This is a genomic window from Youngimonas ophiurae (nom. illeg.), assembly GCF_049803795.1.
In the GTDB taxonomy this organism is placed as follows: Bacteria; Pseudomonadota; Alphaproteobacteria; order Rhodobacterales; family Rhodobacteraceae; genus Thalassobius.
On the sequence record NZ_JBNAGJ010000001.1, the window covers coordinates 493,825 to 549,446 of the forward strand.

The window sequence follows — 55,622 nt, forward strand, 5'->3', positions numbered from 1 at the left end:
TCCTGAAATCCGATCCCGTGAAGGGCACCAAATACGAAGCCAATGTCGATGTGCTGGTGGCCTGGATTTACACGTTGCCCGCCGCGCAGCTGAACGCGGACACGGTGCAGACGTTCCGGCAGGCCTGTCTGGATTTCGAACAGAAACCCGAATGACGCCTCTGTTGCAGGGCCGCCTGTGCGGTCTATATTCGTCGCCATGAGCTTACCACCCGGTTTCCTGGATGAATTGCGCAGCCGCACCAGCCTGTCTCAGGTGGTGGGGCGCAAAGTCATGTGGGACACGCGCAAATCCAATCAAGGTAAGGGGGATATGTGGGCCCCATGCCCGTTTCACCAGGAAAAAACCGCGTCTTTTCATGTGGATGACCGTAAGGGCTATTATTACTGCTTTGGGTGCCATGCTAAGGGCGACGCGCTGAATTTCGTGCAGGAAACGGAGAATGTCGGCTTTATGGAGGCGGTAGAGATTCTGGCGCGCGAGGCCGGAATGCCGATTCCCAAATCCGACCCGAAGGCCCAGGCCAAGGCCGACCGGCGCACACAATTGGCCGAGGTAATGGAGCAGGCGGTGCAATTCTTCCGTCTGCAACTGAAACGCGCCGTGGCCGAGGAGGCCCGCGCCTATCTGGCCCGCCGCGGGCTGGCGCAGGACACGCAGGATCGGTTCGACATCGGCTTTGCCCCCGATGGCTGGCAGAACCTGTGGGATCACCTGACCGGCAAGGGCGTGGCCGAGGATCTGATCCTGGGGGCTGGCCTGGCCAAACCCTCGAACAAGGGCAAGCGCCCCTATGATGTGTTCCGCAATCGCATCATGTTCCCCATCCGCGACGCGCGCGGGCGCTGCATCGCCTTTGGCGGGCGCGCGATGGACCCGAACGACAACGCCAAGTACCTGAACTCGCCTGAAACCGAGCTGTTTGATAAGGGACATAACCTTTATAATCACGGGCCGGCGCGGCAGGCCTCAGGCAAGGGGCAGCCGCTGATCGTGGCCGAGGGCTATATGGATGTGATCGCCCTGTCCGAGGCCGGGTTCGGCGCCACGGTTGCGCCTTTGGGGACGGCCATCACCGAAAATCAGCTGCATCTTCTGTGGCGCATCTCGCCCGAGCCGGTGATTGCGCTGGATGGCGACACGGCGGGGGTGCGCGCGGCCATGCGGGTGATCGACCTGGCGTTGCCGCTGCTGGAGGCGGGAAAATCCCTGCGCTTTGCGTTGATGCCGCAGGGGATGGACCCGGACGATCTGATCCGCGCCAAGGGGGCGGGGGCCGTGCAGACCGTGCTGGAGGCCGCCGTGCCGATGGTCAACCTGCTGTGGCAGCGCGAAACCGAAGGCAAGGTGTTCGACAGCCCCGAGCGCAAGGCCGCGCTGGACAAGGCGCTGCGCGACAAGATCATGCTGATCAAGGATCCCTCGCTGCGCGCGCATTATGGGCAGGCCATCAAGGATCTGCGCTGGGATCTGTTTCGCCAGAACCGCAAACCTTCTGGGGGGGGGCGCAAATGGCAGGACTGGCGCAAGCCGCAAACGCCCGTGCCCGTCCAATCGACTCGCAATTCGGCGCTGGTGGCGGCCGGGGACGGCGCGCAGGATCGCCTGCGCGAGGCGGTGATCCTGGCGACGCTGATCCGCGCGCCCTCGGTCGTGATGGAATTCGAAACCCAGATCGAGGCGATGGAATGTGCCGATCCCGACCACGCCATGCTGCGCGATTTCCTGCTGCGCGAGGCCCATGGCGACGATATTCCCGACATGGAAGAGCGGATTTCCATGGCTTTGGGGCCAGAGGCCCTTGAAACCCTGTTTGCACTTCCCCATGTGGCCATTGCACCGACAATCCGCCGCGCGGGCGACACCGAGGCAGCACGCATGACCGTGGCCGAGGAGCTGGCCAAGCTGAAGGCCCACCACGGATTGAACGCAGAAATCGCCGAAGCCGAAGAAGAGCTGACCGGCATCGCCGACGAGGCCCTGACCTGGCGTCTGCATCAGGCGGCCGAAACCCGCAACCGCGCCGTGCGCAGCGAAAATGAGGATAAGGCCGAGTATGACGTCGGCAAGAACGGCGCGCGAATCAAACGCGAGGAACGCGCCGCATTGGACGATCTGTTAGACAAAATTTCCTTCTCGAAGCGTCGATAAAGTGCGTTTCGCAAGGGAACCCGAAACAAAATCAGGTATTACGGGTGTCCGAATCACTAAGAATCGCTATTGATTCGGATCAGCGAATCACTCGTCGACCTGAAGCCACTGCAAGAGATTGCACCCGTGCTGGACTAAGAGCAGGAGTAATACATGGCCGCGAAAGACAACGAAGACGCCAAGTCCGTAGATCAGGACGCCGAAGTCTCCTTGGACATGAGCCAAGCCGCCGTCAAAAAGATGATCGCCGAAGCGCGCGAGCGCGGCTACATCACCTATGACCAGCTGAACCAGGTTCTGCCGCCCGACCAGGTGTCCTCGGAACAGATCGAGGACGTGATGTCGATGCTGTCTGAAATGGGCATCAATGTCATCGAAGACGATGAGGTTGACGAAGAAGAGGCCAAGACCACCGCCGTTGTGGACGTGTCCTCGAATAAGGGTGAGGTTGCGGTTGCCTCGGGCGGGAACGAAAAGCTGGACCGCACCGACGATCCGGTCCGGATGTACCTGCGCGAGATGGGCTCGGTCGAGCTGCTGAGCCGCGAGGGCGAGATCGCCATCGCCAAACGCATCGAGGCCGGCCGCAACACGATGATCTCGGGCCTGTGCGAAAGCCCGCTGACCTTCCAGGCGATCACCATCTGGCGGGACGAACTTCTGTCCGAAGACATTCTGCTGCGCGATGTGATCGATCTGGAAACCACCTTTGGCAACCAGATGGGCGATGACGACGAGGAAGAGCCCGTCGTGGACGCGGCCAACGTGTCTCAGGCCCCCAAATCCGAGGAAAAATCCCAGCAGCCCGAACTGGACGCCGACGGTAATCCGATCAGAAACACCGACGACGATGACGATGACGACGAACAGGCCAACATGAGCCTGGCGGCGATGGAAGCCGCCCTGAAACCCAGAGTGCTGGAGACGCTGAACCGCATCGCCTATGACTTTGAAACCCTGTCGGAAATGCAGGACAGCCGGATCTCGGCCACGCTGAACGAGGATGGCTCGTTCAGCGAGCGCGACGAGGCGATGTACCAGAAACTGCGCGCCGAAATCGTGGAGCTGGTGAACGAGCTGCACCTGCATAACAACCGGATCGAGGCGCTGATCGACCAGCTGTATGGCATCAATCGCCGCGTGATGCAGATCGACAGCGCGATGGTGAAACTGGCCGATCAGGCCCGCATCAACCGCCGCGAATTCATCGAGGCCTATCGCGGCCGCGAGCTGGACCCGAACTGGCTGGACGACATGTCTCAGAAAACCGGGCGCGGCTGGCAGATGCTGATGGAACGCTCGACCGACAAGATCGAAGAACTGCGCAACGACATGGCGCAGGTCGGGCAATATGTGGGTCTGGACATCAGCGAATTCCGCCGCATCGTGTCTCAGGTCCAGAAGGGCGAAAAAGAGGCCCGCCAGGCGAAAAAGGAAATGGTCGAGGCGAACCTGCGCCTGGTGATCTCGATCGCCAAGAAATACACCAACCGCGGCCTGCAATTCCTTGATCTTATTCAGGAAGGCAACATCGGTCTGATGAAGGCGGTCGATAAGTTCGAATACCGCCGTGGGTATAAATTCTCGACCTACGCGACCTGGTGGATCCGTCAGGCGATCACCCGCTCGATTGCCGATCAGGCCCGCACCATCCGTATTCCGGTTCATATGATCGAAACGATCAACAAACTGGTGCGCACCGGCCGGCAGATGCTGCATGAAATCGGCCGCGAACCCACCCCCGAGGAACTGGCCGAAAAGCTGCAAATGCCCTTGGAAAAGGTCCGCAAGGTGATGAAAATCGCCAAAGAGCCGATAAGTCTGGAAACCCCGATTGGCGACGAAGAAGACAGCCAGCTGGGCGATTTTATCGAGGACAAGAACGCCGTGCTGCCGCTGGACAGCGCCATTCAGGAAAACCTGAAGGAAACCACCACCCGCGTTCTGGCCAGCCTGACCCCGCGCGAAGAACGCGTGCTGCGGATGCGGTTTGGTATCGGCATGAACACCGACCACACGCTAGAGGAAGTCGGCCAACAGTTCAGCGTGACTCGTGAACGGATCCGCCAGATCGAGGCCAAGGCCCTGCGAAAACTGAAACACCCCAGCCGCAGCCGCAAATTGCGCAGCTTCCTGGATCAGTAACTTAGGCGCGTTTTCGGGTTGTGCCTGACACGGTATAAGATAGTCTCGCAAAACCTAAAATGCGAGGCTATCTTATGAAACTCTCAGCAAAGCTTGCCGCTTTCACCCTGTCGGTGCTGGTGGCAATGCCCGCTCAGGCTCGTAATCTTGAGTATTTTTTGCAGGCCAAGCCGCTTCCCGGTGGGCAAGAGTTCGAGGTGATCAACCGCCCCGGCACGGGGCCTGCACTGTTCTGGTGCGGCGCGGGAACCTATGCGTTGCGCAAGCTGGGGCTGAATGACCGGATTTATCTGGTGCAGGGGCGTGCGCCCTCGGTGACGGATCCGGGGGCGAGCGCTGTGACCTTTACCGTTAACCCTGATCACCCCGTTGTGGGGATTTATCAGCACAGCGGCTGGTCCGTGTCGATCAAAGATCCGGGGTATAATCTGTCCGTCAGCAGCGCACGGCAATTTTGCTTTGAGAAAATGCCGTGATAGTTTTCCGAAGTCTTTGATTGTTCGGGAATGACGTGCAAACTACTTTCTCTCTCCAGACCCGCGGGCAGGGCCTGTATGAATTCACCCGCGATGTGACCCGCTGGACGGCGGGGCAGGGGGACGGGCTGCTGACGCTGTTCGTCCGGCATACCTCGTGCAGCCTGTTGATTCAGGAAAACGCGGACGCGCAGGTGCAGACCGATTTGCGCAACTATTTCGCCCGTCTGGTGCCGCCCTCAACCGATCCCAGCATGTCCTATCTGACCCATACATATGAGGGCCCCGACGACATGCCCGCCCATATCAAGGCCGCGATGATGCCCGTCAGCCTGTCCATTCCGGTGGCCAGTGGGCGCCCCGTTCTGGGCACCTGGCAGGGCATTTACTTGTTTGAGCACCGCGACGCGCCGCATCTGCGTCAGGTGGCGGCGCATCTGGGCTGAACGGTCGCGCACCCCTTAATCTAGCGGTCGCATTTCTCCTCTACCCAAATCCTAGAGGCTGGCCTATAGTGGCTGTGGATAAGTTGGGCATGAACCCAACACCATCGAGGCGGTGAAGAGAAAAGGGGGCCTGCAATGCGTTGCCCGTTTTGCGGAAATATTGACACTCAGGTAAAAGATTCACGCCCGGCCGAGGATCATGTCTCGATCCGGCGGCGGCGGTTCTGCCCGGCCTGCGGCGGACGGTTTACCACCTATGAACGCGTGCAATTGCGCGATCTGGTGGTGCTGAAATCCAATGGCCGACGCGAGGATTTCGATCGCGATAAACTGGAGCGCTCGATCCGGATTTCCATGCAGAAACGCCCGGTCGAGCCCGAACGCATTGATCAGATGATCAGCGGCATCGTGCGGCGGCTGGAAAGCATGGGCGAAACCGACATCCCCAGCAAGACAATCGGCGAGATCGTGATGGAGGCCCTGGCCCGGATCGACACCGTGGCCTATGTGCGTTTTGCCAGCGTTTACAAGAACTTCCAGGCGGCGGACGATTTCGATAAATTCGTATCCGAGCTGCGCCCAGACGTGCCGCCGGAAGAGTGAGCACCGATCAGCGGTACATGCGGCTGGCCCTTTCCCTGGGTCGGCGCGGGCTGGGAAATACCTGGCCCAACCCCGCTGTGGGCTGCGTGATCGTGCGCGCCGGGCGGATCGTTGGGCGCGGATGGACGGCGCCGGGCGGGCGGCCTCATGCCGAGCCGCAGGCGCTGGCGCAGGCGGGCGATCTGGCGCGCGGGGCCACGGCCTATGTCACGCTGGAGCCATGCAGCCACCACGGGCAGACCCCGCCGTGTTCTCAGGCCCTGATCGAGGCGGGCGTGGCGCGGGTTGTCTCGCCCTTGATGGACAATGATCCGCGGGTGAACGGGCAGGGGTTTGCGATGTTGCGCGCCGCCGGGATCGCGGTGGAAACCGGCCTTCTGGCCGATCAGGCGATGCGCGACAATGCCGGGTTTTTCCAACGAAATGAGACGGGACGCCCCTGGCTGACCCTGAAACTGGCCAGCAGTTTTGACGGCCGTATCGCCACAGCCAACGGCGAAAGCCAGTGGATCACCGGCCCCCAGGCGCGGCAGATGGTGCAGGCGCAGCGGGCCACGCATGACGCGGTGATGGTGGGCGGCGGCACGGCGCGGGCGGATGACCCGGCCCTGACGGTGCGCAGTTTTCCGACGCCCAGACAGCCGGTGCGCGTGGTGATTTCCCGCCATCTGGATCTGCCACTGATGGGCAATCTGGCCCGCACGGCCAGGGATGTGCCGGTGTGGATCTGCCACGGCCCCGGCGTCGATTCGATGCTGCGCGACACCTGGCAGGGGCTGGGCGCGACGCTGCTGGAATGCCGGCTGCAAGGGCGGCAGATTGATCCGCTCTCGGTGTTGGAGCAGCTGGGCGCGCAGGGTCTGACCCGTGTTTTCTGCGAAGGCGGCGGGATGCTGGCCGCGTCCCTGCTGGAGGCCGATCTGGTGGATGAGCTGGTGGGCTTTACCGCAGGATTGGCGCTGGGGGCCGAGGGGCGCCCGGCGATCGGTGCGCTGGGGCTGGACCGTCTGGCGCAGGCGCCGCGCTTTGCTCTGATGGAGACGCGCGCCGTGGGGGCAGATATTCTGCACCGCTGGCAACGCCGCGCGCCTTAGCGCCACAGATAGGCGAAACCTGCGAAAATCCCCTGAAGTTTGGCCAGCATCCGCAAACCCGGACCACGTTCGGGCAGATCGCCCGCGGCCAGACGGTCCACGATGACTTCGGGCGGGCAGGGCAGGCCGGTCACCGGGTCGCGATAGCGCGGATAATCCACCAGAACGGCGTGCACCAGACCTTCGAGACTAACCGCAATTCCCCGCCGCTCCGGCACCGGGCCCAGATCACGGGTCAGGCCCCAGCCGGCATAGAAAGGCGCGCCCAGCGTCACCACTTTGACCCCGCGCAGCAGGGCCTCGAACCCCAGGGTCGAGGTGATCGTCCACACCTCATGAACATGGGACAGCAGCGCCGCGGGATCGGTCTGGCTTAGCACCAGATCGGCCAGCCCTTCGGCCTCCACAGCGCCGGGGCGCAGCCCGGCCTCCACATCCGGATGCGGTTTGTACAGGATCACGGCATCCGGATTGGCCTGCCGGGCGGCTTGCAGCAGTTGCAGGTTGGTGCGCACATCGCCCGCGCCCAGCCGGATCGAGGCATCGTCCTCGACCTGTCCGGGCACCAGAATGCGGCGGCCTTCGGGCAGCGCGGGCAGAACACCCCCCAGGTTATATTTGCTAAGCCCATGGGCGCGGATTGTCTGGATCAGATCGCGGGCGCGGTCTGCCTGATCGCCGCGCAGCTGCGCGCGTTTGATGATCCAGCGTTCCAGGCGGCTTTCGCGCGTAGGGTCATAGTAAATGCCCAGATCGTCGCAGGCCAGGCTAAGCGGCGGCACCAGATCGGCCCCCAACCCGCGCGAGCGCAGGAAACCGTCCTCAATCCGGACGGCATCCGGAGCCAGACCGGCCCGGCCGGCCCAGACCATATGCCGCCGATCCTGCGGGGCCCGGTCGGAAAATCGTATCGCCCGCTGCTGGCCGAAGAACGCATTCAGCGGTCGGCGTTTCCACAGGCGCATCCCGCTGGCCTGCCAGCCGTGGCGATCCTCGTGCCAGGCGCGGGTCTGGGCCTCCAGCGCGTCGATCACCTCTTCCAGCTGGCACAGCGTGTCGCGATAGGGATCGTACCACACCGGATAGAGGATCATCGCCGCCGCAAACAGCTGCGCGCGGGTCAGGCGCCGGTGGCGACGCGCAATCGTGTGCGCATCCTCGGTCAGGCCCCATCCGGCATAGAAGGGGCGGCCGAAAATACGAGGGCGGTGCCCGGCCAGAATTGCCTCGAATCCCATTTGCGAGGACACGGCATAGACCCGGATCGCGCCATGCAGCAGCGCCCAGGGGCTGACCGGCGCGTCGCACAGGCTGATCCGGCCCTGGGCATCCTGCGCGCTGAAATACCCCTCGCGCAGGCCCTGAGCGGTTTCCGGATGGGTTTTGATCACGATGCGGGCGTCGGGGTTTTCTTCTTGGGCGTAATACAGCATCTCGCGGAAATTGTTGGCATCCGCGCCGCCCATGCGCACGCTGGCATCGCCGCGGGTCTGATCAATCACCAGCACATAGCCCGGATCGGGCAGGGGGGCGTCCGGATCCTGGGCGCTGTATTTGCTGAGCCCGGCCTCTTGCAGCCGTTCGATGCAGGCCCGCGCGCGGTTCAGCAGATGGGCGTCATCCAGCGGGTGGCTGGCCAGCAGCGTTTCCAGTTCCGAGGGCTGGGCGGGGTCGTAATGCATCCCCTGACGGTCAATCAGCAGGCCGATGGGGGGCTCTTTGGCGGGGCCCCGGCCGGGGTGGAGCGAGCGCAGAAAGGCGTCCTCGATCCGGATCAGGCCCGCGCCGGCTTCCTGCGCGACGGTTTCGCCCCGCGCGGCGTATTTCGTGTGCCCCCAGACGCCGATCAGATCGTCCGGGCCGGGCTTGAACAGGTGCAGATCATAGCCGGCCAGCGACAGGATGCGCCGGATCCGGGTCTGCGTCAGAAACCCGGCATTGAAATAGGCAAGCCGCCGCGAAGTTCCCTGCGCGGCGGCTGTTTCATGTGTATTTGGCGACAAGGGCCTTAGCCCCCGGACACGCCCAGAGACGAGATCGAGCTGACCGTGTTCAGCGACCCAAAGGCCGCAGCAATCGTCTTATCCCATTGGGTGAACGGCGCCTCGGTCACATAGAGCGTATCGCCATCGCGCACGGCAAAATCGCGGGCCATGAACATGCCGTTGGGCTTGGTCAGGTCCAGCACGTAGATCAGGCGCTGCTCTCCTTGCAGATCGCCCCGGCCCAGAACCTGGTTGGCGATTTCAGCGGGCTCGTTGCGGAAGATAAACACGCCCGTGGGATCCGACGCCGTGGGGATTAGCCCGCCAACCTGGGCGATTGCCTCGATTGCAGACAGCGATTGGCTTTCGAAATTGACGCGGCTTTGGCTGCCGGTCGCGCCCAGGGCAGTAAAGGAACGGGTGTCCCCCTCGACCAGGATACGGTCGCCGCCGCGCAGGGCGATGTCCAGCTCGGGGTGTTCATACAGATCCTGCAACCAGATTTTCCCGCGCGATTTGCCACGGATCACGGTGATCTGGGCGATCTCGGGTTCGATTGTCACGCCGCCCGCGCGGGCCAGCATGGTGGCCAGGGTGCGGGTGGGGCGCTCGATGGCGAAAACGCCTTGTCCACCGACGGCCCCCACCAAGGACACGGTCGAGCCGTCACCGGCCAGGCGGCGCACCTGCACCTGTGGGTCCGGGGTCTGGTCTTCCAGCTTTTTGGTGATGATGCGGCGCAGGGCCTCGGGGGAATTGCCTGCGGCGCGGATGCGGCCGGCATAGGGCACAAAGATAAAGCCCGACCCGTCAACCTGCACTTCCTCAAGCGAGGTCGAGTTCGAGGCAGCGCCCGACAGCAGCCCGTCCTCGACGTTTTCCCAGATCGTCAGGCCCAGCGAATCCCCAGGGCGGATGATGTCCGAGCCCAGCTGCGAGGCGCGCATGAAGTTATCGGTAAAGCCCAGGGCCGGCACAACGGCGGTGGCGCGCGTCACCCGGTCATTGACCGACACGACAAAGGCATCGCCCTCGCGTTGGACGGATCCGGCATAGATTTCTTTTTTGGTGGGGCCCACGCGGGGCAGGCCGCAGGCGGCTACGATCACGGCCACAATAGCCAAAAGGGCGACAGACTTCGCCCGGCTGTTCGCTTGGGAATTCACTGCTTGGTCTCCTCGACCTATGTTCTGCCTCAATTATTGCGTCCAACGTACCGGAATCGGGATAAAAAATCCAGCGCTACAGGTTGTGTCCGTTATCGGACAAGACGCAACTGTTGCCTTGGGGCCGCTGTTCCGGCCTTCAGCGCATCATAGGGGTCTTCGGGGGTCAGCATCATATCGACGACCTGCCGCAGCAATTGCCGCCGTCCCCGCGCGGAATAAAACCCGCCCGCGATCTGGCTGGTTTCCAGCAGATACCGGCGATAATCGCGATAGGCGGCCAGATCGGGGCGCTGCGCGCGGGCGAAAAATTCGGGCAGCGGCTGGGTCGAGACGAACTCGGGCTTGTCGAAGACGGCCGCGCCAAAAGCCTTGAGCGGGATGCCCCGCCACAGCACCTGCTGGGCCGCGGTGGAGTTCACCGTCACCGCGCTGCGCGCATCGTTCAGCAGTCGCGCCAGTTTGCCGCCGCGCACGAAATGCACCCGGTCCCGAATGCCCAGACGGCCTGCCAGATGGCGGATGTCGCGGTGCAGGGGCAGTTGCCCGTTCTCCAGCGGATGGGCCTTGATCACCAGGTGGTGATGCCGCGGCGCACCCTCGGCAAAGCCGCGCAGGACCAGCTCCAGAAATTCTGACATGGTTTCAAAGGGCGAATGCATCCGGAACGAGCTGTCATGCTCTAGCTGCAACAGCACCAGATGATAGGGAAAGCCACCATTGCGGATGCGCAGCGTGGCCAGCCCGCGCTCGACCGCCTGAAAGGGCATCAACAGCAGGCGTTTCAGATACAGCCGGAATTCCTTGTGCACGGGCAGGTCGCGATGGGCGCGGAAATTCGGATAGGCCCCGTTCCGGAACATCACGAACCAATGATAAAGCGCGCCATAAAACACGTGCTGGCGCATGTCGCCCCAACGGGCGGGGGGCATCGGCGTATCGGGGTCGTATTGTTCCAGCGCCTTGCGCATGTCGGCAACGGATAGATCCATCAGCCGCGAATGACCATTGCTGCCGCCGCGCTCGTAACTGACCCAGAAGGGCCGCATATAGCCTTCCTCGAACACATGAACGCGCAGACCGGCGGCGCGGGCGCGCTGGATCGCCTGGGCATGGATGTCGCGCGTATCCCCATAGAGCACGATATCCGTGACCTGCTTTTCCGCAATCAGCGCGTCAAACCGATCCGGCCAGTCCTGCGGCGTGCCCCCATAGGGCAGATACCCCGCCCCACCGAACCAGAACGCCCGATCCCCGGCATTGAACCCCACACGCCACACCGTCGCCCCCGCCCGGCGCAGCATCTGCCCCAGCCGGTAAAAGAACGGTCCATGCGGCCCCTGCAAGAACAGGAAAACCCGGTTTTGTGCGGCGTCTTTGTCCATCTTGTCTGTCTATGCTCTCCTCTTTGACAAAGTCTTACCGCCAATACCTGGCAAAAATAAGACCCTTTCACGCCGCCGCCCGGCTTGCCAGGGGGCAGCCTGCGGGCTAGGGAATTGGCAACGGGTCATAGCAGAGGGTACAGCGACATGTTCACCGGCATCATCACCGATATTGGCCAGATCACCGAGCTGGAGCAACGCGGCGATTTGCGCGCCCGAATCCAGACGCGCTATGACATGGACAGCGTGGATATGGGGGCCTCGATTGCCAGCGATGGGGTCTGCCTGACAGTGATCGAAAAAGGCCCCGATTGGTATGACGTGGAAATCTCGGCGGAAACCGTGTCCAAGACAAACCTGGGCGATTGGGCCGTGGGCCACCGGGTAAACCTGGAACGCGCGCTGAAAGTCGGAGACGAGCTGGGCGGGCATATCGTGTCCGGCCATGTGGATGGCGTCGCGCAAATCATCGCGATGACAGAGGAAGGCGACAGCACCCGCGTCACCCTGCGCGCGCCAGAAGCTCTGGCAAAATACATCGCGCCCAAGGGCTCGGTTGCGCTGAACGGCACCTCGCTGACGGTGAACGAGGTCCAGGGCTGCGATTTCGGCATCAACTTCATCCCGCATACCAAGGAAATGACAACCTGGGGCAGGGCGCAGATCGGTGACCGGATCAACCTGGAAATCGACACGCTGGCCCGCTATGTGGCGCGGCTGCGCGAGTTCGGTTGATTTTCGGCTGGTCTGAGCCGCCGCGCGCCCTACACTGTTGACACAAGCAGGAGGGCCAGATGCGCAGATTTGACGAAATCTTTCAAATTGCCGCCGATCGCAAGGGCGGTGCGGGCGCGCTCGAAGCACTGCTGAAATCCCCCGCGCCGGTTGAAGAACTGGCCAGGCGGCCCGCCAGCGACTGGTTGCAGGAAATGGCCCGCGCAGTGTTTCAGGCGGGCTTCAGCTGGACGGTGATCGAAACCAAATGGCCCGGTTTCCGGGCGGCTTTCGATGATTTCGATGTGAACCGGGTGGCTTTCTATCACGATGAAGATGTGGATCGTCTGCTGTCCGATCCGGGCATCGTCCGCAATGGCCGCAAAATCCAGTCCGTGATCGCCAACGCACAGATGCTGCGGGATCTGCAAGCCGAAACAGAAGATGTCAGCGGACATCTGGCGCGCTGGCCGGTAACAGAGCAGAACGAACTGGTGACAATGCTGGGCAAACGCGGTGCCCACTTGGGTGGAAACACAGCAATGCGCGTGTTGCGGCAGATGGGCTGGGATGCCTATGTGACCTCGGGCGACGTGAGCAAACGCCTGATCCTAGAGGGCGTGGTGGACAAGCCGCCGACCTCAAAAACCGCGATGAAGGCCGTCCAGGGGGCGTTTAACACCTGGCATAAGGACAGTGGCCGGCCGATGACGCAGATCAGTCAGGTCCTGGCAATGAGCGTTGCGTAACAGCGCAGCCCGCCGCGCCTGCCGCACTGTTCGGATTTGAGTATTTGAAGAGCAAAGAAACGGAATGCCGCGCCGTTTTGCGGCTCGCAGTTCCTTGAAATCAGCGTCTTTGTTTCTTTCTGATGAAAATACTCATTGCGCAGCGCTGTGAATTGCCGGTGGCTCTCGTCTGTAGAAAACGCCCCGAAGGGCGCTTTCTGTTTTAGGTTTTGAACACGCGGTAGATTGCGGGGATGACTAACACTGTCAGCAGGGTTGAGGTCAGAAGACCGAACAGCAGGGAAATGGCCAGGCCCTGGAAAATCGGGTCTGCCAGGATCACCACGGCGCCGATCATGGCCGCGATGGCGGTCAGCAGGATCGGTTTGAAGCGGATCGCGCCTGCGTCGATCAGCACCTGAACCTTGCCGCGGCTTTCGTCCGCATGGCGGATGAAATCGACCAGCAGGATCGAGTTGCGTACGATGATGCCTGCCAGCGCGATGAAGCCGATCATCGAGGTGGCCGAGAAGGGGGCTTTGAACAGCCAGTGGCCGAAGATGATGCCCATGAAGGTCAGCGGGATCGGCGTCAGGATCACCAGCGGCAGGCGGAAGCTGCCGAATTGCGCCACAACCAGGATATAGATGCCCAGCAGGGCCACACCGAAGGCTGCGCCCATGTCGCGGAAGGTGACGTATGTGACCTCCCATTCACCATCCCACAGCAGGGTGGTTTGGGATTCGTCCTGCGGCTGGCCATAGAGGCTGATTGTGGGTTTGGTGCCTGTCGGCCAGTCCATCTTGTCCAGGGCGGCGGCGATCTCGATCATGCCATAGAGCGGGGCCTCGAAATCGCCGGCCAGCTCGGCCGTGACCATTTCGGCATAGCGGCCGTTGTGGCGGAAGATCGGGAAGGAGGCGTATTCTTCGCTGACCTCGATCACGTCACCCAGTTCCACCACGCCGCGCGCGCCGGGCAGGACGTTGGCGGGGATCGGCGTGGACAGGAAGCTTTCGTCCAGCACCCGCATTCCCTTGTCCCGCGCGATCAGGATCGGGATGGGGTGGCGGCCTGCGCCGCGGTGCGAATAGCCCACGGTCTGGCCCGCGTTCAACAAGGCGATGGTATCGAACACGTCCTGTTCCTGCACCTGGAAGAACTCCAGATTATCGGTGTTGACCGTGGCGCGCAGGCGGCGCGGCTGGGTGCCGAAACTGTCATCCACATCCACCACATAGGGGATGGTTTCAAAGGCCGCGCGGATCTTGGTGGCGGCTTCGCGCCGGGCCTGGGGTGTGGGGCCGTAGACCTCGGCCAGCAGGGTGGCCATCACGGGCGGTCCGGGCGGGGGTTCCACGGTTTTCAGGCTGGCGCCGGCGGGCAGGTCGATCTGGGCGATCATCTGGCGGATTTCCAGCGCCAGTTCGTGGCTGGAGCGGTCGCGGTCATGTTTGGGCGTCAGCAGGATTTGCACGTCGCCCATATGGGGCCGTTCGCGCAGATAATAGTGCCGCACCAGCCCGTTGAAGTTGAACGGTGCGGCGGTGCCCGCGTGGGTCTGGGCCGAGACGACCTCGGGCAGTTCCAGCACCTTGCGGGCCACGGCCTGGGCGACGGCATCGGTTTGCTCGACGCTCGTGCCTTCGGGCATGTCGATGATCACCGACAGCTCGGATTTATTGTCAAAGGGCAGCAGTTTGACGGTCACGTCCTTGGTATACAGCGCGCCCAAAGAGCCGAAGGACAGCACCGCCGTGATCAGCAGAAACGCCAGGCTGATGCCCTTGGATTTCAGCACGGGCCGGGCGATGGCCGCATAGGCGCGGCCCATGACGCCGCCGTCATGGCCGCCGTGTTCGCTGCCCTCGGCGTGGGTTGGGGCCTTGCTTGCCACCTTCAGCATCAGCCAGGGCGTGATCATCACCGCCACGAAGAAGCTAAAAATCATCGCGGCGCTGGCATTGGCCGGAATCGGCGACATATAGGGCCCCATCAGCCCCGAGACGAACAGCATCGGCAGCAGCGCAGCAACCACCGTCAGCGTGGCGACGATGGTGGGGTTGCCCACCTCGGCCACGGCATCAATCGCGGCCTGTTTGCGGTCGCGCCCGTCCTTCATGCCCCAGTGGCGGGCGATGTTTTCGATCACCACGATGGCGTCATCCACCAAAATCCCGATCGAGAAGATCAGCGCGAACAGCGACACCCGGTTCAGCGTATAGCCCATGATCCAGGCCGCAAACAGCGTCAGCAGGATGGTCACCGGAATGACAATCGCCACCACGATGGATTCGCGCCAGCCGATGGCCAGCAGCACCAGCCCGATGATGGACACGGTGGCCAGACCCAGATGGAACAGCAGCTCGTTGGCCTTTTCATTGGCGGTTTCGCCGTAATCGCGGGTGATCTGCACGGCGATCGTGTCGGGGATCAGGCGGCCCTCGGCCATGTGGATTTTGTGCAGGATTTCCTCGGCCACGACCACGGCATTGGCGCCTGCGCGTTTGGCCACGGCCAGGGTGACGGCAGGGGCGCGCAGGATCTGCCCATCCTGTTTGCTGACATTGGCGGAGATCTGATCCGAGCTGTCGGCGATGAATTCCACATCCGCCACGTCACTGACATAGACAGGCCGCCCGTCGCGGGTAGTGACCAGCAGGCTGGCGATTTCCGCGGGCGTGGTCAGGGTTTCGCCGGCCACAAGGTCAATCATCTGGCCTGCGTCGCGCAGCTTGCCCGTGTTTTGCGAGGCGTTCGCCCCCTGCACCTTACCGGCCAGCTGTTGCAGCGTTGCGCCGTACAGCGCCAGCCGGTCCGGATCGGGCGTCACGCGGATTGCCTCGGGGGCTTCGCCGACCAGATATGTCAGGCCGACATCGCCGATTTTCGACACTTCGGCGCGCAGCTCACGCGCGATGCGGGTCAGGTCATTGGCGGTGATGTCGTCATGCCCCGGCTTGGGCGAGAGCGTCAGCGAGACAATCGCGACGTCATCAATCCCGCGCCCCACGATCAGCGGCTCGGGGATGCCCACGGGGATGCGATCCATATTGGCGCGGATCTTATCGTGCACCCGCAGAATCGCCGCATCCGCCGAGGTGCCCACGACAAACCGCGCAGTGACCATGGCGCCGTCATCCTCGGTTTGCGAGTAGACATGCTCGACCCCGTTGATGCCCTTGACGATGGTCTCCATCGGCTCGGTGACCAGTTTGACGGCATCGGGGGCCTTCAGGCCCGGCGCCTGCAAATGGATGTCCACCAGAGGCACCGAGATCTGCGGCTCTTCTTCGCGCGGCAGGGTGATCAGCGCCACGATCCCCACGGCCAGCGCGGCGATGATGAACAGCGGCGTCAGCGGCGAGGTGATAAAGGCGCGCGTCAGCCCGCCCGCAATGCCCAGTTTCTGCGGCTCACTCATGGTTGGCCTCTTGGATGTCGGTCAGCACGTCACCGGCGGTCAGCCCGGTCAGAATTTCCACCATTCCGTCCTGGGCCACGCCGGGAACGACGGTTTTCAAAATCGGAGCGCCCTCATGCAGAACGGCCACGAAATCAAGCCCTTGCCGGGTGATCAGCCGCTCTTGCGGGATCACCAGAGCCATGCGCTGCCCCACCGGGATACGCACCAGAACACGAGCATCGACAAAGGCGTCGGGCAGGCCGGCGACCTCGACATCGGCGATCACGCGGCCGTTTTCGATCTGCGGGTAGATGCGCACCAGCGTGCCAGTCGCGCCCTCGATCTGGATGTCGGCCCCGACCTCTAGCGCCGTGGCGTGGCGTTCGGGGATGGCCAGTCGCAGAAAGAACCCGCCGCCGCCGATGGTGGCCACGGCCTCGCCCGGCAGCAGCACGGCCCCCTTGGTAACGGGCACATCCAGAACGCGGCCCGTCGCAGGGGCCAGAACGGTGCCCTCGGCGGTTTGCTGTTCGATGACGCGGCGATTGGCGGTGGTGGCCTCGATCTGGCCGGTCAGCACCTCAACCTGTGTGCGCAGAGCATCCAGCCGCTGCACGGTGGTCACGCCGCGCGCCAGCAATTCCTCGCCGCGTTGCAGCTCGGTTTCGGCGTTTTCCAGCTGCGAGCGCAGCGAGGTCAGCTGCGCATCAATCGCGCCCAGCTGAAAATCCAGTTTTTCATCCACAATCGTGGCCAGAGCCTGCCCGGCTGTCACCAGATCGCCCTCGGTGACGGTCAGCTGGGTCAGCGTGCCGCCGATGCGCGCGCGGGCGGGCACCCGGTCTCGGGCCTCGATCCGGCCATAAACGGCCTTCCATTCGGTGACGGGGCTGGGGCGCAGCGGAATATCCCCGGCCGCAGCAATCGAGGGCAGCAGCCCCAGCAAAATGGCAGTCATCAGGCGTTTCATCAGTGGGGTCCTTTCGGCGCTGTGTGCCAATGTATTCACATTCTGACTCTGGAATATGATTGCCGAGCCAGATTTACAAGCCCGAAGAGCTTACCCCAGGGAAAATACCCGCCGGGCGCAATCCAGGCTTTGCGCTAGATCATAGGCGATATCGCCAAGATGTTTACGTAAAATTAAGACGCTTCGGCGAGCCTGCCCCAAAGCCGCACAGAATACGGAGGTGCCTTAGTCTTTGAACGTGAATTCCGGCAGATGGGAAAAGGCCTCACGCAGGGCCACGCCCCATCCGTTCGAGATTTCCAGAAAATAGGGATCATCCCCTTCGATCCGGAACGTGCGGCCGATTTTCAGGCTGTCCTTCTCATAGACATGCACGTCCAGCGGCGGGCTGACGGACAGGTTTGCCTTGATCGTGGAATCAAAGCTGACCAGCAGCAGTTTGATCGCCTCTTCGAAGGACATGTCCGGATCATAGGCCCGCAGGATGATCGGTCGGCCGTATTTCGTCTCGCCGATCTGAAAGAACGGGGTGTCCGCGCCGGCCTCGATGAAATTGCCTTCGGGGTAGATCAGGAACAGGCGCATCTGCCCGTCGCCCACCTGCCCGCCGACCAGCAAGGTCGCGTTAAAGGCACTGTCAGCGCGCTGGCCGGCCTGAGCATTGGTGGCGATGACCTCTTTGAGGGTGCGGCCCACCAGAGTGGCGACCTGGAACATGGATTGGGCAGACAGAAGGCCCGGATCGCGGTCCGCGACCTCTTTGGCGCGTTCCTCCAGAATGCTGATCACCGCCTGGGTGGTGGCCAGATTGCCTGCGCTCATGATGGTGATGGCGCGCTCGCCGGGGATTTCCCAGGTGGACATCTTTTTGAAGGTCGAGATGTTATCCACACCGGCATTCGTCCGGGTGTCCGACATGAACACCAATCCGTGGTTAAGGCAGAGCCCGACGCAATAAGTCATGTTTCCTGTTCCGATTCGAAAGCGCGTGCTCTTATTGGCCCGTCTGGCTTTGGATTTTCAAGGCCACGGACAGATCTTCGCCGCCCGTACCGTGGCGAATTCCATGGGTCGGCGCCGCGTCGCGATAATCGCGGCCCACGGCCACACGCACATAGCGATCATCGGGGCAGATCGCGTTCGAAACATCGAAGCCAACCCAGCTCAGCCCGTCGATCCAGACCTCGGCCCAGGCATGGGCGGCGTCCTGCTGCGTGCGGTCATCCATCAGCAGATAGCCCGAGACATAGCGCGCCGGCACCCCCATCAGCCGCGCCACGGCGATCATGATATGGGCGTGATCCTGGCAAACCCCGTGGCCCGCAGCCAGGGCGGTCTCGGCCGTGGTGGCGGCATCGGTGCGGCCGGTTTCATAGGTGACGGTCTCGGCGATCAGCGCCGACAATGTGTGCATTCGGGACAGCAAGGGCTCGTCCGCAAGCGCCTTCATCCGGGTGGCCAGCTTGCGCAGGGATTTGCCCGGCGCGGTCAGCGGCGTGGCCGCCTCATAGAGCCACAGCGGCGTGAATGTCTTATGCGTGCCCAGAACGCCGGCGTGATCCTCGACATCGACGATCCCCTCTGAGGCGATGGTCAGCTGGGTTGCGTCGGGGTCCACCAGGATCAGGTCCACATGGTTACCGTATTCATCATCAAAGCTGAGCTGCGGGGTGCCGCCGGTCACTTCGGTGCTCCAGTCGATCACCGTTTGGCCATGCCCATCCCGCGGTTTTAGCCGTAATTGCAGCAGAGCATAGCTGTCAGGGTGTTCATAAGTGTATGTAGTTAAATGAGAAATGCTTAGTCGCATGGGGTCACCCGTAAAACCTGTAGTCTTGCTCGATCTGGGCGGCCAGATGGGCGGTGCTGTGGATCGCGCTTTCCAGGAATTCGTGCAGGCCCTCTTCGAAAATCTCAGAGACGCGGCGATTTCGGAACCGAGCGGTGCATTTTTCCGACAGATCCTGGCAGGGCTGGCGCTGGCCGTAATCGCTTTCCAGAAGGTCCAGGTTTTCCAGAATTTTTGAATGGCAGAAGGCCAGGCTGCGCGGCATCCGCCGGTCCAGCAGCAGGAATTCGGCGATGGCGACGGGGGTGATCTCGCCTCCGTTCAGCCAGGAAAAAGCCCGTTCCGCCGAGACCGAGCGCAGAATATTTTCCCACTGCGCATTATCCATGGACGAGCCCACGAACGAGGCCGAGGGCAGCAGCACATAGTATTTCACGTCCAGAATGCGCGCGGTGTTGTCGGCGCGTTCCACGAAAGTGCCCAGACGGCAGAAATTATAGATGTCGTTGCGCAGCATCGTGCCATGCAGCGTGCCGCGCACGATGGCGGTACGGTTGCGGATTTCGGACAGGATGCCAGCCAGGTTTTTCTGCGTCACCGGGCGGGCCAGGGCGGCCTTCATCGCCATCCAGTATTCGTTCACGGCCTCCCACACCTCAGAGGACAGCGCCGTGCGGACCAGCCGCGCATTTGACCGCGCCGCCGTGATTGAGGACAGCACCGACGATGGGTTATCCGGGTCGCGCAGCAGAAAGCTAATCACATTGGCCGCGTCGAAATTGTCGTATTTCTGATTGTACAGATCGCGGATTCCGGCGGTGTTGATCACGCTTTCCCATTCGCCCGTGGTATCGCCCGAGCGCGTCAGCGCGATGCGCCAGCCCGCGTCCAGCAGGCGGGCGGTATTTTCGCAGCGTTCAAGATAGCGGAACATCCAAAACAGGCCGCCAGCGGTTTTTCCCAGCATGTTTTAATCCCCCAGCACCCAGGTATCTTTGGTTCCACCGCCCTGCGAGGAATTCACCACCAAAGAGCCCTCTTTCAGCGCGACGCGGGTCAGGCCTCCGGGGGTGATGCGCACCTTGTCGGGCGAGACCAGCACAAACGGGCGCAGGTCCACATGGCGCGGGGCCAGGCCCTTTTTCGCCATGATCGGCACGGTGGACAGGGCCAGCGTGGGCTGCGCGATATAATTGGACGGGCGGGCGCGCAGTTTTCTGGCGAAACGCTCCAGCTCGCGTTTGCTGGCGGCGGGGCCGACCAACATGCCGTAGCCGCCGGACCCGTGGACCTCTTTCACCACCAGATCGGCCAGGTTATCCAGCACGTATTTCAGGCTGTCGGGCTCCGAGCAGCGCCAGGTTGGCACGTTTTGCAAGATCGCCTTTTCGCCCGTGTAAAACTCAACAATATCAGGCATGTAGGAATACAAAGCCTTATCGTCCGCAATCCCGGTGCCCGGCGCGTTGGCGATGGTGATGCCGCCCGCGCGATAGACATCCATGATGCCGGGCACGCCCAGCATCGAATCCGGGTTGAAGTTCAGCGGGTCCAGATAGTCGTCATCGACACGGCGATACAGCACGTCAATCGGCTGATAGCCGCGCGTGGTGCGCATACAGACACGCCCGTCCACGATGCGCAGATCGTGGGATTCCACCAGCTCGGCGCCCATCTGATCGGCTAGGAAGGCGTGTTCGAAATAGGCTGAATTATAGATCCCCGGCGTCAGAACGGCCAGCACGGGGCGGTCTCCGACGCAGGCGTCAGGGGCGCAATCGGACAGCGAGCGGCGCAGATTTTGCGGGTACGAGGACACCGGCCGCACCTTCAGCTTGGTGAACAGCTCGGGGAACATCTGAAGCATGGTCTCGCGGTTTTCCAGCATATAGCTGACCCCCGAGGGCGTGCGCGCGTTGTCTTCGAGCACGAAAAATTCGTTTTCCCCGGTGCGCACCAGATCGGTGCCCACGATATGGGTATAGACCCCGCCGGGCGGGTTCAGGCCGATCATCTGCGGCAAGAACGCCTCGTTCCGGGCGATCAGATCCTTGGGAACCCGCCCGGCCCGCAGGATTTCCTGCCGGTGGTAGATGTCATAAAGGAAGGCGTTGATCGCGCGCACGCGCTGCTCGATCCCTTGTTCCAGACGGGCCCATTCGCGCGCCGAAATGATGCGCGGAACGATGTCAAAGGGGATCAGACGCTCGTCTGCTTCTTGCTGCCCATAGACGTTGAAAGTGATGCCGATCCGGCGAAAGAAGGCCTCGGCCTCTTGCGATTTCTTGCGCAGATGCTTGGTGTCTTCCTGGCCGAACCACTCATTATAGAGGCTGTAGGGGGCTCGGGGCGATCCCGAGGCGTCGAACATCTCATCGAAGAAGTGTGGTTTCGTGTTCATGGTCTCGCATGTGTCGAGCGTTGCCTGGATAGGTTAATTTGATGGCTTTGCGGGCAAATGCACAAGAGATCGACGTTCCTTTCCGGGCGGCCTGCGTGATGTGGCCTAATTTTTGTGCAAGTGGGCGCAAATGCGGCAGGTAACGGTTTGATGAAGACCGTAAGAAGATTGCGGCATGACGTGAAGGCCCGCTTGACCTGCCGCGCCGGCGCGCGCAGGTAGATCGCAAAGGAGCGCATCATGAAAGACCTCTATGATCTGTTCGTCATCGGCGGCGGCGTGAATGGCTGCGGGATTGCGCGCGATGCGGCGGGCCGGGGGCTGCGGGTCGGGCTGGCGGAAATGGGCGATCTGGGGGGGGCGACGTCCTCGGCCTCGACCAAGCTGTTTCACGGCGGGCTGCGCTATCTGGAATATTTCGAACTGCGCCTGGTCCGCGAGGCCCTGATCGAACGCGAGACCCTGCTGGCCGCGATGCCGCATATCGCCTGGCCGATGCGGTTTGTGCTGCCCTATCACGCGGATATGCGGTTCGAGGGGCAGACCCCGGCCTCGCGGTTGCTGGCCAGCGTTTTCCCCTGGCTAAAGGGCCGGCGCCCGGCCTGGATGATCCGGTTCGGCCTGTTTCTGTATGACCATCTGGGCGGGCGCAAACTGCTGCCGGGAACGCGGTCTGTGAATCTGTCGCGCGATGCGGCGGGGGCGGCTTTGCGGCCCGATTTTCGCAAGGCTTTTGAATATTCCGATGTCTGGGTGCAGGATTCGCGGCTGGTGTCGCTGAACGCGCGCGATGCGGCCCGGCGAGGCGCGGATGTGATGGTGCGCACTCGCATGACGGCGGCCCGGCGCGCGGCGGATCACTGGCAGATCACGCTGGAAACGGACGGGCAGAGCCGCACCGTTCAGGCGCGCGCGCTGGTGAACGCGGCAGGGCCCTGGGTCGAACGGGTGCTGGACCGGATCGAGGGCGTGCAGCCCACCGCGCGCGTCCGTCTGGTGCGCGGCAGTCACATCGTGGTGCCGCGGATGTTTGACCATGCGCGCTGCTATTTCCTGCAAGGCGTGGACGGGCGGATCATTTTCGCCATTCCCTATGAGCAGGATTTCACCCTGATTGGCACCACCGATCAGGATCATCCGGGGGCCGAGACAGCCGCTGAATGCACCCCGGCCGAGCGCGATTATCTGCTGGGGTTCGCCAACCGCTATTTCCGCCAGCCACTGCGCGCCGAGGACATCGTCTGGAGCTTCTCAGGGGTGCGGCCGCTGTATGATGACGGGGCGGGGGATGCGCGCTCGGCCACACGCGATTACGTGCTGAAACTGGATCGGAGCGGCGCGCCGCTTGTGTCGGTTTTCGGCGGTAAGATCACCTCGTATCGCAAATTGTCCGAGCAGGCGGTCAATCGTCTGGCGCCCTGGTTTGCGCAGATGGGGCCGGGCTGGACTGCGCGGGTGCCCCTGGCTGGTGGGGATTTTCCCGTGGCTGAAACGGCGCAGCGTTTGGCCGATCTTCAGGCGGCGCTGCCGTTTTTGCCGCCCGCGCAGGTGCAGCGCCTGTTCCGTTGCTACGGCACCGAGGTGCAGCAGGTTCTGGGCCATCCCAGGGGGCTGGACGATCTGGGCCGCGATTTCGGCGCGGGGCTTTTCGAACCCGAGCTACGCTGGCTGATCGCTCATGAATTTGCTCGCAGTGCGCAGGATGTGGTCTGGCGGCGCACGCGCCTGGGGCTGCATCTGACGCAAGATCAGATCGCGCAGATTGACGCCTGGATGCAAGATCACTTGGCAAGTGCTTGATTTCCGGGGCAGACTGCACGCAGTTCAGGAGGAAACGATGGGCTATATTCTGGCGCTCGATCAGGGCACGACATCCAGCCGCGCGATTGTGTTTGATGCTCGGATGCGGGCGATTGCCGTGGCCCAGCACGAATTCCCACAGTATTTTCCGGCCTCTGGCTGGGTCGAGCACGCGCCACAGGATTTGTGGGACACCACCGCCCGGTCCGCCCAGCAGGCCGTGGCGCAGGCCGGGCTGACGGGGGCGGATATTGCCGGGATCGGGATCACCAACCAGCGCGAGACAACCCTGCTGTGGGATGCCGAGACGGGGGAATGCCTGCACAATGCTATCGTCTGGCAGGACCGGCGGACAGCGGACCTGTGCGATACGTTGCGCGCGGCGGGGCTTGAGCAGACCGTGCGCCAGCAGACGGGGCTGCTGCTCGATCCGTATTTTTCCGGCACCAAGCTGAAATGGCTGCTGGAGAACGTCGCCGGTGCCCGCGCGCGGGCCGAGGCGGGCAAGCTGCGCTTTGGCACGGTGGATTGCTATCTGATCTGGAAACTGACCGGCGGACGGGTTCATGCCACCGATGCCACCAACGCCGCGCGGACCTTGCTGTTTGACATCCACACAGGCGATTGGAGCCCTGAAATCTGCGCCGCTCTGGACATCCCGCGCAGCCTGCTGCCCGAGGTGCGCGACTGTGCCGCCGATTTTGGCGAGACCGATCTGCTGGGCGCGCGGACCCCGATTTTGGGCGTTGCGGGCGATCAGCAGGCGGCCACGATCGGGCAGGCATGTTTTCAGCCCGGCATGATGAAATCCACTTATGGGACGGGCTGTTTCGCGTTGCTCAATACCGGAGAAGTGCCGGTTATGTCTGAAAATAAGCTACTGACTACAATTGCTTATCAACTGGATGGGCGACGAACCTATGCGCTGGAGGGCTCGATTTTTATTGCGGGGGCCGTGGTGCAATGGCTGCGGGACGGGCTGGGAATTCTGGAAAAAGCCAGCGAAAGCGGTGCGCTGGCGCGGGCTGCGGACCCGGCGCAGGATTTGGTGATCGTGCCGGCGTTCACCGGGCTGGGCGCGCCGTATTGGGCGCCGCAGACGCGGGGGGCGGTGTTCGGTCTGACGCGCAATTCGGGCCCTGCGGAATTTACCCGCGCCGCGCTGGAAAGCGTCGGATTGCAGACCCGTGATCTGCTGGAGGCGATGCGCGCCGACTGGCCTTCGGCAAGCGAGACGGTGCTGCGTGTGGACGGGGGCATGGCGGCCTCGGATTGGACGATGCAGTTTCTGGCGGATATTCTGGGCGCGCCGGTGGATCGGCCCCAAGTGCTGGAGACAACAGCGCGCGGTGCGGCCTGGCTGGCGGGGATGCGGGCGGGGCTCTATCCCGATCGGGCCGGGTTTGCGGCGGGCTGGGCGGCCGAGCGGCGGTTCGACCCGCAGATGCCGCCCGCCGCGCGCGCAGAAAAATACGCCCGGTGGAAACGTGCCGTGGCGGCGGCGATGACGGTCTGACCAGAGCCGCAGGTGCAGGTATAAGACGCAGGAATCATACAGGGAATCGGGATATGAGCTGTCAGCTATGTGGGGCCGCTGAGGCCTGGGATCATGCGGTTGCGCCGCGCGAGGATGTGGTGACGCTCTGTGCCACATGCGCCGCGGGCCTGGCCGGAGAAGTGACGGATGGGCCGCATTGGACCTGTCTTAATGAGGCGATCTGGAGCCCCGAGCCAGCGGTTCAGGTTCTGGCCTATCGGTTGCTGCGCGCTTTGAATACGGCCTGGGCGACGGATGTTCTGGATATCGCCTATCTGGAGCCGGAGGTGCTGTCCTGGGCCGAGGCGGGGATGGACGAGGCATCGACCCCGCATCGTGACAGCAATGGCGCGATTCTGGCGCAGGGGGACAGTGTGGTGCTGATCAAGGATCTGCCGGTGAAGGGTGCGGGTTTCACCGCCAAGCGGGGCACGGCTGTGCGCAATATCTCGCTGGTGCCGGACAATGCCGGGCAGATCGAGGGCCGGGTGGATGGGCAGCGCATTGTGATCCTGACGCAGTTTGTCAGGAAAAGCTGAAGGAGGGGCGCTGCCCCTCTGCGCTGCGCGCATTCACCCCGGAGTATTGCTGTCAGAAAGAAACGGGATCAGATCAGCAGTTCGATCAGGCTGGGGCCGGGGGTGGCGTTGGCTCGGTTGATTTGTGTGATCAGGGTTTCGATTGTCTGAGCGCGGGTGGCGGGGATGCCGAAACCGCGGGCCAGCGATTGCCAGTCGGGCGCTGGGCGGTCGAGGGTGAAGAGATCGTGTGCGGCGGCGCCCATGGTGGCGCCGACGGCGGTCATTTCGCCCTGAAGGATGGCATAGCTGCGGTTGGACAGGACGATGGTGGTGACGTTCAGGCCTTCGCGGGCCTGCGTCCACAGGCCCTGGAGGGTGTAGAGGGCGGAGCCGTCGGCCTGGAGCGCGACGACGCGGCGGTCCGGGCAGGCGGTGGCGGCGCCGGTGGCCATGGGGATGCCCAGGCCGATCGAGCCTCCGTTCAGGTGCAGGTAGTCATGCGGGGCGGCTGTCCAGAATGCGGGCAGAAGGGCGCGGCCGTAGCTGACGCTTTCGTCCACGATGATTGCGTTTTCGGGCAGGGTTTGCTGGATGGCTGCGCCCAGAAGCTCGGGGGTGGGGCGGCCTGTGAGGGGGCCGTGATCGGGGACATCGGGCCGAGGCGCATCGGTTTTGGCCCCCACGGCCTGGGCGATGGCGTCCAGCGCGGCCATGTGATCCTGATCGGGGCGGGTGACCAGGTGGCATGTGCAGCCCTGTGGCATGGGGGTGTTGGGCTTGCCGGGGTAGGCGAAGAAATTGACCGGCGTGCGGGCTCCGATCTGGATGATCTGCTCGGTTCCGGCCAGGGCTTTGATCGAGAGATCCACATTGTAGGGGATGCGTTCAATCGGGACACGGCCCAGGCCGGCCTGAAGGCGCGGGATTTGCGACAGGGTCATCAGGCGGGCGCCGGTTTTGTGGGCGATGCGGCCGGCGAGTTCCAGTGGCGCCTCGCGCAGGGCGCGGTTGGACAGCAGCAGCACGGTTTTGCGCCCATTGGTCAGCATTTGCGCGGCGCGGTCCACGGCCAGGCCGGTGGGGCCGGTGGGGGCGGCAGGGGGCAGGGCGGGGGCCAGTTGGCCGCCCTCGGTCCAGGCAGCATCCGAGGGCAGGATCAGTGAGGCCACGCCGGGGGATTCGAGACTGGCGCGCAGGCCCTCCATCGCGTCGGCGGCAACGCGCGCGGGATCGTGGCTGCGGCGGGTCCAGACGGACAGAGTTTGCGCCAGAGCGGTGGTGTCGGCGGTGAGCGGCGGGTCTTCGGCCACGATACTGTCGGCCTGATCGCCGATCAGATTCAGCACTGGCGTATTGGCGCGGCGCGCGTTGTGCAGGTTGGCCATGCCATTGGTCAGGCCGGGGCCGCAATGCATCAGGGTGACGGCCGGTTTGTCCATCATCCGGCCATAGCCATCGGCGGCACCTGTCACCACGCCCTCGAACAGGCCCAGAACGCAGCGCATCCCCGGATGGCGATCCAGCGCGGCGACGAAGTGCATCTCGCTTGTGCCGGGATTGGCGAAACATGTGTCGATGCCTGCGTTCAACAGACTTTGGACCAGGGCCTCGGCTCCGTTCATGAAAAAACTCCCTCTCGCTATAAGAGGGAGTTTGCATGTTTCGCGGCCAAGGCCAAGGGCTGCCGTCAGGTCCGAACCCCGGCAAAGCGTTCCTGCCATTCGCTGCGCTGATCATCGGTGATCTTGCTGAACAGCACGTCCGGCACGGTAAAGCCATGGCCCGCCGGCAGGGCATTCAGCGCGGCGGGCACGTCATCGGGCCAGCTGCTATCGGTGGTCTGCATGGCCGCCAGCATCGCAGCGCTGGCATCGGGAATGAAGGGCGCGGACAAAACCGCATAGAGCCGGATCAGGTTCAGCCCCAGACGCACCTGTGCGGCGGCTTGCTCGGGGTCGGTTTTGAAGGTGGACCAGGGCGCGGCGGCTTGCAGATATTCATTGCCCGCCACCCAGATCGAGCGCAATTCCTGCGCGGCCTTGCGGACCTCTTTGTCCTCCATGAACTGTTCATAGGCGCGGATTTTGCCGGTCAGATCGGCGATCAGCGCTTCCTCGGCTGCACCAAAGCTGCCGCCTTCGGGCACGGTTTCAGAGAATTTCGAGCGGCAGAACTTGGTGATCCGGCTGACGAAATTGCCCAGCACATCGGCCAGATCCTTGTTGACCGCAGCCTGGAAGTTTTCCCAGGTGAATTCGCTGTCCGAGCTTTCGGGCGCATGGCTTAGCAGCCACCAGCGCCAGTAATCGGCGGGCAGGATCTCCAGCGCCTGATCCATGAATACCCCGCGCCCGCGCGAGGTAGAGAACTGGCCGCCGTCATAGTTCAGGTAGTTGAAGGATTTGATGTAATCGACCAGCTTCCACGGCTCGCCGCAGCCCAGCATGGTGGCTGGGAAGGAGAGCGTATGGAACGGCACGTTATCCTTACCCATGAACTGGGTATAGGTCACGTCATCGGCGCCCTTGTCGGTGCGCCACCAGCGGGCCCAGTCGTCGCCCTTGCCCGCATTCACCCATTCCTGGGCACAGGCGATGTACTCGATGGGCGCATCAAACCAGACATAGAAAACCTTGCCCTCCATGCCGGGCCAATCCTGATCGCCCTTTTTCACCGGAATGCCCCAGTCCAGATCGCGAGTGATCCCGCGGTCTTGCAGGCCGTCGCCGTCATTCAGCCATTTCTTAGCGATCGAGGTGGTCAGAACCGGCCAGCCCTCGCGCGTGTCGATCCATTCCTCCAGCTGGTTTTTCATCTTGGATTGGCACAGGTACAGGTGCTTGGTCTCGCGCATCTCCAGATCGGTCGAGCCGCTGATGGTCGAGTGCGGGTTGATCAACTCCACCGGGTCCAGCTGCTTGGTGCAATTGTCGCACTGATCGCCCCGCGCGCTGTCGAAACCGCAATTGGGGCAGGTGCCCTCGATATAGCGGTCGGGCAGGAAACGGCCATCGGCCTTGGAATACATCTGGTTTTCAGTGACTTCGCGGATCAGACCGTTTTCAGCCAGTTTGCCGGCCAAATGCTGGGTCAACGCATGATTTTCAGGGCTGGAGGACCGGCCGAAATGATCAAAGGACAGGCGGAACCCTTCGGCGATCCTGGCCTGAACCTCATGCATCTGGGCGCAATATTCCGCAACAGGCTGCCCGGCCTTGGCCGCGGCCAGCTCGGCGGGCGTGCCATGCTCGTCGGTTGCGCACAAAAACAACACTTCATTGCCGCGGGCACGCTGATAACGGGCAAAAAGATCGGCAGGCAACTGAGAGCCCACAAGATTGCCCAAATGCTTGATCCCATTGATATAAGGAATTGCCGAGGTGATCAGATGACGTGCCATATACGCTTGCCCTTCGATGCGTTGCCCGCTTCCTTTACCCCAAGCCGCGCCCGTGTGCCAGCCCGCAACTCTTCCCAAAAAGAGCGCGCTGCCGCGCGCACAGGTTTACGTGATCCTCGCCTCCGGCTGCGGTCCCGCCGTGTGCCAACATGTGACGTGCCTGCTCACCCGGTTCTTTCTTTGCTCTGACAATACTCCGGGGGTTTGGGGGCTGGCCCCCAAATTATCGGGGGATACTTTCCGCATCTTCTGGTCTTTTGCGAATGCCGCAGTATCTTCGCCATAGGTTGCAAGCAGGGGAGCAGGAGCATGAAAACCAACCCATTGGGCCGGACGGGGCTGCACGTGTCGCAATTGTGCCTGGGCACGATGACCTTTGGCACGCAGACTTCGCAGGCAGAGGGCCATGCGCAGATGGACATGGCGCTGGCACGCGGGATCAACTTTGTGGACACGGCCGAGATGTATCCGGTGAATCCGGTGTCCAGGGAAACCATCGGGCGGACCGAGGAAATTCTGGGCAATTGGCACCGCGCCAACCCGTCGCGCCGCGGAGAGTATATCCTGGCCACCAAACATTCGGGCGAGGGCTTGCAGGCCGTGCGGGATGGGGCGCCGATCAGTTCGGCCACGATCGAGGGCTCTCTGAAGCGGCTTCAGACCGATTACATCGACCTCTATCAATTTCACTGGCCGAACCGGGGCAGCTATATGTTCCGCAAGAATTGGCGCTACGATCCTTCATCGCAGAGCCGGGCCGAGACCATTGCGCATATGGAGGACGCGCTGGGCGCGCTGCAAAAGCAGGTTGAAAAGGGCAACATCCGGCATTTCGGCCTGTCGAACGAGAGCGCCTGGGGCTGCTCTATGTGGGCGATGATGGCGGAAAAGACGGGCGGGCCGCGGGTGGCCTCGGTGCAGAATGAATATTCGCTGCTGTGCCGTCTGTTCGATACCGACCTGGCCGAGGTTGCCGCCAACGAGGATATCGGACTGCTGTCCTATTCGCCTCTGGCGGTGGGGCTTTTGACCGGGAAATATCAGGGGCAGGCAGTGCCCGAGGGCTCGCGGATGTCATTGGTGCCCGAATTGGGCGGGCGGATGACGGACCGGGTGCGGCCGGCTGTGGATGCCTACCTGGCGGTGGCGGCGCGGTATGGGCTGGACCCGGTGCATATGGCGCTGGCCTGGTGCTGCAAACGTCCGTTCATGACCTCGGTGATTTTCGGCGCGACAACGCTGGCGCAGCTAGAGCACGCGCTGGAGGCGGCGGATCTGGAACTGTCCGATGAGGTCATGAAAGAACTGGATGCCGCGCACAAAGCCCATCCAATGCCGTTTTGATGCGGCGTTTCGGGGTTTTGCTTGTCGGGCTGGCGCTGAGCGGGTGCCAGCCGCGCGATCCGCAGCTGCCCCGGCCCGATCCGGCCGCGCAGGCGGCCTGTGCAGCGCGGGGCGGAACCTATGGGCGCGGCGGGCTTTCCCCGGATTTCCTGTGTTTTGTGCCCACGCCGGATGCGGGGAAATCCTGCTCGGGGGCCTTGGATTGCACGGGGGCGTGCCTGGCCGGCAGCCGCACATGTTCAAAGATCACGCCGAAATTTGGCTGCTATGGGGTTCTGGACGGGCAGGGCCAGGCGCTGGAAATCTGCGTGGACTAAGCCGCTCTGCCCCCCCTGAAAGGAGACCCAATGGCCTGGATCGTGATCTCTGTCGTGGCGGCGGCGTTTCAGACGCTGCGCTTTATGCTGCAAAAGATGCTGGCGGGCGGCACGCTCAGCGCCGGGGGGGCGACGCTGGCGCGGTTTCTGTATTCGGCGCCTTTTGTGGTGACGGCGGCGGGCGCCTATATCTGGCTGAGCGGGCAGGGCGTGCCGCAGCTGGGCCCGGTTTTCCTTCCCTATGCCTTGTTGGGGGCTCTGGCGCAGGTGCTGGCCACCTGGTGCGTGGTGGCGCTGTTTGCCGAACGGAATTTCGCGGTGGGCATCACCTTTAAGAAAACCGAGGTGGTGCAGACCGCGCTGGTGGGGTTCATTGTGCTGGGCGATCGGGTCAGCACCGGCGGGATGGTGGCCATTCTGCTGGGGCTGGTGGGGGTGCTGATCTTGTCCGATCGCAAGGGGCAGGACGGCGCGGGCCAGCACCGTTTTATCAACAAAAGCGCCGGGCTGGGGCTGCTGTCGGGGGCGTTTTTCGCGGTTTCGGCGGTGATGTATCGCGGGGCGACATTGCAGGTGGGCAGTGACGATCCGCTGATGCGGGCGCTGGTGGCGCTGGCGCTGGTCACGCTGTCTCAGGCGCTGGGGCTGACGGGCTGGCTGCTGTGGCGCGAGCCGGGGCAGATGGGGCGTGTGCTGGCATCCTGGCGCACCTCGGTCTGGATGGGACTGAGCGGGCTGGGCGGTTCGCTTGGCTGGTTCACCGCCTTCACGTTGATGAATGCCGCCTATGTCTTTGCGGTGGGGCAGGTCGAGGTGATCTTCTCGATTGCGGCCTCGGTGCTGTTCTTCAAAGAGCGGATCACCCGGCGCGAGGCCGCCGGGATCGCGCTGATCAGTGCGTCCGTCCTGTCATTGGTCCTACTCCTTTGAGGCGCAGGAACAGGTTGGCCTCTTCGTTGTTCTTGAAATAGGGGACGGATGCGGGGGCGCTCAGGTCATGGGCGCGTTTGGCGACCTCGGCCAGGACCACCTCGGTGATGAAGGGCAGGTCGAACTCGCGCACCTTGGGCAGCGGTATCCACTGCAGGTGGGACAGCTCATCACAGGCGGCCGAGAAATCGTCCAGGTCGCTGGCGATCTCATCGGCATCAATCATGAAGAACCGCGCGTCAAACCGGCGCGGCCGGCCCGGAGGCGTGATCGCCCGGAACACGAATTGCAGCGGATGGGCTGCGGGCAGATAGCCGGTGGCCGCAAAGCTGGCCCAATCGGCGGGCGGGTCCATGTCCCACGCGCCTTTCTGCCCCAGGATCAGGCCGGTTTCCTCCCACAGCTCGCGGATGGCGGCGACGGACAGGGCATGGGTCAGATCCTGCGCGGTGTCCTCTTGCAGACGTTCCCGGCAGATCTGCGGCATCTGCGAGGCCAGCGGGATGTCCGCGTCCTCGGCATCCACGGCCCCGCCGGGAAAGACGAATTTGTTGGGCATAAAGGCCGCCTTGGCCCCGCGCTGGCCCATCAGCACATGCGGATCGTTCAGCCGGTCCCGCAGCACGATCACCGTCGCCGCGTTGCGCAGCGCTGTCTTGTCTATGGTCATATTGCCTCCCTCTCAGAGAGATCAGACCGATTTGCCGAACCCGTACATCCCACGCGCCCATTGGTAACCGATCATCGCCCCCTTCAATCGAGGCAGAAGGTAGAGCGACAATGCAACCGTGCCAATAGTGAAGATGGTAAACAGCACCAGCGGCTCGGGGCGCCAGGTTTCGAACACCAGCAGCAGCAGCGGGGCCATCAGGTGGCCGACGATCAGGATCGTCAGATAGGCCGGGCCGTCATCGGCGCGGTGGTGGTGAAACTCTTCCTTGCAGACCGGGCAGGATTTGCGCACGGACAGATAGCCCTTGAGCAACGGCCCATTGCCGCAAGATGGACATTTACGTTTCCAGCCGTGCATCAGCGCCGGCATGGTTTCGCGCGGTTCAGCGTGAATGGTTTCGGACATGGTTCCCTCGCATTTCCCTAAGCCGAGGAAACTGGGGTATCGGCGCATGAATAAAAAGCCCGCGCATTGTCCTTGCGTCCCGATGTCGCAAATTCCGCCGGGGGCTGTGATCACGGCTGCGTGAGGAATGCCGTTTTTTGCGACAGCAGCCGACGGAAACCCCGATCCGGCGCGTTTAGCTCTCAGAAAACGGGGCAAGACCCGGTTTCCAGAGCAAACAAAAACGGAGAACACGCAAATGAAACGCGCCATTCTGATTTCGACCATCGCCGCCGTCACTCTGACCGCAGGGGCCGGTGCTGCGCTGGCCTTTGGCAAGGATCGCATGGGCGGTCATCATATGGGCCCGCGCGGACAGATGTTCCAGTTCGAAGAGGTCGATGCGAACAGCGACGGCAAGATCACCCAAGACGAGATCGCCGCTCATTTCAAGGCCAAGTTCGATGCGGCCGACACCGATAAGGACGGCACCCTGAGCGCCGAGGAAATGACCGCCCAGATGCAGGCTCAACAGGCCGAGCGCATGGGCAAACGCGCCAAGCACATGATCGTGGACCGCGATGCCAATGACGACGGCAAGCTGAGCTTCGAGGAAATGCAGCCCAAGAAACAGGGCAAGATGTTCGACCGGCTGGACCGCGACGGTGACGGTGCCATCTCGGCCGAGGAATTCGCCCAGATGCAGGACCGCATGGAAAAACGCGGCTTCGGCCCCGGCGGCCATGGCGAAGGCAAACGGATGATGGGCCAGGGTATGGGCAACGGCATGGGCAACGGCGATTGCCAGAACAAACCGCGCCAATAACCCGCTGATCCGCTGAAACAAAGGCGTCGGGCAGGCTTGCCCGGCGCGCGCCGAAAGGATACGGCAAAAGGACGATGACGATGCCCTTTGATGCCTTTGCGGATGTGTCTGACGAGGCGCTGTTGGTGCTCTATGCCAATGGCGACAGCGAGGCCGCGCGCGCGCTGAACGTGCGCCTGACCCCGCGCGCCTTCGGCCAGGCCAACCGGATGCTGGCAGACCGTGCCGAGGCCGAGGACGTCGCCCAGGAGGCCATGCTGCGCCTGTGGAAAATCGCGCCCGACTGGCGTCAGGGCGAGGCCAAGGTGACGACGTGGCTCTATCGGGTGGTGGCCAATCTATGCACCGACCGGCTGCGCAAACAGCGCGCTGTCGATCTGGATGCCGTGCCTGAACCCGAGGACGACCGCGAGGATGCTGCTGGCGCCTTGCAGCAGAAGGCCCGGATGGCCGCGTTACAAGGCGCCCTGGCGGAATTGCCGGACCGGCAGCGCCTGGCAGTCAGCCTGCGCCACATCGAAGGTCTGGCGAACCCGGAAATCGCCGAGATCATGGAGATCAGCACAGAGGCGGTCGAAAGCCTGACCGCACGGGGAAAACGGGCTCTGACGGCCATTTTGGCCGGACGACGCGAGGAATTGGGGTATACAGATGACTGAGATGGATAAGAAAACCCAGCATAATGACGGCTTCGATCTGGACGATCTGTTCGCCCAGGCGCGCGCGCAGGATGCCATGCCCTCGGCTGATTTCATGCAGCAGGTGCTGGACGATGCCCTGGCCGCGCAGCCCGGCCCCGTTGTGGTGGGCCCCGTTGTGGTGGCTCGGGGGCGTCGGGGCGGGCGGTTGCGGCAGTTCCTGAACGCGGTGGGCGGCTGGCCTGCGATGGCCGGGCTGGCCACGGCCGGGGTGGCGGGGCTGTGGATCGGGGTGAACCCGCCCGACACGCTGGCCACGACGGCGGAAACCTTTCTGGGGGCGGAAACCGATCTTTATCTGGTGGATCTGATGCCCGGCTACGATTTCACACTGGCAGAGGGATAAGGCATGACGAACACAACCCAACCCCCTGAAAAGAAAAACGGAATGCGCGTCTGGCTGAAGGTGGTGCTGTTTACCTCGCTGGCGTTGAACCTGGCGGTGGCCGGTCTGGTGATCGGCGCGGCGGTCAAATACGGGCCGCGTGACGGAGGGCGCGATGGGCGGCACCCGCCCCGTCTGGAGCGGATCGTGGGGCCCTATACCCATGCGCTTAGCCATGCGGATAAACGCGCGATCGGTGCGCGTCTGCGCGCCGAATACCGGGACAACCGCCCCAGCCGCGAACAGATTCGCGCCGAATTCTCGACCGTTTTGCAGGCGCTGCGGGCGCGGCCCTACGATGCGCAGCAGGTCGAGGCGATCTTGATGCGGCAGATGCAGGCGGGGGCCGAACGTCAGGAACTGGGGCAGCGGCTGCTGATCGAGCGCCTGTCCGCGATGTCCGATGCCGAGCGTGCCGCCTATGCGGACCGGCTGGAGGACGGGCTGAAACGCCACGGGCCGCCCGGCCCCTCCAAGCGGAATTAACGAAGAGAGCAGCCCCTCAGCCCTTCGGGGCTGTTTCTCTTTCAGGCGGCGCGGCCGACTTGATTGCGCCCGTCGGCCTTGGCGCGATACAGGGCCGCATCCGCGCGATCCAGCAGGCCAGTGGCGCGGCTTTGAACGTGTTCGGCCCGCCGTGCGGCCGCGCCGGCCGGATCCTCCAGGGCCAGCCCGATACTGATGGTCACGGGCACGGCCCCCGCATTGCCAGGCAGCGCAACCGGATCCGCGTTGACCGCCCGGCACAGGCGATCGGCCGTCAGCCGGGCCTGGCCGCTGTGCAGGTCGGGCACGGCGATCAGGAATTCCTCGCCGCCGAACCGGGCCAGCAGATCCCCCGGACGCAATGTGTCGCGCAGGCGGCGGGATACCTCGGCCAGAACGGCATCCCCGGCGCTGTGCCCATAGGTGTCATTCAGCCGTTTGAAGTGATCCAGATCGGCCAGCATCACCGCCAGCCGCCCCTGCGAGCCCCCGGTGTTTTCGACCAGACGGGCCAGTTCCGGCAGCGCATAGCGACGATTGTGCAACCCGGTCAGAGGGTCGATCAGCGCCGCGCGCAGCCCGTTTTGCAAGGTTTCATGCAGCTGATCGGAATGGGCCTTGCGGCGCAGTAGCTGATCCAGGCGGATCGCGGCCTCTTCGGCGTCAAAGGGGCCGGTCATCAGATCATGCGCGCCCAGATCCAGCATTTGCGTGGCCGGTTCGGCCCGGCTGTCGGGCAGGACCACCAGGAATTTGCAGCGCCGGAAACCCGGCTGGGCCCCCAGCGCGGCCAGCAGGGCAGCACCGAAGTCAGGCTCTTCCCCCACGCCCGAGGCAATGACGATGGCATCGGGGGGGCGGCCCTGCCCGAAATCCAGCGACAGCGCGCGCGGAGAATGCAGGGAAAACTGATAGGTCCGCAAATGCTCTAGCCGTTTCATCCAGGTCAGGGCGCGGGCGCTGTCCTCGGATACCAGAGCGATATGCGGCTGATGGCTGAAGCCGGGGGTCTGTTCGGCAAACCCGGCCGAGGCCCGCGCGCTGGAATGCAGGCGGCGATCCTCGCGGCTGGTGCCGTCCCGCAGCAGGCTGCGCAGACGGGCCAGCAGCACCCGGTTGTCGATGGCGCGGTGCATGGCGTCATCGGCCCCGGCGGCCAGCGCGGCCAGGCGGCGATCGCGGCTGGGCTGCGTGTCCAGAATGACGACGGGCAGATCCCAATGCTGCGGGTCGCGGCGCAGGGCCTGGCACAGGTCGCAGGCGCTCATGTCCGGCAGGCTTGAGGCGATCAGAACCAGATCGGGGCGCTCGATCGGCAGCAGCGCCAGCGCCGCCCCCCCCGAGGCCGCCTGCGCGACCTCATAATAGGCCGAGCACAGCCGGGCCCGCAAACCGATGCGGTTCGTCGCAATTCCGTCAATGATCAGAATCTTACCGGGCATAGGGTCCTTGGGTCCAACAGATCATGCAGGTGCATGGTGTGAATTTAGGACTCCTTTATCGGGGAAGATTGGTTAAGAAAGAGTAACCATTCGTTAAGAGGACGCGCGCCTACATGACTTTATCGCGGGATTCCGCCGAAACGCTGGCCTTGGAGGCGTTAACCTGGCTGGTCGGAAATGAAGAGCTGCTACCGGTGTTCCTGGGGGCCAGCGGGGCCGGAATTGACGATCTGAAGGCAGGCGCGGGCGACCCGGCGTTTCTGGGGGCGGTGCTGGATTTCATCTTGATGGATGACGCCTGGGTGATGGCATTCTGCGATGGGAAGGGCACCCCGTACGAGCATCTGATGCAGGCCCGCGCGGCCTTGCCCGGCGGGCAGGCGGTCCACTGGACCTGAGGGCTACAGCGTCTTCAACTGTACGTCGCCGCTCTGGGCCAGTTTGGTTAGCAGGCGCTTCAGCTCGGCCTCTTCGCCGTCGTCCAGAAGATCCGACAGAATTTCAGCGTTCTCGCGGGCAAAGGGCGTGGCAGCGCTGATCGCATTGCAGCCCCTGGCCGTCAGCTCGACACGGCGGGTGCGGCGATCCTGGGTGCCGGAACTGCGCGCCAGCAGGCCGTCATCCTCCATGTGGCGCAGCGCGCGCGAGGTGGCGGTGCGGTCAATCCCCACGAAATCGGCAATATCCGAGGGCTGACACAGCCCCTCATTTCCCACGGCCAGCAAAATACACCAGGTGGTCCGCGTCAGACCCAGCGTTTTCAGTTGCTCGTCCAGGCGCCGTTCCTGCAAACGCGAGGCCAGAGACAGATGATAGCCCAGCGATGTGTGCAGCCGATATGGGGGTTCTTTTTTCATGCGCGCTAAGCGACCCGAACCGCGCGCGAAAGTCAAGCAATCGCCGCCCATTTGCAGGGTTGCCAATTGCCACAGGGCTGGGCAAGTTTGGCACTGTCGCTAGGCCCAAAACAGCGGGGACGGGAATGCAGGTCGCGGGGTTTTTGTTCGATAAGGACGGCACTTTATTCGATTTCCGGGCCACCTGGGATGGCTGGGCCGGGCGGATGATTGCCGAACTGGCTGCGGGCGATGCCGCGCTGATCGCGCGCGTTGCGCAGGCGGTACGCTATGATCTGCAAAGCGGCGGGTTTCACGCCGACAGCCCGTTTATCGCGGGCTCGAACGATGAGGTCGCTCAGGCCCTGGCCGAGGTTCTGCCCAAGTACAGCGCGCCGCAGATCGAACAGTTTCTCAGCATCCGCGCGGTCGAGGCGACGCTTAGCCCGGCCGTCGATCTGGACCCGTTCCTGAGCGGGCTGGCGCGGCGGGGGCTGTCTTTGGGGGTGATGACAAACGATTCCGAATACAGCGCCCGCGCGCAGCTGTCCGAGGCCGGGGTCGCGCAGCATTTCCATTTCATTGCCGGGTTCGACAGCGGCTATGGCGCGAAACCCGAGCCGCAGCCTCTGCTGGCTTTTGCCGATCACATGGCGCTGGATCCGCAGCGGGTGGTGATGGTGGGCGACAGCCTGCACGACCTAAGCGCCGGGCGCGCGGCCGGAATGCAGACGCTGGGCGTGCTGACCGGCACCGCCACTCATGCGGAACTGTCGCCGCTGGCCGATGCGGTGCTGCCCGATATCGGCCATATCCCGGCCTGGCTGGATCGTTAGGTATTCCTGACTTGGCGGCCTTGCCCGCTGCGGATAGCGTGGAGGGCGCTGATCGCGCAGGAGACCCCCATGCAGCAAACCGATGACTGGAGCAAAACCCGCATAGAAATGAGCGCCGTGGGCGTGGCCGGCGGCGGTGCCACCTGGTGGCTGGTCGAGGTCCTGCCCGATCTGCTAAGCAATGATCGCCTGGGGCTGCTGATCTCGATGTCCGTTCTGGGCGTTTTTCTGGTGACGATGGCGATGATGGGGCCGGTGCGTCTGGGGCGGGCGGTTCTGGGCGGGCTGGGCCTGTCGCTGGGCATCGCCCTGCTGACCTTCTGGGCCAGTTTCCGGTTCGACAGCGCCAGCGCCTTCTTCGAGGGCGGGCACCCGGCGGCGGCCGTTCTGGTACTGTATCTGGTGGGGATTCCCTTTCTTCTGGTGATGCTAGAGCACGGGCGCGGCGCGTGGAAAGACTATGCCGCGCTGTTCCAGACCGCCTGGACGATCATCGTGCGGTTTCTGGCGGCGGGTCTGTTCACCGCAATTGTCTGGGGCGTGCTGTTCTTAAGCAATGCGCTGCTGGAGCTGGTGCATATCTCTGTGATCGAGGACGTGCTGGATGTCGATCCCGTTCCTTTCGTGATTTCGGGCGGGGTGTTCGGGCTGGCGCTGGCTGTGGCCTTTGAATGGCGCGATTATATCTCGCCGCATCTGTTGCTGCGGCTGCTACGGCTGCTGGTGCCGATGGTGATGCCGGTGCTGGCGCTGTTCTTGCTGGCGGTGCTGTCGAACGGGCTGGAGAACGTGGTGCAGTTTGGCTCGCAGACCGGGCTGCTGACGGCGGTGGCCATCGGCGGGATCACATTGGTGACGGTCTCGGTGGATCGGGATGCCGCGCATCAGGTGCGCGCGCGTGTGCTGCGCTGGTCAGTCCGGATACTGGCGGTGCTGCTGTTGCCGCTGGCCGGGCTGGCGGTCTGGGGGATTGGGGTTCGCGTTGCCGAATACGGCTGGACGCCTGAGCGCCTGCTGGCCGCGCTAAGCGTCGGGATGGTGGTGCTTTATGGCGGCTCCTATGCGGTGCTGGTGCTGTTTCCCGGCAATTGGGCGGCGCGTTTGCGGGGGGTGAATATTGCTCTGGCGCTGCTGTCCGTGGGGCTGGCCGTGCTGTGGCTGACGCCGGTTCTGAACGCCGAGCGGATTGCCGCCAGATCGCAGGTGGCGCGGATCCTCAGCGGGCAGGTGCGGCCCGATCAGGCTGCCTTGTGGGAATTCGCGCATAAATGGGGGGGCGCAGGCCAGCAGGCGCTGGCCGATTTGCGCGCCCGGCCCGACTATCCCAACCGCGCAGAGATCCTGGCCTGGGCAGCCAAGGCCGAACAATCCGACACCCGCTATCAATACAGCAAACGCGCGCCTGATCCGGCTGGCCCTGAACCGGCTGTGCAGCTGGCCCGGCTGGTGCCGCTGCGCCCGCAGGGGGCCACATTGCCCCCAGGCGCGTTCAGCGCCCTGCCCAAATGGCGGGTCAGCCGCGCGATCGAGGCCTGCCAGCGAGTGTTTGACGATGGTCGCCCCGGCTGCGTCTATCTGCAAATGGCCTTTCTGCCCCATCTGTCCGAGCCTCAGGGCGTTCTGCTGCTGCGCGAAACGGACACGCGCGTGCGCGGCTATATCTATGTGCTGCGGGACGGGCGGCTGGAGCGCGACGCCTTGCTGGCCGACTGGACCACCGGCATAGGGGCCACGTTGCCGGCCGACACGATCCAGAAGGTGCTGGAGGGCGCGTTTCAGACCGAACCGGCCCAGGTCAATGTGCTGAAGATCGGCGAGAGGGCGCTTTTTCCCGACAATTGAAACTATTGAGGGAATCTTAACGGCTGTTCTCTCAGAGTGTATGCTACAAATCTTAGATGGTGAGTGGTATGCACGGGCTCGTTAACCGCGCAATTCAGTGTTTTGTGCGGGACACATATGGTAATGAAATCTGGCTGGATATCGCCAGGGGGGCTGACCTTGAAGGGGCAACTTTCGAGGCGATGCTGTTCTATGAGGACGCCGTGACCGATCAGGTTCTGGCCGGTATCGTCCGCGCCCTGGGTAAGCCTCGCGAAGAGGTTCTGGAAGACATCGGAACCTATCTGGTGTCCCATCCGCAGGTCGAGGCTCTGCGCCGTCTGTTGCGGTTTGGCGGTGTGGATTTCATGGATTTTCTGCGCTCGCTGGATGATTTGCCCGATCGCGCGCGCATGGCCGTTTCCGATCTGGAATTGCCCCTGCTAGAGCTGCACGACGCGGAAGCAAACCACATCCATCTGCATGTGCGCTCGGCTCATGATGGGTTCGGGCATGTGATGCTGGGGGTGTTACGCACGATGGCAGATGACTATGGCGCGCTGGTTTTTCTGGACCTGCGGCATCGGGGGCCGGGCGACGACGTGATCGACATTGCCCTGGTCGAGGCGGCCTTTGCCGAGGGCCGCAGTTTCACGCTCAGCGCGGAGTCCTGAAAATGACCGGATTGCAGCAAGTGGATCTGGAAAACCTGCTGGACACGCTGTGCCCGATGCATCTGGTGCTGGGCGCGGATGGGGTGATCCAGCACGCCGGCCCGACATTGTGCAAACTGCGCCCCAAGCAGGAGATCGCCGGGATGGCGCTCTTCGATCTGCTGGAACTGACCCGCCCACGCCTGTCAGATTTCGAAAAGATCCTGCCGCGTCAGGGCGAAAAACTGCACCTGCAATTCCGCGACGCGCCGCAGACCGCGCTGAAGGGCGTGCTGGTCAAATGCGGCCCGCTGCTGGTGCTGGATCTGTCCTTCGGCATCTCGGTTCTGGACAGCGTGCGCGATTATGACCTCACGAATGCCGATTTCTCGGCCACGGATCTGATCATCGAAATGCTGTATCTGATCGAGGCGAAATCTGCCGCGATGGAGGCCAGCCGCAAGCTGAACATGCGCTTGCAAGGCGCCAAGATCGCGGCCGAGGAACAGGCTTTCACCGACACGCTGACCGGGCTGAAAAATCGCCGGGCGATGGATCATATCCTGGCGCGCCTGATCGGCTCTGGTCAGGTGTTCGCGCTGATGCATCTGGATCTGGATTTCTTCAAGGCCGTCAATGACACGATGGGGCACGCGGCCGGGGATCATGTGCTTCAGCGCGTGGCACAGATCATGGTCGAAGAGGTGCGCAAAGACGATACCGTGGCGCGGGTGGGCGGTGACGAGTTTGTGCTGATCATGAATGGCATCCAGAATCGCGAAACCCTATCCCGGATCGCTGCCCGGCTGATCGAACGGCTGGAGCATCCCATTCCCTTCGGCGGTGAAGAATGTCGGATTTCCGCCAGTATCGGGATCGTTTTGTCGGTGGATTACATGCCGCCGACGGCGCAGCAACTGCTTGAGGATGCGGATGAGGCGCTTTATGCATCCAAGCGCCGGGGCCGGGCCTGCCACAGTTTCCATGTCGCATGAAAAGACCCCGGTCGGGCCGGGGTCTGAATGAGGGCGGAAGCTGCCGTGGCTGCGTCAGCCGGCGGCACGCGCATCCGGTTTGAACCCGATCAGGTCGTCCGAAACGGTGAAACGGCCCCCTTTCAGTTTCTCGATCTTACCCTGGCGCAGCAGTTGCCCGAAAGAGCGCAGCCCATCTTCGCGGCTAAAGCGATATTCCTCGACCTGGCGGGCTTTGTTCATCAACTGCGGACGCGAGAATTTCTGACGCCCTTCCACATAAGACATGTAGGCGGCGGCGGCTTCCATCAGTTCGGACAGATCCTTGACTCCGGCCTGCTGGGCGAATTCGACAAAGCTGGAGGCCTCGCCATCGGGGGCGGGGGTCTGCTCTTCGGCATCGTGGACCGAGACGCGGCGGGGGCGCACGACGGCGGCCTCGGCGGGGGTATCGGTGTCAATACGCTGCTCGGCCACCAGTTTCAGCGGCGCGGGTTTCATCGCGGGGCGGCGCGGTTCGTGATCCTGATCGGCGCCGGTTGCAGGGCGCGGGCGGCGCGGACGCACGACCCGGTTCAGATCGTCGCGATAGGCGTTCAGGCTGTCATCGCCGCGATTGAGCCCGCCGCCAGCTTCGGTTTCGGCGCGGGTGGCCTGAACGGCGGCGCGCAGATGCGCAATGGCGCTGCGGCGATGGGCGCCATCGGGGCGGTCCATTTCCTCGGCGGCTTTGTCCATCAGGCGGCCAACATCGGTTTCGGCCTTGCCCGTGTGGGCCGGGGCCTCTTCGATTTCCTGCGTGTCCTCGGCAAAGATCGAGGTCAGCTCCTCCTCGGGGGGCTCGGCGGGGGCAGGGTCAGCGGTCAGGTTCAGTTCGGCCTCAACCTCGGCCAGTTCCTGCAACAATTCGGCCTCGTCCGCGTCGGACAGAACCGGCGTGGGCGCGTCGGATTCGATCTGCCCCTCCGCCAGAGCGGCTTCGAAATCGGTGCGTTTCATGCGGATAACGCGGGCATGAAGCGGGGGCTCTTCTGCCTCGGCTGGGGTTTCGGATGCCTCGGCAATGTCCTCGGCCAGTTGCGGGTCTTCGGCCGCGGCGACATCAAATTCCAAAGGCTCGTTTTCCAGATCGTCCAGATCGTCCATGTCGTCCAGATCCAGCGCCGGGGCCTCGGGTTCGCGCAGGGCGGTTGCGATCGAGGCGGCGGTGTCGTCCTCGAAATCCTCGGCGTGCTGATCTTCGGAATAGTCGGGGGCGGGGGGCTGTTCGTCCTTGCCGCGCGACACCACGGCCCGAATCCGAGACAGTTTCGCGGCCACGCTTTCCTCGTCAAAGGCGGGGGCTGCGGGGGCGTCTTCGGTGGCTGGCGCTTCGATCGAAAGCTCTTCGGCCAGCAGTTCTTGAGCCAGTGTTTCTTGGGCAGGCATTCCTTCGTCCGGAATTCCTGCGTCCAGCATTTCTTCGTCCGGCTGCTCTTCGGGGTGCGCGGCTTCCTGGATCGGGTCGGCCACGGGGGCGGGCGCAGCCGTTTGTTCGGCGGCCGGAGCTTGGGGGATAACCGGCGCGGGCTGGGTAACCTCAGGCTGGGCGGCAACGGCGGCGGCCGGCTCGGCCGAGGGGCGCAGAACGATCGCGCCTTGCTCTTCGCGGGCATCGACCCGGCGGGCGGCCTCGCGTTCCGCGATCCGGGCCAGCATTTCGGCATCCGGGGTGGGGGGCTCGGCCCCGAAATAACGGTCATCCTGGGCAAGATCGCGGAAATACTCGGCGATCGCCTTCATCATCTCGAACGAGTCGTCAAACCCTTCCAGCGTACAAGAAAACGTGCCGTAAGAGACCGTCAGAATTTTACTCGTGTTGACCATGACTACTCGCTTCCTGGTTATTTTGGTCTATTGTTTACCATCTGGAACCAGACCAATTCGGCACGAATCTTGGGTTTTTACAGTATCATTTTATGGCGATAATGTGATCCCCAGGGTTAACGGGCGCTAAACTATACATGAAACACGCGATTTTTCAGTCCCGCGGGGCGGTGACATTGGTGGGCGGCGGGCAGGTCGGGGCCGGGGATCTGGCCGAGGCGACCGCGCTGGCGCCCGAAATCGTGGCCGCAGACAGCGGGGCGGGCCATGCGTTGCAACACGGATACCGGCCCGCTGCGGTGATCGGCGATCTGGATTCGCTGCCCTGGGCGGTCCGGAACGCCCTGCCCGCAGGCAGCGTGCACCCGATCACAGAGCAGGACAGCACCGATTTCGACAAGGCCCTGCGCAGTATCGCGGCGCCTTTGGTGATCGGCGTGGGCTTTGACGGAGACCGGCTGGATCATGTGCTGGCCAGTTTCAGCGTCTTGGTGCAAAGCCGGCACAAGTGCATTTTGCTGACCCGGACGCAGGTGGTGTTTCACTGCCCGCCGGCGGCGCGGTTGCCCTTGCGGCGTGGCTCTTTGGTGTCGCTGTTCCCGATGGGGCCGGTTACCGGGCACTCGGAGGGGCTGGAATGGCCGATTGCCGGGCTGAAGTTTGCGCCGGACGGGCGGGTGGGGACGTCAAACCGGGCCACCGGGCCGGTTTCGTTGCGGATGGATGGGCCGGGGATGCTGTGTCTGCTGCCGCGCGCGGCGCTGGCAGAAGTGGCCCGCGCCCTGACCGAGGCCCCCGCCTGGCCCGCCTAGCAATTGGGGATATTCACCGCCAGCCCCCCCAGCGAGGTTTCCTTATAATGGTCGTGCATGTCGCGGCCGGTCTGGCGCATGGTCTCGATTGCGGCGTCCAGCGGGACGAAATGCTGCCCGTCCCCGCGCAGCGCCAGGGAAGCGGCTGAAACGGCCTTGATCGCGCCCAGCCCGTTGCGTTCGATACAGGGCACCTGCACCAGGCCTTTGACCGGATCGCAGGTCATGCCCAGGTGATGTTCCAGCGCGATCTCGGCGGCGTTTTCGACCTGTTCGGGCGTGCCGCCCATGACCGCGCACAGCCCGGCGGCGGCCATTGCAGCGGCGGAGCCGACCTCGGCCTGACAGCCTGCCTCGGCCCCGGAAATCGAGGCATTATACTTGATCAGCCCGCCAATCGCTGCCGCCGTCAGCAGGAAATCGTCAATGCGCGCAACCGTGGCCCCCGGCACGTGATCCAGCCAATACCGCAAAACGGCGGGCACAACCCCCGCAGCGCCGTTGGTGGGGGCGGTGACCACCTGACCTCCGGCGGCGTTTTCCTCGTTGACGGCCATGGCGTAGGTGCTGATCCAGTCATTCACCGTATGCGGCGCCGTCATGTTCAGCCCCCGTTCCGCCAGCAGGGCCTGATGGATCGCCCTGGCGCGGCGCCGGACGTTCAGGCCGCCGGGCAGGGTGCCCTCGGTTTCCAGGCCGCGCGTGATGCAGGCGTTCATGACCGTCCACAGACGGGCCAGGCCCCGGTCCATCTGCGCATGACCGGCCCGAGAGATCTCGTTTGCGGCTTTCATCTGGGCGATGGTCTTGCCCGATTGCGCGGCCATTTCCAGCATCTGAGCGGCCGAATGAAACGGAAACGGCACGGGCGGGCCGTGATCCGTCTGGCCGCCCTGGGCCAGCTCGGTTTCTGTCAGCACAAAGCCGCCGCCGACGGAATAATATGTCTCTTGCAGGATTACATCGCCCTGCGCGTCGGTTGCCATCAGGATCATCCCGTTGGCATGGCCGAGCAGGGGCGTGTCATAGTCAAAGATCAGGTCCGTCGCGGGGGCAAAGCGCAAGCTGCCCAGATCGTCATGCCTAAGCGCACCAGTGGCCCGGATGTCCGCCAGCGCGGCCTCGGCCCGGTCATGATCGTAGGTTTCGGGCGCGAATCCGGCCAGCCCCAGGATCGTCGCGCGGTCGGTGGCGTGCCCGACCCCGGTAAAGGCCAGCGATCCGTGCAGGCTGGCGCGCAGGCCGGAAAAGTCAAAGGGCGAGGCGCGCATCAGCCCCAGAAACCGCGCCGCCGCCACCATCGGCCCCATCGTGTGCGACGAGGACGGGCCGACTCCGATTTTGAACATATCAAACACCGACAGGAACATCTTTTCACCGCTTTTTCGGGCCCGTAAGGAAGGCGCACCGTGTTCATGCGCCCAGTATAGTGCGCTTTGCGGCGGCTCTAACGCCCCAAATACGACCGATCGCGCCGGGAAACGGCTAAACTCTGGCGCGGTTAACCAAATTGAAAGGGCTCCGGACGCATCCTGTGCGCATCAAAAGCGCTGAAACACGTTCGAATGCGGCTCAGTTCCGGTTCCCCTGCGCCCGCGTCTGGGATTTGGCCAGGGGCCCGCGGCGGAACCGGCATAAATGCGAGGAAAGACAGCTTTGAGGCAATAATTCCAATGGCGGCGGTCAGGGGCGGGGGATTTCGTCGTTTTCATCGTGGCCCTGCACTCGCATCTTTTCTATAAGCGTTCCAAATTAAACGGAGTCGCTGCCATGACCGGAGAATTGTCGCCCATCGACAAGGCCAAATTTGTCGCCGCCAAACGCGCGGTGGATTTCATCGAAGACGGAATGAAAGTGGGGCTGGGCACGGGCTCGACCGCGGCGTGGATGGTACGCTGTCTGGGCGAACGCGTGCGCCAGGAAGGAATACGCATCAAAGGCGTGCCGACCTCGACCCGGACCGCCGTTCTGGCCGCCGAGGTCGGAATCGAGGTGATCAGCCTGGACGAGGCCAAATGGCTGGACGTTACCATCGATGGCGCGGATGAATTCGATTCCGAATTCAACCTGATCAAGGGCGGCGGCGGCGCGCATCTACAGGAAAAGGTCGTGGCCACGGCCAGTGACCGGATGGTGGTGATCACCGATGCCAGCAAAGAGGTGGAAACCCTGGGCGCCTTTCCGCTGCCCGTCGAGGTGATCCCCTTCGGCTGGCAGACCTCCAAGGCGCTGCTGGAGGAACTGCTGATCTCGATGGATGTGATGGGGCGCGAAACCAGCCTGCGGATGAACGGCGATGTGCCCTTTGTCACCGATGAGGGCAATCATATCGTCGATCTGCATCTCAATCGCATCGGCAATCCGCGCCAGCTGTCCATGGCCCTGAACCAGATCCCCGGTGTGGTTGAAAACGGTCTGTTCATTGATATTTGTGACACGGTGGTCATCGGGTACGGTGATGGCCGGGTCGAAACGCGCGATATTAACGAAGGCACCGTTCAGAGCGACCGCTTGGATTTTGTCGAGGCGGACAACCTGTTCACGGACCTGTCGGATTGAGCCGCGCCTTGGCGTAAGGAGATTGGCGCGCAGATGTTGCAAAAAATGACGATGATCCTGATCGGACAGGCCGAGCGCCGTCTGGGCGTTGGGCTGGATTATACCCGGCAGATTGCGCGCACGGATTTTGGTTTGCTGCGACGCTATAACCGCATTTTCGGCTTTCTGGACCCTAACAAGAAAGTGCCGGTGCAGGCCTTTCATGCGGCACGGCTGCGCGGGGCTATGGCGGCCGATTGCGGCACCTGTGTCGAGGCCGAGATAAACCTGGCCCGCGCCGCCGGTCTGGACGATGGCCTGATTGATCAGGTTCTGGCCGGGCGTGGGGCGCAGATCTCGCCTGAGCTGGCGGCGGTGATCGCTTTGGCTGACGCCGTGACCGCGCAGCACGAGGATGACGCCGGCGCGCGCGAAACCATCCGCGCCGCTTGGGGCGAGGCCGGGCTGATCGAGCTGGCCTATGCGATGAACGGCGCCGCGCTGCTGCCGGGGATCAAGCGGGCGATGGGCTATGCTACGACCTGCAATCTGGACATCTTGCGCAAAACACACACATCATCAGCGGCGCCCAAGGCGTCCTGACAGAAACAAAACAACAAAGAGCGGAAAAGCAAAGCGATGAGCAGTTTTGACTATGATTTGTTCGTGATCGGCGGGGGCTCGGGCGGGGTGCGCGCGGCGCGTGTTGCGGCGGGCGATACCGGGGCCAAGGTGGCCCTGGCCGAGGAAGACCGCTATGGCGGCACCTGCGTGATCCGGGGCTGTGTGCCCAAAAAGCTGATGGTTTTCGCCAGCGAATATGCGGGCATGGCGGACGATGCGGCGGCCTATGGCTGGGACGTGTCGCTGGGCGCGTTCAACTGGGACAGTTTCAAGGGCAAACTGAACGCCGAGCTGGACCGGCTGGAGGGCATTTATCGCAATCTGCTGAAGGGCTCGGGCGTGGACAGCTTCGACGCCCGCGCGCGGGTGGTGGATGCGCATACGGTCGAGCTGTCGACGGGCGAGCGTAAGACCGCGAAACACATTCTGCTGGCGATGGGTGGCCGTCCGGTGAAACCCGATCTGCCAGGGGCCGAGCTGGCCATTACCTCGAATGACATCTTCCATCTGGAGAAGATGCCGGGCAACATTTTGATCCTGGGCGGCGGCTATATCGCCTGCGAATTCGCGGGGATTTTGAATGGCCTGGGCGTTGAGGTGACGCAATATTATCGCGGCGCGCAAATCCTGCGCGGCTTTGACGATGAGGCCCGCGGCCTGGTGGCCGAGGAAATGATCCAGCGCGGGGTGAACCTGCATCTGGGCACCAATATTCTGTCGATGGAGCAAACCGCCGATGGCCGGATCAAGGTCAAGGCCACCAATGGCGATGAAACCGTCTTTGATCAGGTGATGTTCGCCACGGGCCGTGCGCCCAACACCGATGACATGGGCCTGGAACAGACCGGCGTGAAGCTGGGCCGGGGCGGTCAGGTGCTGGTGGACGATTATGGCCAGACCGAGGTGCCCTCGATCTACGCCGTGGGGGACGTGACCGACCGGGTGAACCTGACCCCGGTCGCGATCCGCGAGGGCATGGCCTTTGTCGAAACCGTGTTCAAGGGCAACCCCACCAAACCCGATCACGAGCTGATCCCTACCGCGATCTTCACCCAGCCCGAAATGGGCACCGTCGGCCTGAGCGAAGAGGCCGCGCGCGAGGCGGGCCCGATCGAGGTCTACTGTACCTCGTTCAAACCGATGCAGACGGCCTTTGCCGGACGGGCGGAACGTGTGATGATGAAACTGGTGGTCTGCGCCGACACCCGCCGTGTGCTGGGCTGTCATATCGTGGCCCCCGGCGCGGGCGAGATGATCCAGCTGGCCGGTATCGCGGTCAAGATGGGCGCCACCAAGGAAGACTTCGACCGGACCGTGGCGGTTCATCCCACCATGTCCGAGGAAATTGTGACGATGAAGGCCCCCGTGCGGACGGCCTGAACTTGAAAATCGCGGCGGACTGCACAGGTAATGGGCAGTCCGTTGAGAACTGAAAAAAGGAATACTGCTTTATGGCTGGGAATTCTGGCGGCCCCTGGGGCGGCGGCGGAAACAGAGGAGGCGGCGACGACCATCGCCCCAATAACGGAGGAGGGCGCCGTCCGCAGGACGACAGCCCCCAGATCCCTGAGATCGACGAGCTGATGAAAAAAGGCCAGGAACAGCTGCGCGTCCTGATGGGCGGCGGTGGCGGCGGGGGCCAGAAGGGCGGCCGCGGCGGGCGTCCCTCGGGGCCTGGGTTCTCGAAGGGGACGATCGGCCTGGCCGTTGTGGCCGCGATTGGCCTGTGGGCCTTTGGCAGTTTCTACACCGTCAAACCCGAGGAACAATCGGTCGAGCTGCTGCTGGGCAAATACAATGCCACCGGCAACCCCGGCCTGAACTTTGCCCCCTGGCCCTTCGTGACGGCCGAGGTGCTGAACGTGACCTCCGAGCGGACGGAAACCGTGGGCGTGGCACGCGGCGCGCAGGAAACCGGGCTGATGCTGACCACGGACGCCAATATCGTGGATATTGATTTCCAGGTGGTGTGGAACATCAACGATCCGGCGAAGCTGCTGTTCAACATCCGCGATCCGCGTCTGACGGTTCAGGCGGTCTCGGAATCGGTGATGCGCGAGATCATCGCCGCCAGCAATCTGGCGCCGATCCTGAACCGCGACCGTGGCCTGATCGCCGATACCGCGCGCGAAAGCATCCAGGCGACTTTGGATGAATATGAAAGCGGGATTAACATCGTCCGCGTGAACCTGGAAAAAGCCGACCCTCCGGTCGAGGTGATCGACAGTTTCCGCGCCGTGCAGGCCGCCGAACAGGAACGGGACCGTCTGCAACGCCAGGCCGATGCCTATGCCAACAAGGTGCTGGCCGAGGCGCGCGGTGAAGCGGCCCAGAAACTGGAAGAGGCCGAGGCCTATCGCGCGCAGGTCGTCAACGATGCCCTGGGTGAGGCCAGCCGCTTCAGCGCGGTTCTGGCCGAGTATCAAAAAGCCCCCGAGGTGACTCGGAAACGCCTGTATCTCGAAACCATGGAGAAAGTCCTGGGCGAGGTCGATAAGACCATTCTGGATCAGGGCGTGATCGGGCAGGGCGGCACCGGCGTGGTGCCTTACCTGCCGCTGAACGAAACTCGCAAAGGGGAGAACTAAGCCATGAATAAGGTGACTTTTCTGATCCCCATCGTGGTGATCGCCATTGTGGGCGCGCTGTCCTCGGTTTTTGTGGTGGATGAGCGCGAGAAGGCGCTGGTGCTGCAATTCGGCCAGATCAAGGCCGTCAAGGAAGAGCCGGGTCTGAGCTTTAAAATCCCGCTGATTCAAGAGGTTGTCACTTACGATGACCGTATCTTGTCGCTGGATACCGAAACCATCGAGGTCACGCCCTCGGATGACCGCCGCCTGGTGGTGGACGCCTTCGCGCGCTACCGGATTTCGGATGTGGTGCAGTTCCGTCAGGCCGTTGGCGTGGGCGGTGTGCGTGTGGCCGAGGACCGTCTGTCCTCGATTCTGAACGCGCAGATCCGCGAGGTTCTGGGGGCCGATCAGGTGACCTCGGACACGATCCTGTCCGAAGATCGCCGTCAGCTGATGGTGCGGATTCGCAATCAGGCCCGCGCCAGCGCGCGCAGCCTGGGCGTCGAGGTGGTGGACGTGCGTCTGAAACAGACCAACCTGCCGTCGCAGAACCTGAACGCCACCTTCGCCCGGATGAAGGCCGAGCGCGAGCGTGAGGCCGCCGATGAGATCGCCCGCGGTAACGAAGCGGCGCAACGTGTGCGCGCCCTGGCGGATCGGACCGTGGTGGAAACCCTGTCCGAAGCCGAACGCGAAGCGCAGGTGACCCGCGGTGAAGCCGATGCGCGCCGCAACAACATCTTTGCCGAGGCCTTTGGTTCGGATCCCGAATTCTTTGCCTTCTATCGGTCCTTGCAGGCCTATGAGAAAGCGCTGAAGGGGGGGAATTCCTCTTTGGTGATCACGCCCGACAGCGAGTTTTTCGACTATCTGAAGGCCGACACGGTGGCGCAATGATGGAAATCGCACTGTTGGCCCTTGGGCTGGTGCTGATTGTCGAGGGGCTGGCCTATGCGCTGGCCCCTTCGCTTATTGAGGCGATGCTGGAGGCGCTGCGGGCCCTGACGCTGGAGCAGCGGCGGATGCTGGGGCTGGCGGCTGTGGCGGGGGGCGTTGTTCTGGTGTGGCTGGCCAAGGCGCTGGGGGCGTGAGGGATTTGTGCGGTTCTTGGGGCGCTGCCCCAAACCCCGGAGTATTGGCCGAGCAAAGAAGGGGCTCGCGGGCGGTTCACGGCCTCTTGAGGGGTTGCGAGAGGGATTGAGTTGCATGTTCGGCGCAGGGCTGGAAAGGTGGCGGGGACAGCCGGGATCAGAGGCCGGTTGATATGGAGATCAAAGGAGAGATGGGTGTGAGCAGTCTGGCAATGTCGCAACCGTATCGGAATGGTGTGCGGGCAGTTTGGTTTGGCGTGGTGGCGCTGGCCCTGGTTCTGGCGCAGGCAATGAACGCGGCCGCGCGGCCTGACAGTCTGGCGGATCTGGCTGATAAGATCAGCCCTTCGGTGGTGAATATCACCACCTCGACGGTGGTGGCGGGGCAGGCGGGGCCGAACCCGATTGTGCCCGAGGGCAGCCCGTTCGAGGATTTTTTCAAGGAATTTCAGGATCGGAACCGGCAGGGGGATCGGCCTCGGCGCAGTTCGGCTCTGGGGTCGGGATTCGTGATTTCCGAGGATGGGTATATCGTTACGAACAACCATGTGATCGAAAGCGCCGATGAGATCATCATCGAGTTTTTCAGCGGAGAGGAGCTGGAAGCCAAGGTTGTGGGGACCGATCCCAACACCGATATTGCTTTGCTGAAGGTCGAGGCGGAAGAGCCGTTGGATTATGTCATGTTCGGCGACAGCGATCAGGCGCGTGTGGGCGATTGGGTGATGGCCATGGGCAATCCGCTGGGGCAGGGGTTCTCGGTTTCGGCGGGGATTGTTTCGGCGCGCAACCGGGCGCTGTCGGGCAGCTATGACGATTATATCCAGACCGATGCGGCGATTAACCGGGGCAACTCGGGCGGGCCGCTGTTCAACATGGATGGCGAGGTGATCGGCGTGAACACCGCGATCCTGTCGCCTAATGGGGGCTCGATCGGGATTGGGTTCTCGATGGCGTCGAATGTGGTCAGCAAGGTGGTGGCGCAGCTGAAGGAATTCGGTGAGACGCGCCGCGGCTGGCTGGGAGTGCGCATTCAGGACGTGACCGACGATGTGGCCGAGGCGCTGGGGCTGGAAACAACCTCCGGGGCGCTGGTGACGGATGTGCCCGAAGGGCCGGCGAAAGAGGCCGGGATGGTGCAGGGCGATGTGATCCTGTCCTTTGACGGGGTAGAGGTCAGCGACACCCGCAGCCTGGTGCGTCAGGTGGGCAACACCGAGGTCGGCAAGGCCGTGCGCGTGGTGGTGTTCCGCGAGGGCAAGACCCAGACGCTGAAGGTGACTCTGGGCCGCCGTGAGGCCGCCGAGGCGGTGCCCGCCGCCGTTGAAAAACCCGCCGAGGAGGTTGCCCCCAAAGAGATGCTGGGCCTGACGCTCAGCCCTCTGACCGAGGAACTGCGCGGCGAGCTGCAACTGAAGCCGGCGGCGCGCGGGCTGGTGGTGATGGATGTGGATGAGACCTCGGAGGCCTTTGAAAAGGGGCTGCGCGCGGGGGATCTGATCACCGAAGCGGGCCAGCAGAAGGTAGAGAGCCTGGGCGACCTGAAGGCGCGGGTTGAGGATGCGCAAGAGGCAGGGCGCAAGTCGCTGCTGCTGCTGATCCGCCGCGCAGGCGAGCCGCGTTTCGTAGCGCTGTCGATCACCAAGTAACCTGTCTGGAGATCGCAAAAGAGGCCGTCCCGTTTGGGGCGGCCTTTTTGTTGGTCAGGACGGATCCGCGGGGCGTTGGATGGCGATCAGCCCCAGTTTGCGCGCCGCAGCGGTTGACAGAATGCCCGAATCCAGCCCCTGCGGCTGCTGATAGCGGCGGATGGCGGCGCGGGTGGGGGCATCCATTTGCGCGCTGATACTGCCGCGATACAGGCCACGCGCGGCCAGGGCGCGCTGCACCGAGGCGATGAACTCGGGGCTTTGCTCTTCGGGGCAGGGCGTTTCGAACCAGGTGTCGCGGCGCTCTTTGACGATGCGCTGCTGGGTTTCGGTCTTGTAGATGGCCGGGGCCAGGATGGCTCCGTCGCTGTTGATCTGGGCGGGTTGCAGCATGATCTGAACCGTCACCGTTTCAATCACCGCAGGCGAGGTATGTTTGCCCCAGCAGGTGCCGGGGGCCGCGCCGGGCGGGGCTTGTTCATAGGAACGCGTGACCTGAGGTTCGGGCGTCAGATGCGGCACGGGCAGGCTGGCGTTGCAGGCGGCAACGCTGAACAGGGCCAAAAGGGCCGGTAGTTTGAAACGGGTCATCTGCTCGTGCCTCTTGCGGCTTTTGCGGGCAGTGTAGCCTGTTTGCCCGCTTTGGGGAAGCGTGCGCAGGCGATCACGCAAAAGACACTGGCACCGGGCGCTGAGATTGCCTAGGTATCTGGGCGACACATGATCTAAGACACTGATGTAAGACCAGGAGCCTGCCAGATGGCGAAAATCACCTATATCGAGCATAACGGCACCAAACATGTTGTGGACGTGGCCAACGGGCTGACCGTGATGGAGGGCGCGCGCGACAATAATATCCCCGGCATCGAGGCCGATTGCGGCGGGGCCTGCGCGTGCTCGACCTGCCATGTTTATATCGACAAGGATTGGGTTGCCAAAGTGCCGCCCAAGGACGCGATGGAAGAGGATATGCTGGATTTCGCCTATGAGCCGAACCCCGAGACCTCGCGTTTGACGTGCCAGATCAAGGTGACGGATGCGCTGGACGGTCTGATCGTGAACCTGCCCGAAAAGCAGATTTGATGGCGGGTCTGGGCCGGTCAGGGGCGCCGCGTCTGCGCGCGCGTGCGTTGCGTCGTTGCGTGCGCGGCGTTGTGGCGGCGTTGTGCTTGGGGCTGGCGGGCGCGGGCGGTGCTGTCGCGCAGATTGTCGAGGCCAGCTATGTTCAGCCCGTCGATCGCTATCACCATGACATTCTGGGTGACACGCCCGAATGGGGCGGGATGCGCTTGCGTCTGTCGGACGGGCGGGTGCTGACGATCACCTTGCCCGAGTCCAAGATTTTCGAGGACATCGCCCCGCGTCTGGTGGATGTGGACGGGGATGGCGATGCCGAGGTGATCGCGGTGGAAACCTCGGCCAGTCTGGGCGCGCGGCTGACGGTCTGGGATGAAACCGGCGTCATTGCCGCCACCCCCAATATCGGCCGGCGCAATCGCTGGCTGGCGCCGATTGGCGCGGCGGATCTGGACGGTGATGGCAAGATCGAGATCGCCTATATCGACCGGCCTCATCTGGCGCGGCTGCTGCGGGTGTGGCGCTTCGATCAGGGGCGGCTGGTGCTGGTGGCCGAACGCGACGGGCTGACCAATCACCGCATCGGGGACGCCGAGATTTTCAGCGGTCTGCGGGATTGCGGCGAGGGGCCCCGGATGGTCACGGTGAATCGCGATTGGTCTCGGTTGATGGTTTCGGCTTTGGCTGGGGGCGGGATCGTCACGCAGGACATCGGCCCCTATCGCGGACCTGCGAGTTTGCGCGCGGCTTTGGACTGTCGTTAGCGGCGTCCAGGCGGGCCATCAGGACGGCCTGGGGGCAGGCTGGAAGCCGAGAGCCAGGGGCTTGGCCCAGCTGAAACCCGCTCCGATCAGGATCAGCAGCCCGGCGGGCAAAGCGCTTGCTGCCAGACGCGCGGGGGCGATGCCCGCAGCCAACGTAAAATCGCAATCGTCAATTCCAGAAACGCCGCGCGCGCGGCCCCGGTTCCGGCGCTGCTATTGTGCCCAATCCGATAACCCCGCCTGTCTGCGTCCAGCTGTCATGAGCGATTCGTGGTAGCCTCGACCGAAGGTTATCCCGGTGGCTTCTTGTAGGTTCAGGACTCAGAATTTACCGGGTAATATGTTGTTTTCCAAATGAAGCTCCTGCCTCTGGCGCAGGAGGGTGGGTCTAAGCCGAAAACGGCTCACTGGTCCGAGTTCACCACATGCGGCCCGGCCAGTGTGCCCAGCGACTGGAACAGGCTGGCGGTGTTGCTGACCCGGAATTTTTTCAGCAAGCGGCCGCGGTGCACCTCGACCGTGCGATAGGACATGCCCAGAATCTGCGCGATTTCCTTGCTGGTTTTGCCCTCGCCCATCAACGAGAACACCTCGCGTTCGCGCCGTGTCAGCGGCTGATAGGGGCGGGATTTGGACAGGTCTGCAAAGCTCCAGACGGCGCGTTGCAGCGGGTCGTCGGGGGTGAAACTGTGGCCGCGCACCCGAACCCAGAACATCTGCCCGTCCTTGCGCGCCATCACCCGTTCATCCCAGTAGCCCGTGTTTTCCTGTAGATCCTTCACGCCGCGATTGCGGATGTTGGCGAACTCTTCCTCGGAGGGGTAAAGGATGTTGAACAGCTTGTCGCGCAGCTCGCCGCGCTGGTATCCGAACATGGCGGCAAAGGTGGGGTTGCAGTCCCGGATCACACGGTTTTCCGTCACCACCAGCCCGATGGGCGCATGGGTGAACATCAGCTCCATGAAATCGCCCGAGGCATAGGCCTGATCAACGTGGTCTGACATGGTTTGGCGGGTTCCCTGGATGCTTCGGCGCCATGATAGGGCGGCTGTGGGCGATGCGCAAATGGGCTGTTGTGCGAAATTTGTTCACAAAATGTTCTTTCGCGATTAGGCTGCTGTTAACCGGCAGGAGGCATCATGCATACCCAACGTGAAAAATATGAAAGGATGAAGGCGCTGCACGCCGGTCCTGGGGCGTTTGTCATTCCTAACGCATGGGATGCGGGCTCGGCGCGGTTGCTGGAAAGTTTGGGGTTCCAGGCGCTGGCCACCACCAGCGCGGGATATGCCTTTGCCAGGGGTAA

At 63.3% G+C, this 55,622-nt stretch carries 54 protein-coding genes (2 of these 54 only partly in view); 35 read left to right on the plus strand and 19 right to left on the minus strand.

The window, feature by feature from the left end; translation table 11 throughout:
* The 7 genes from ACP15O_RS02645 to ribD form a co-directional block, all read left to right on the plus strand.
* Positions 1-155 carry the 3' end of a hypothetical protein gene (locus ACP15O_RS02645; RefSeq protein WP_425094484.1) on the plus strand. The gene continues 163 nt to the left of window position 1, outside the view, so the window shows 155 of its 318 coding nt (coding positions 164-318); its start codon lies beyond the left edge, outside the window; it ends in the stop codon at positions 153-155.
* Between the two features lie 43 nt (positions 156-198).
* Positions 199-2,151: a DNA primase gene (gene dnaG, locus ACP15O_RS02650; protein ID WP_425094485.1), complete on the plus strand. Its 1,953-nt coding sequence runs from the start codon at positions 199-201 to the stop codon at positions 2,149-2,151.
* A 153-nt stretch (positions 2,152-2,304) separates the two neighbouring features.
* Complete coding sequence (gene rpoD, locus ACP15O_RS02655) at positions 2,305-4,296, plus strand: RNA polymerase sigma factor RpoD (protein WP_425094486.1); 1,992 nt, start codon at positions 2,305-2,307, stop codon at positions 4,294-4,296.
* A gap of 74 nt (positions 4,297-4,370) precedes the next feature.
* Positions 4,371-4,772, plus strand: a complete 402-nt coding sequence (locus tag ACP15O_RS02660) for a hypothetical protein (protein WP_425094487.1) — start codon at positions 4,371-4,373, stop codon at positions 4,770-4,772.
* A gap of 35 nt (positions 4,773-4,807) precedes the next feature.
* Positions 4,808-5,218: a secondary thiamine-phosphate synthase enzyme YjbQ gene (locus ACP15O_RS02665; protein WP_425094488.1), complete on the plus strand. Its 411-nt coding sequence runs from the start codon at positions 4,808-4,810 to the stop codon at positions 5,216-5,218.
* A 135-nt stretch (positions 5,219-5,353) separates the two neighbouring features.
* The gene (gene nrdR / locus ACP15O_RS02670; RefSeq protein WP_425094489.1) at positions 5,354-5,821 is read left to right on the plus strand and encodes a transcriptional regulator NrdR; all 468 of its coding nucleotides are present in this window, start codon (positions 5,354-5,356) and stop codon (positions 5,819-5,821) included.
* Positions 5,818-6,915 carry a bifunctional diaminohydroxyphosphoribosylaminopyrimidine deaminase/5-amino-6-(5-phosphoribosylamino)uracil reductase RibD gene (gene ribD / locus ACP15O_RS02675; RefSeq protein WP_425094490.1) on the plus strand — a complete coding sequence of 366 codons (1,098 nt, stop codon included), beginning with the start codon at positions 5,818-5,820 and terminating at the stop codon, positions 6,913-6,915. The genes nrdR and ribD overlap by 4 nt, the downstream gene beginning before the upstream one ends.
* On the opposite strand, the gene ACP15O_RS02680 is transcribed toward ribD, so the two are convergent.
* The 3 genes from ACP15O_RS02680 to ACP15O_RS02690 all read right to left on the minus strand — a co-directional run bounded on the left by ACP15O_RS02680 (position 6,912) and on the right by ACP15O_RS02690 (position 11,451).
* Positions 6,912-8,918, minus strand: a complete 2,007-nt coding sequence (locus tag ACP15O_RS02680) for a capsular polysaccharide biosynthesis protein (RefSeq protein WP_425094491.1) — start codon at positions 8,916-8,918, stop codon at positions 6,912-6,914. The two genes, ribD and ACP15O_RS02680, sit on opposite strands and share 4 nt — an antisense overlap.
* A gap of 5 nt (positions 8,919-8,923) precedes the next feature.
* A complete protein-coding gene (locus ACP15O_RS02685) occupies positions 8,924-10,066 on the minus strand; it encodes a polysaccharide biosynthesis/export family protein (protein ID WP_425094492.1) in 1,143 nt (380 codons plus the stop codon).
* Positions 10,067-10,158: 92 nt separating this feature from the next.
* Positions 10,159-11,451 carry a capsule biosynthesis protein gene (locus tag ACP15O_RS02690; protein ID WP_425094493.1) on the minus strand — a complete coding sequence of 431 codons (1,293 nt, stop codon included), beginning with the start codon at positions 11,449-11,451 and terminating at the stop codon, positions 10,159-10,161.
* A gap of 147 nt (positions 11,452-11,598) precedes the next feature.
* Here ACP15O_RS02690 and ACP15O_RS02695 point away from each other — a divergent pair, with 147 nt between their 5' ends.
* Positions 11,599-12,186 carry a riboflavin synthase gene (locus tag ACP15O_RS02695; protein ID WP_425094494.1) on the plus strand — a complete coding sequence of 196 codons (588 nt, stop codon included), beginning with the start codon at positions 11,599-11,601 and terminating at the stop codon, positions 12,184-12,186.
* Positions 12,187-12,245: 59 nt separating this feature from the next.
* Positions 12,246-12,914 carry a DNA-3-methyladenine glycosylase I gene (locus ACP15O_RS02700; RefSeq protein WP_425094495.1) on the plus strand — a complete coding sequence of 223 codons (669 nt, stop codon included), beginning with the start codon at positions 12,246-12,248 and terminating at the stop codon, positions 12,912-12,914.
* 202 nt (positions 12,915-13,116) lie between these two features.
* Here ACP15O_RS02700 and ACP15O_RS02705 read toward each other — a convergent pair whose 3' ends face one another.
* From ACP15O_RS02705 to ACP15O_RS02730, 6 genes are all read right to left on the minus strand, one after another.
* Positions 13,117-16,317, minus strand: coding sequence for an efflux RND transporter permease subunit (locus ACP15O_RS02705; protein ID WP_425094496.1), 3,201 nt, complete (start codon positions 16,315-16,317; stop codon positions 13,117-13,119).
* Positions 16,310-17,269, minus strand: a complete 960-nt coding sequence (locus tag ACP15O_RS02710; RefSeq protein ID WP_425094497.1) for an efflux RND transporter periplasmic adaptor subunit — start codon at positions 17,267-17,269, stop codon at positions 16,310-16,312. The genes ACP15O_RS02705 and ACP15O_RS02710 overlap by 8 nt, the downstream gene beginning before the upstream one ends.
* A gap of 225 nt (positions 17,270-17,494) precedes the next feature.
* Positions 17,495-18,232 (minus strand): proteasome-type protease, encoded by a 738-nt coding sequence (locus ACP15O_RS02715; protein ID WP_425094498.1) that lies wholly within the window; start codon positions 18,230-18,232, stop codon positions 17,495-17,497.
* 31 nt (positions 18,233-18,263) lie between these two features.
* Positions 18,264-19,079 carry a transglutaminase family protein gene (locus tag ACP15O_RS02720; RefSeq protein WP_425094499.1) on the minus strand — a complete coding sequence of 272 codons (816 nt, stop codon included), beginning with the start codon at positions 19,077-19,079 and terminating at the stop codon, positions 18,264-18,266.
* A 4-nt stretch (positions 19,080-19,083) separates the two neighbouring features.
* Positions 19,084-20,025, minus strand: coding sequence for an alpha-E domain-containing protein (locus ACP15O_RS02725; RefSeq protein WP_425094500.1), 942 nt, complete (start codon positions 20,023-20,025; stop codon positions 19,084-19,086).
* A 3-nt stretch (positions 20,026-20,028) separates the two neighbouring features.
* The gene (locus ACP15O_RS02730) at positions 20,029-21,459 is read right to left on the minus strand and encodes a circularly permuted type 2 ATP-grasp protein (protein WP_425094501.1); all 1,431 of its coding nucleotides are present in this window, start codon (positions 21,457-21,459) and stop codon (positions 20,029-20,031) included.
* Positions 21,460-21,699: 240 nt separating this feature from the next.
* On the opposite strand from ACP15O_RS02730, the gene glpD reads away from it, so the two are divergent.
* The 3 genes from glpD to ACP15O_RS02745 are packed head-to-tail and all read left to right on the plus strand — an operon-like array spanning position 21,700 to position 25,335.
* Positions 21,700-23,259, plus strand: a complete 1,560-nt coding sequence (gene glpD / locus ACP15O_RS02735) for a glycerol-3-phosphate dehydrogenase (protein WP_425094502.1) — start codon at positions 21,700-21,702, stop codon at positions 23,257-23,259.
* Between the two features lie 37 nt (positions 23,260-23,296).
* Positions 23,297-24,775, plus strand: coding sequence for a glycerol kinase GlpK (glpK, locus tag ACP15O_RS02740; RefSeq protein ID WP_425094503.1), 1,479 nt, complete (start codon positions 23,297-23,299; stop codon positions 24,773-24,775).
* Between the two features lie 53 nt (positions 24,776-24,828).
* The gene (locus ACP15O_RS02745) at positions 24,829-25,335 is read left to right on the plus strand and encodes an alkylphosphonate utilization protein (RefSeq protein WP_425094504.1); all 507 of its coding nucleotides are present in this window, start codon (positions 24,829-24,831) and stop codon (positions 25,333-25,335) included.
* A 68-nt stretch (positions 25,336-25,403) separates the two neighbouring features.
* On the opposite strand, the gene ACP15O_RS02750 is transcribed toward ACP15O_RS02745, so the two are convergent.
* Together ACP15O_RS02750 and metG are read right to left on the minus strand one after the other, a co-directional pair.
* Positions 25,404-26,939 carry an acetolactate synthase large subunit gene (locus ACP15O_RS02750; protein WP_425094505.1) on the minus strand — a complete coding sequence of 512 codons (1,536 nt, stop codon included), beginning with the start codon at positions 26,937-26,939 and terminating at the stop codon, positions 25,404-25,406.
* A gap of 65 nt (positions 26,940-27,004) precedes the next feature.
* Positions 27,005-28,717, minus strand: a complete 1,713-nt coding sequence (gene metG / locus ACP15O_RS02755) for a methionine--tRNA ligase (protein WP_425094506.1) — start codon at positions 28,715-28,717, stop codon at positions 27,005-27,007.
* A gap of 309 nt (positions 28,718-29,026) precedes the next feature.
* Between metG and ACP15O_RS02760 the strand changes: the two genes are divergently transcribed.
* The 3 genes from ACP15O_RS02760 to ACP15O_RS02770 are packed head-to-tail and all read left to right on the plus strand — an operon-like array spanning position 29,027 to position 31,308.
* Positions 29,027-30,061, plus strand: coding sequence for an aldo/keto reductase (locus ACP15O_RS02760; RefSeq protein ID WP_425094507.1), 1,035 nt, complete (start codon positions 29,027-29,029; stop codon positions 30,059-30,061).
* Positions 30,061-30,378 (plus strand): hypothetical protein, encoded by a 318-nt coding sequence (locus ACP15O_RS02765; protein WP_425094508.1) that lies wholly within the window; start codon positions 30,061-30,063, stop codon positions 30,376-30,378. The genes ACP15O_RS02760 and ACP15O_RS02765 overlap by 1 nt, the downstream gene beginning before the upstream one ends.
* A gap of 30 nt (positions 30,379-30,408) precedes the next feature.
* Positions 30,409-31,308 (plus strand): EamA family transporter, encoded by a 900-nt coding sequence (locus tag ACP15O_RS02770; RefSeq protein ID WP_425094509.1) that lies wholly within the window; start codon positions 30,409-30,411, stop codon positions 31,306-31,308.
* Here ACP15O_RS02770 and ACP15O_RS02775 read toward each other — a convergent pair.
* Together ACP15O_RS02775 and ACP15O_RS02780 are read right to left on the minus strand one after the other, a co-directional pair.
* A complete protein-coding gene (locus tag ACP15O_RS02775; protein WP_425094510.1) occupies positions 31,271-31,978 on the minus strand; it encodes an NUDIX hydrolase in 708 nt (235 codons plus the stop codon). The two genes, ACP15O_RS02770 and ACP15O_RS02775, sit on opposite strands and share 38 nt — an antisense overlap.
* Positions 31,979-31,999: 21 nt before the next feature.
* The gene (locus ACP15O_RS02780; protein WP_425094511.1) at positions 32,000-32,386 is read right to left on the minus strand and encodes a DUF983 domain-containing protein; all 387 of its coding nucleotides are present in this window, start codon (positions 32,384-32,386) and stop codon (positions 32,000-32,002) included.
* Positions 32,387-32,624: 238 nt separating this feature from the next.
* Here ACP15O_RS02780 and ACP15O_RS02785 point away from each other — a divergent pair, with 238 nt between their 5' ends.
* The 4 genes from ACP15O_RS02785 to ACP15O_RS02800 all read left to right on the plus strand — a co-directional run bounded on the left by ACP15O_RS02785 (position 32,625) and on the right by ACP15O_RS02800 (position 34,760).
* Positions 32,625-33,191, plus strand: coding sequence for an EF-hand domain-containing protein (locus tag ACP15O_RS02785; RefSeq protein WP_425094512.1), 567 nt, complete (start codon positions 32,625-32,627; stop codon positions 33,189-33,191).
* Positions 33,192-33,265: 74 nt separating this feature from the next.
* Positions 33,266-33,850, plus strand: a complete 585-nt coding sequence (locus ACP15O_RS02790; RefSeq protein ID WP_425094513.1) for an RNA polymerase sigma factor — start codon at positions 33,266-33,268, stop codon at positions 33,848-33,850.
* Positions 33,843-34,235, plus strand: a complete 393-nt coding sequence (locus ACP15O_RS02795) for a dihydroorotate dehydrogenase (protein ID WP_425094514.1) — start codon at positions 33,843-33,845, stop codon at positions 34,233-34,235. The genes ACP15O_RS02790 and ACP15O_RS02795 overlap by 8 nt, the downstream gene beginning before the upstream one ends.
* A 3-nt stretch (positions 34,236-34,238) precedes the next feature.
* Positions 34,239-34,760: a periplasmic heavy metal sensor gene (locus ACP15O_RS02800; protein ID WP_425094515.1), complete on the plus strand. Its 522-nt coding sequence runs from the start codon at positions 34,239-34,241 to the stop codon at positions 34,758-34,760.
* A 41-nt stretch (positions 34,761-34,801) separates the two neighbouring features.
* On the opposite strand, the gene ACP15O_RS02805 is transcribed toward ACP15O_RS02800, so the two are convergent.
* Positions 34,802-36,202: a diguanylate cyclase domain-containing protein gene (locus tag ACP15O_RS02805; RefSeq protein ID WP_425094516.1), complete on the minus strand. Its 1,401-nt coding sequence runs from the start codon at positions 36,200-36,202 to the stop codon at positions 34,802-34,804.
* A 113-nt stretch (positions 36,203-36,315) separates the two neighbouring features.
* On the opposite strand from ACP15O_RS02805, the gene ACP15O_RS02810 reads away from it, so the two are divergent.
* Complete coding sequence (locus tag ACP15O_RS02810; RefSeq protein WP_425094517.1) at positions 36,316-36,600, plus strand: DUF3572 domain-containing protein; 285 nt, start codon at positions 36,316-36,318, stop codon at positions 36,598-36,600.
* Positions 36,601-36,603: 3 nt separating this feature from the next.
* Here the strand turns inward: ACP15O_RS02810 and ACP15O_RS02815 are convergent, their stop codons facing one another.
* Positions 36,604-37,059 carry a MarR family winged helix-turn-helix transcriptional regulator gene (locus ACP15O_RS02815; protein ID WP_425094518.1) on the minus strand — a complete coding sequence of 152 codons (456 nt, stop codon included), beginning with the start codon at positions 37,057-37,059 and terminating at the stop codon, positions 36,604-36,606.
* Positions 37,060-37,184: 125 nt separating this feature from the next.
* Between ACP15O_RS02815 and ACP15O_RS02820 the strand changes: the two genes are divergently transcribed.
* The 4 genes from ACP15O_RS02820 (at position 37,185) to ACP15O_RS02835 (ending at position 41,343) form a co-directional block, all read left to right on the plus strand.
* On the plus strand, positions 37,185-37,874 hold the full coding sequence (locus tag ACP15O_RS02820; protein WP_425094519.1) for an HAD family hydrolase: 690 nt from the start codon (positions 37,185-37,187) through the stop codon (positions 37,872-37,874).
* A gap of 69 nt (positions 37,875-37,943) precedes the next feature.
* Positions 37,944-39,716, plus strand: coding sequence for a DUF4153 domain-containing protein (locus tag ACP15O_RS02825; RefSeq protein WP_425094520.1), 1,773 nt, complete (start codon positions 37,944-37,946; stop codon positions 39,714-39,716).
* Positions 39,717-39,784: 68 nt separating this feature from the next.
* The gene (locus ACP15O_RS02830) at positions 39,785-40,369 is read left to right on the plus strand and encodes a heme NO-binding domain-containing protein (protein WP_425094521.1); all 585 of its coding nucleotides are present in this window, start codon (positions 39,785-39,787) and stop codon (positions 40,367-40,369) included.
* A gap of 2 nt (positions 40,370-40,371) precedes the next feature.
* Positions 40,372-41,343 (plus strand): GGDEF domain-containing protein, encoded by a 972-nt coding sequence (locus ACP15O_RS02835; RefSeq protein WP_425094522.1) that lies wholly within the window; start codon positions 40,372-40,374, stop codon positions 41,341-41,343.
* Between the two features lie 54 nt (positions 41,344-41,397).
* On the opposite strand, the gene ACP15O_RS02840 is transcribed toward ACP15O_RS02835, so the two are convergent.
* Entirely contained in the window at positions 41,398-43,188 is a 1,791-nt protein-coding gene (locus ACP15O_RS02840; protein ID WP_425094523.1) for a hypothetical protein, read from the minus strand.
* 137 nt (positions 43,189-43,325) lie between these two features.
* Here ACP15O_RS02840 and ACP15O_RS02845 point away from each other — a divergent pair, with 137 nt between their 5' ends.
* Entirely contained in the window at positions 43,326-44,000 is a 675-nt protein-coding gene (locus ACP15O_RS02845; protein ID WP_425094524.1) for a thiamine diphosphokinase, read from the plus strand.
* On the opposite strand, the gene ACP15O_RS02850 is transcribed toward ACP15O_RS02845, so the two are convergent.
* Positions 43,997-45,370, minus strand: a complete 1,374-nt coding sequence (locus ACP15O_RS02850) for an L-serine ammonia-lyase (RefSeq protein WP_425094525.1) — start codon at positions 45,368-45,370, stop codon at positions 43,997-43,999. The two genes, ACP15O_RS02845 and ACP15O_RS02850, sit on opposite strands and share 4 nt — an antisense overlap.
* Positions 45,371-45,770: 400 nt before the next feature.
* Between ACP15O_RS02850 and rpiA the strand changes: the two genes are divergently transcribed.
* The 7 genes from rpiA (at position 45,771) to ACP15O_RS02885 (ending at position 52,475) form a co-directional block, all read left to right on the plus strand.
* Positions 45,771-46,559 (plus strand): ribose-5-phosphate isomerase RpiA, encoded by a 789-nt coding sequence (rpiA, locus tag ACP15O_RS02855; RefSeq protein WP_425094526.1) that lies wholly within the window; start codon positions 45,771-45,773, stop codon positions 46,557-46,559.
* Positions 46,560-46,592: 33 nt separating this feature from the next.
* Complete coding sequence (locus tag ACP15O_RS02860) at positions 46,593-47,141, plus strand: carboxymuconolactone decarboxylase family protein (RefSeq protein WP_425094527.1); 549 nt, start codon at positions 46,593-46,595, stop codon at positions 47,139-47,141.
* A gap of 36 nt (positions 47,142-47,177) precedes the next feature.
* Entirely contained in the window at positions 47,178-48,542 is a 1,365-nt protein-coding gene (gor, locus tag ACP15O_RS02865; protein WP_425094528.1) for a glutathione-disulfide reductase, read from the plus strand.
* 71 nt (positions 48,543-48,613) lie between these two features.
* Positions 48,614-49,750, plus strand: coding sequence for an FtsH protease activity modulator HflK (gene hflK / locus ACP15O_RS02870; protein ID WP_425094529.1), 1,137 nt, complete (start codon positions 48,614-48,616; stop codon positions 49,748-49,750).
* A gap of 3 nt (positions 49,751-49,753) precedes the next feature.
* Positions 49,754-50,632, plus strand: coding sequence for a protease modulator HflC (gene hflC, locus ACP15O_RS02875; RefSeq protein ID WP_425094530.1), 879 nt, complete (start codon positions 49,754-49,756; stop codon positions 50,630-50,632).
* A complete protein-coding gene (locus tag ACP15O_RS02880) occupies positions 50,632-50,826 on the plus strand; it encodes a DUF2065 domain-containing protein (RefSeq protein WP_425094531.1) in 195 nt (64 codons plus the stop codon). The genes hflC and ACP15O_RS02880 overlap by 1 nt, the downstream gene beginning before the upstream one ends.
* Positions 50,827-51,038: 212 nt before the next feature.
* Complete coding sequence (locus ACP15O_RS02885; protein ID WP_425094841.1) at positions 51,039-52,475, plus strand: Do family serine endopeptidase; 1,437 nt, start codon at positions 51,039-51,041, stop codon at positions 52,473-52,475.
* A 54-nt stretch (positions 52,476-52,529) separates the two neighbouring features.
* On the opposite strand, the gene ACP15O_RS02890 is transcribed toward ACP15O_RS02885, so the two are convergent.
* The gene (locus tag ACP15O_RS02890) at positions 52,530-53,066 is read right to left on the minus strand and encodes a peptidoglycan-binding domain-containing protein (protein ID WP_425094532.1); all 537 of its coding nucleotides are present in this window, start codon (positions 53,064-53,066) and stop codon (positions 52,530-52,532) included.
* A 168-nt stretch (positions 53,067-53,234) separates the two neighbouring features.
* On the opposite strand from ACP15O_RS02890, the gene ACP15O_RS02895 reads away from it, so the two are divergent.
* Together ACP15O_RS02895 and ACP15O_RS02900 are read left to right on the plus strand one after the other, a co-directional pair.
* Positions 53,235-53,558 carry a 2Fe-2S iron-sulfur cluster-binding protein gene (locus tag ACP15O_RS02895; RefSeq protein ID WP_425094533.1) on the plus strand — a complete coding sequence of 108 codons (324 nt, stop codon included), beginning with the start codon at positions 53,235-53,237 and terminating at the stop codon, positions 53,556-53,558.
* Entirely contained in the window at positions 53,558-54,316 is a 759-nt protein-coding gene (locus ACP15O_RS02900; protein WP_425094534.1) for an FG-GAP repeat domain-containing protein, read from the plus strand. The genes ACP15O_RS02895 and ACP15O_RS02900 overlap by 1 nt, the downstream gene beginning before the upstream one ends.
* Before the next feature lie 404 nt (positions 54,317-54,720).
* On the opposite strand, the gene ACP15O_RS02905 is transcribed toward ACP15O_RS02900, so the two are convergent.
* Positions 54,721-55,320 (minus strand): helix-turn-helix domain-containing protein, encoded by a 600-nt coding sequence (locus tag ACP15O_RS02905; protein WP_425094535.1) that lies wholly within the window; start codon positions 55,318-55,320, stop codon positions 54,721-54,723.
* Positions 55,321-55,455: 135 nt separating this feature from the next.
* On the opposite strand from ACP15O_RS02905, the gene ACP15O_RS02910 reads away from it, so the two are divergent.
* Positions 55,456-55,622, plus strand: the 5' end (the start) of a protein-coding gene (locus tag ACP15O_RS02910) for an isocitrate lyase/PEP mutase family protein (protein ID WP_425094536.1). Its footprint extends 676 nt past the window's final position; 167 of the gene's 843 nt are visible here — the first part of the coding sequence; it begins with the start codon at positions 55,456-55,458; its stop codon lies beyond the right edge, outside the window.

Bases quoted from the DNA above. Each gene is read 5' to 3' on its own strand.
- dnaG (WP_425094485.1), top strand. From the start codon at position 199: ATGAGCTTACCACCCGGTTTCCTGGATGAATTGCGCAGCCGCACCAGC.
- rpoD (WP_425094486.1), top strand. From the start codon at position 2,305: ATGGCCGCGAAAGACAACGAAGACGCCAAGTCCGTAGATCAGGACGCC.
- ACP15O_RS02660 (WP_425094487.1), top strand. From the start codon at position 4,371: ATGAAACTCTCAGCAAAGCTTGCCGCTTTCACCCTGTCGGTGCTGGTG.
- nrdR (WP_425094489.1), top strand. From the start codon at position 5,354: ATGCGTTGCCCGTTTTGCGGAAATATTGACACTCAGGTAAAAGATTCA.
- ACP15O_RS02690 (WP_425094493.1), bottom strand. From the start codon at position 11,451: ATGGACAAAGACGCCGCACAAAACCGGGTTTTCCTGTTCTTGCAGGGG.
- ACP15O_RS02695 (WP_425094494.1), top strand. From the start codon at position 11,599: ATGTTCACCGGCATCATCACCGATATTGGCCAGATCACCGAGCTGGAG.
- ACP15O_RS02700 (WP_425094495.1), top strand. From the start codon at position 12,246: ATGCGCAGATTTGACGAAATCTTTCAAATTGCCGCCGATCGCAAGGGC.
- ACP15O_RS02705 (WP_425094496.1), bottom strand. From the start codon at position 16,317: ATGAGTGAGCCGCAGAAACTGGGCATTGCGGGCGGGCTGACGCGCGCC.
- ACP15O_RS02710 (WP_425094497.1), bottom strand. From the start codon at position 17,269: ATGAAACGCCTGATGACTGCCATTTTGCTGGGGCTGCTGCCCTCGATT.
- ACP15O_RS02715 (WP_425094498.1), bottom strand. From the start codon at position 18,232: ATGACTTATTGCGTCGGGCTCTGCCTTAACCACGGATTGGTGTTCATG.
- ACP15O_RS02720 (WP_425094499.1), bottom strand. From the start codon at position 19,079: ATGCGACTAAGCATTTCTCATTTAACTACATACACTTATGAACACCCT.
- ACP15O_RS02725 (WP_425094500.1), bottom strand. From the start codon at position 20,025: ATGCTGGGAAAAACCGCTGGCGGCCTGTTTTGGATGTTCCGCTATCTT.
- ACP15O_RS02730 (WP_425094501.1), bottom strand. From the start codon at position 21,459: ATGAACACGAAACCACACTTCTTCGATGAGATGTTCGACGCCTCGGGA.
- glpD (WP_425094502.1), top strand. From the start codon at position 21,700: ATGAAAGACCTCTATGATCTGTTCGTCATCGGCGGCGGCGTGAATGGC.
- glpK (WP_425094503.1), top strand. From the start codon at position 23,297: ATGGGCTATATTCTGGCGCTCGATCAGGGCACGACATCCAGCCGCGCG.
- ACP15O_RS02745 (WP_425094504.1), top strand. From the start codon at position 24,829: ATGAGCTGTCAGCTATGTGGGGCCGCTGAGGCCTGGGATCATGCGGTT.
- ACP15O_RS02750 (WP_425094505.1), bottom strand. From the start codon at position 26,939: ATGAACGGAGCCGAGGCCCTGGTCCAAAGTCTGTTGAACGCAGGCATC.
- metG (WP_425094506.1), bottom strand. From the start codon at position 28,717: ATGGCACGTCATCTGATCACCTCGGCAATTCCTTATATCAATGGGATC.
- ACP15O_RS02760 (WP_425094507.1), top strand. From the start codon at position 29,027: ATGAAAACCAACCCATTGGGCCGGACGGGGCTGCACGTGTCGCAATTG.
- ACP15O_RS02765 (WP_425094508.1), top strand. From the start codon at position 30,061: ATGCGGCGTTTCGGGGTTTTGCTTGTCGGGCTGGCGCTGAGCGGGTGC.
- ACP15O_RS02770 (WP_425094509.1), top strand. From the start codon at position 30,409: ATGGCCTGGATCGTGATCTCTGTCGTGGCGGCGGCGTTTCAGACGCTG.
- ACP15O_RS02775 (WP_425094510.1), bottom strand. From the start codon at position 31,978: ATGACCATAGACAAGACAGCGCTGCGCAACGCGGCGACGGTGATCGTG.
- ACP15O_RS02780 (WP_425094511.1), bottom strand. From the start codon at position 32,386: ATGTCCGAAACCATTCACGCTGAACCGCGCGAAACCATGCCGGCGCTG.
- ACP15O_RS02785 (WP_425094512.1), top strand. From the start codon at position 32,625: ATGAAACGCGCCATTCTGATTTCGACCATCGCCGCCGTCACTCTGACC.
- ACP15O_RS02790 (WP_425094513.1), top strand. From the start codon at position 33,266: ATGACGATGCCCTTTGATGCCTTTGCGGATGTGTCTGACGAGGCGCTG.
- ACP15O_RS02795 (WP_425094514.1), top strand. From the start codon at position 33,843: ATGACTGAGATGGATAAGAAAACCCAGCATAATGACGGCTTCGATCTG.
- ACP15O_RS02800 (WP_425094515.1), top strand. From the start codon at position 34,239: ATGACGAACACAACCCAACCCCCTGAAAAGAAAAACGGAATGCGCGTC.
- ACP15O_RS02805 (WP_425094516.1), bottom strand. From the start codon at position 36,202: ATGCCCGGTAAGATTCTGATCATTGACGGAATTGCGACGAACCGCATC.
- ACP15O_RS02810 (WP_425094517.1), top strand. From the start codon at position 36,316: ATGACTTTATCGCGGGATTCCGCCGAAACGCTGGCCTTGGAGGCGTTA.
- ACP15O_RS02815 (WP_425094518.1), bottom strand. From the start codon at position 37,059: ATGAAAAAAGAACCCCCATATCGGCTGCACACATCGCTGGGCTATCAT.
- ACP15O_RS02820 (WP_425094519.1), top strand. From the start codon at position 37,185: ATGCAGGTCGCGGGGTTTTTGTTCGATAAGGACGGCACTTTATTCGAT.
- ACP15O_RS02825 (WP_425094520.1), top strand. From the start codon at position 37,944: ATGCAGCAAACCGATGACTGGAGCAAAACCCGCATAGAAATGAGCGCC.
- ACP15O_RS02830 (WP_425094521.1), top strand. From the start codon at position 39,785: ATGCACGGGCTCGTTAACCGCGCAATTCAGTGTTTTGTGCGGGACACA.
- ACP15O_RS02835 (WP_425094522.1), top strand. From the start codon at position 40,372: ATGACCGGATTGCAGCAAGTGGATCTGGAAAACCTGCTGGACACGCTG.
- ACP15O_RS02840 (WP_425094523.1), bottom strand. From the start codon at position 43,188: ATGGTCAACACGAGTAAAATTCTGACGGTCTCTTACGGCACGTTTTCT.
- ACP15O_RS02845 (WP_425094524.1), top strand. From the start codon at position 43,326: ATGAAACACGCGATTTTTCAGTCCCGCGGGGCGGTGACATTGGTGGGC.
- ACP15O_RS02850 (WP_425094525.1), bottom strand. From the start codon at position 45,370: ATGTTCCTGTCGGTGTTTGATATGTTCAAAATCGGAGTCGGCCCGTCC.
- rpiA (WP_425094526.1), top strand. From the start codon at position 45,771: ATGACCGGAGAATTGTCGCCCATCGACAAGGCCAAATTTGTCGCCGCC.
- ACP15O_RS02860 (WP_425094527.1), top strand. From the start codon at position 46,593: ATGTTGCAAAAAATGACGATGATCCTGATCGGACAGGCCGAGCGCCGT.
- gor (WP_425094528.1), top strand. From the start codon at position 47,178: ATGAGCAGTTTTGACTATGATTTGTTCGTGATCGGCGGGGGCTCGGGC.
- hflK (WP_425094529.1), top strand. From the start codon at position 48,614: ATGGCTGGGAATTCTGGCGGCCCCTGGGGCGGCGGCGGAAACAGAGGA.
- hflC (WP_425094530.1), top strand. From the start codon at position 49,754: ATGAATAAGGTGACTTTTCTGATCCCCATCGTGGTGATCGCCATTGTG.
- ACP15O_RS02880 (WP_425094531.1), top strand. From the start codon at position 50,632: ATGGAAATCGCACTGTTGGCCCTTGGGCTGGTGCTGATTGTCGAGGGG.
- ACP15O_RS02885 (WP_425094841.1), top strand. From the start codon at position 51,039: ATGTCGCAACCGTATCGGAATGGTGTGCGGGCAGTTTGGTTTGGCGTG.
- ACP15O_RS02890 (WP_425094532.1), bottom strand. From the start codon at position 53,066: ATGACCCGTTTCAAACTACCGGCCCTTTTGGCCCTGTTCAGCGTTGCC.
- ACP15O_RS02895 (WP_425094533.1), top strand. From the start codon at position 53,235: ATGGCGAAAATCACCTATATCGAGCATAACGGCACCAAACATGTTGTG.
- ACP15O_RS02900 (WP_425094534.1), top strand. From the start codon at position 53,558: ATGGCGGGTCTGGGCCGGTCAGGGGCGCCGCGTCTGCGCGCGCGTGCG.
- ACP15O_RS02905 (WP_425094535.1), bottom strand. From the start codon at position 55,320: ATGTCAGACCACGTTGATCAGGCCTATGCCTCGGGCGATTTCATGGAG.